This window comes from Pseudomonas arcuscaelestis, assembly GCF_016881005.1.
In the GTDB taxonomy this organism is placed as follows: domain Bacteria; phylum Pseudomonadota; class Gammaproteobacteria; order Pseudomonadales; family Pseudomonadaceae; genus Aquipseudomonas; species Aquipseudomonas arcuscaelestis.
The window spans coordinates 1-56,456 of the sequence record NZ_JACOPV010000020.1; the positions used below are offsets into that span (position 1 = coordinate 1).

Consider the following 56,456-nt stretch of genomic DNA (forward strand, 5'->3'; position numbering starts at 1 on the left):
GTGCAGATCTACAACACAGAGCGGCCCCATATGGCCCTGAAAAACAAAACGCCCGATGCGGTGCATCGGGCGTTTTGAGGCCTGGTGGCCTACCTGAAAAGGTGTAAACCTACTTCAGGACTAGACACAGGCTTCGGCAGGTAGTGCCAGGCGTTGCCCCATGCTCACACTTGAGCCTGCGCCGAGTTCTTCAGCCCATTTAACCTGCTCTGGGCCAAACAGGACCACAGCAGTCGAACCCAGCTTGAAGCGACCCAGTTCCGCGCCTTTTTCCAAATGAATCGGGGCGCGGCTGGCTTCGTCGTAACGGAAGGTCTTGAGCTCACGTTTGGGGGGCGTCACCAGGCCGGCCCAGACAGTTTCAATCGAGGCCACGATCATCGCTCCGACCAGCACCACAGCCATCGGGCCGCGTTCGGTATCGAACAGGCACACGACGCGTTCGTTGCGGGCAAACAGCTCCGGAACGTTTTCAGCGGTGGTCTGGTTGACCGAGAACAGACGACCCGGCACATAGATCATTTCGCGCAGGGTACCGGCCAGTGGCATATGCACACGGTGGTAGTCCTTTGGCGACAGGTAGATAGTGGCGAACTCACCGCCCATGAACGGTGCCGCGTTGGCCGGATCACCGCCGAGCAGCTCGAGTGCGCTGAAACTGTGGCCTTTGGCCTGGAAGATGCGACCGTGCTCAATAGGCCCGAGCTGGCTGACTGCGCCATCGGCTGGGCAGAGAATTGCGCCTGGGGTTTCGTCGAGTGGACGAGCGCCAGGTTTCAGCGCACGGGTGAAGAAGGCGTTGAAGTGCTCGTAGGCGCTGAGGTCTTCGACCAGGGCCTGGGACATATCCACCTGGTAGCGTTTGGCGAACCAGTTGGTGAAGGTGTTCTTGAACCAGCGCACGCGGCATTCGGCAATGCAACCAGCCAGGCGCGACAGTAAGTGGTGGGGCAGCAGGTACTGACTGATGATGAACAAGCGGGATTTCATTAGGTTTCCTTAAACTTCTACAGGGGTATCGGGGTGGTTGCCCCATTCGCCCCAGGATCCGGCATAGGCTTTGACCCGAGGGTAGCCCAGATGCTTGGCTACCAGGTAGGTAAAGCCGGAGCGGTGATGAGTCTGGCAGTGGGTAACCACTTCCTTGTCTTTACTGATGCCCAGTTGCTCGAGAATCTCGGGCATGTCCTTGCGGATGCGCAAGGCATCGTTCATGTCCATGCCGGCAGTCCACTCGAAGTTGACGGCGCCGGGAATGTGCCCGCCTTTGGCAGCTAGCACTTTCTCGCCACGGTATTCGGCGGCGCTGCGTGCATCCCAGATCGCCAGGTCGGCGGCACCGATGCGGCTTTGCAGGTATTCACGGGTGGCAGTGGGTTCTTCGTGCAGCGTCAGGCTGACGGTAGCGCCAGCATGGGCCGGTACTTCAGTGCTCAAGGTGCTCGCAGGCCACGCTTGAGCACCGCCGTTGAGGTAGTGATAGCGCTTGTGGCCGATGACATCGAGCAGCCAGATAAAGCGTCCAGCCCAGCCACCGCCTTCGTCGTCATACACCACATAGACCGCATTGGCGTTATGGCCGAGTTCGGAAAACAGCTTTTCCAGATCGGCTTTGGCCGGTAACAGCCCCGGTGCAGGGGGCTGGCCCAGTTGGGTGCGCTTTGGGTCGACAAAGCGAGCGCCTGGAATATGCCCGCTGTTGTAGCGGTTGATGCTGGTCAGATCTACCAGGATCAACTCTGGTACATCAAGCCGGGCTTGCAGGTCAGCCGGCTCGATTACCAGGGGCAAGCCAGAAAAGTCAGTCATCCAGAGTCTCCAGGGCGGATCAGAGGGGGCGATTGTAACGCATGGGTCAGGCGCTGCGGTTGCTGAAGGCAGTCAGGGCTCGTTCGATACATTGCGCAGTTTTGCCAAAGGCTTGCACGCTGACATCGGCCATCGGTTTTCCACCCTGGTCGGCAATCAGCAGCATGACTACCCGGCCATTGCTCGACAGGGAGCGCAGCAGCACGTGTTCGCTACGGAACAACGTACGCAGGCGAGGCGGCAACAGGGCAGAAAACTGCACATTATTTTCCGGCGTCAGGCGTAACTGCGCGGATGAGCTCATCAGGCGCTGAAGCAACTTGCTCTGTTCGATCGACACAACCAGGCTGGCGGCTTGTATCGCAATCCCGGCTGTTTGATGGGCGCGTAACTGAGTAGCCGTCTTGTCGGTCATCAACAGCATCACCCGTTGCATGCCACAGGCTACCAGGGCATCACGGGCCACGGTGGTCAGGTGTATGGCATTGCTGAACGGGCTAGGCTCGACGAGTAACTCGGCGCACAGTTTGCGCCAGGTACCCAGGGCCTGGGCCGAGGGTGGCGGCGGAGCGATCTGGCCGGGGTGCAGACGGCGCTGATTCCAGGGCCAGAGCAAGGCCTCGGCTGGGTGGAACAGGCCATGGCAGGCATGGTGACGGGCGCTGGTGGCTGCCTGTTGGTGCACCAGTTGTTGTACCTCGTCCAGTGATGTCTGCAAGTACAGGCTGGTAAGCAACTGCCAGCGTCGGACGTGAGGGTTGGTCCAACCCACTTGCGCAGCCAGCGCCAACCCATTGGCCAGCAGCACAGTGTTAGCGGGTTGGTTGAACCAGCGCCGCACGTTCGGACGCTCGTCCAGGCGTCGCTGCTGGCGCAGACTGTTTTGGTCGCGGGCAATGTGCAGGGCCTGAGCCAGCAAGCGGCGCTCATCTTGCAGCAACTGATAGCCGCGGGTGACCCAGTCTGGAAGTCGCCAATGTTCGGCCAGTGCCTTGCACAGGCTCAGCACGCGGACGCCAAACAACTCCATTTCGACCTTTTGTGCCGATTCACCCTTGTGCACGACGCGCAATTCCCAGTCTTCGAGAAGCGTGGGGAAGGTCAGTGCCAATGGCCATAGGGGCGAAAGAAACAACAGGCTGCCCCAGTGGATTTCCTGCCAGAGGCGGGCCAGGCGGCTGGCAAACAGGCCATTGGCCTGCTGGCTGGCGTGTTGGCTGACCATCTGCAACTGGCGCAAGGTCGGCGCAATCTCGCTTTCAGCGAGGACTGGCAGGCGCTCGAGCAGCTCTGCTGTGCGCGTCAGGCCCAGGCGATTCAGGGCGATTTCCAGGCTCTCGGCAGGCTCACCGATGCTTGTATTGGTATGATGATTGGCCTCGCGCATGACCCCAAGCACCAAGGCAGGGCTATCTTGCATCAACTCGGCGATATCGCGTAGAGAGCGACGGCTATCGGCGATTGCGGCTTTGACCCGCTCATAGCTGGTGTTGGGAATGGGCAGTCGAACGCTATCTAGTAGCTTGACCCAGGCAGCGATTGTTTTCGGTGTTTGATCTGGCACGTTGGCTTCAATAGGCATGCTGGAAGGGGCCGAACTGGCTTTTCGCCTTGACTGACTATAGTCTGGCGCAGATCTGCCGATAAGTAGAAGAAGAGTTTTTTTAACCTCCGTCCACGACCCCGACCACGACAGTAAGTGCTTTCAATCTATGGCTAAAATTATCGGCATCATCGTCGTATTCGCGAGTGTGCTCGGCGGATATGTTCTGTCTCATGGCAAAATTGCGGCGCTGATTCAGCCTTTCGAGGTTTTGATCATCGGTGGCGCAGCCTTTGGTGCGTTCCTGCAGGCGAACCCCGGTTACATGACCATGCATGTAATCAAAAAGTCGCTGAAAATGTTCGGCACACGCTTTACCCACACGTTTTATGTCGAGGTGCTCGGGCTGGTCTACGAGATCCTCAACAAAAGTCGGCGCGAAGGGATGATGGCGATCGAAGCCGATATCGAAGATGCCGCCTCCAGCCCGATCTTTGCCAAATACCCGGCGGTGCTGGGCGATGAGCGTATGACCGCTTTCATCTGCGACTACCTGCGCATCATGTCCACCGGCAATATGGCTCCCCATGAGCTCGAAGGCTTGTTCGACATGGAACTGCTGAGCATGAAGGAAGAGCTTGAGCACCCGTCCCATGCCGTTACCGGAATCGCCGATGGCATGCCAGGCTTCGGTATCGTAGCTGCCGTATTGGGTATTGTGGTGACCATGGCCTCCCTGGGTGATGGCGATCAGCAGGCCATCGGCCTGCACGTGGGTGCGGCGCTGGTAGGTACCTTTTTCGGTATTCTCGCGGCCTACGGTTTCTTCGGCCCGCTGGCCACTGCGCTGCGCCAGGACGCCCGTGAAGAACTCAACGTCTATGAAGCCATCAAGGCTTCGCTGGTGGCTTCGGCGTCCGGCATGCCGCCGTCTCTGGCAGTGGAATTCGGGCGCAAGGTGCTGTTTCCGGCCCATCGTCCAAGTTTCGCCGAGCTGGAACAAGCAGTTCGCGGACGCTAGGTCATGGAGAACAATCAGCCCATTATCGTCAAGCGTGTAAAGCGCTTCGGCGACGGCCACCACGGTGGTGCCTGGAAGATCGCCTTCGCCGACTTTGCTACGGCGATGATGGCGCTCTTCCTGGTGCTCTGGTTGATGTCCACTGCCACGCCGGAACAGAAAATCGCCATTGCCGGGTACTTCAAAGACCCCATCGGTTTTTCTGAAAGCGGTACGCCCTACATTATTGACCTGGGCGGTTCGCCCGAGCTTGCTCCGGAAAAGACCATCAACCCTGAAGTCAAATCCGAACCGACGCCGGACACCAGTATTCAGCTGGATCAGGACAAGGTCGAGAGTATGGCCGAGCAGGTTGAGCGTGAACGCCTCGAACTGCTTTTGCAGGAGCTGCAGAACAAGGTCGACGAGAACCCGGAGCTGCAGAAGTTCAAGGACCAGATTCTGTTCGAAATTACCCAGGATGGCCTGCGTATCCAGATCATGGATGCTGAAAACAGACCGATGTTCGACCTCGGTAGTGCCCGCTTGCAGCCGTATTTCGAAGACATCCTCCTGGCGATGGCCGACACCATCAAGGCTGTACCGAACAAGATCAGTATCAGTGGCCATACTGATGCCAAGCCGTATGCCGGCACTGGAGACTTCGGCAACTGGGAGCTGTCGGCCAACCGTGCCAACGCAGCGCGTCGTGCACTGGTTGCGGGAGGTTATCCGGACACTCAGGTTGCCCGCGTGGTTGGTTATGCCTCGTCTTCGTTGTTTGATCGAGCCAACCCGCTCAATCCGGTCAATCGGCGTATCGATATTATCGTGCTGACCAAAAAGGCCCAGCGCACCCTCGAGGGCGAGCAACCGCAGCCCGCTGCGCCAGAGGGTGCTACGCCCAGTGGCGACGCCCCGGCACCCAATCCGGCCTCGCCAGCCCCTGCGCCTGCTGCCGAGCCCATGCAGCCCCGTGAATTGCGTCAGAAGCTGAACATCTTCGAAGATGGCGTATTGAAGATGGACGAGAGCAAGGAGTAATTCCAGGCTCTGCCTGCAACGCCCGTCAACAGCGATGTTCACGGGCGTTGTGCTTTCTGGCGAAGGTCAAAAGCCACGGCGGATCTTGGCCTTGAGATCGGCGTGGAAGAAGCCGGCATTCAGTCGATTGGTGGCCTCGGCGTTAGAACCTTCAGTACAAATGGAGCGATGGAACGTTTGCTCGTCGTGGTAGGCGAGCACGAACAGATCAATGTGCTCGCGCCGGCTCATGATTGGCCACTTCTCCAGGAATCCAGGCAGCACGCAGTGCGCGCATTGGTACAGGGCTATTCGCCGATTGCCGAGCGTGGCAGCGCCTAGCTGGAAAGGTACCCACCAACAGTCGGTGGTTTCTGGGGAGAGGACGCTGATCAGGTGAGTACAGCCACTGATGTTGCTGCAGACCTGACCGCTGACGTCATCGGCAGTCATGCCGGTTTCGCCGTCGTAGAGATCTAGTTGAGTGGCAATGCCTTCAAGCTTCAAGCGTTCATTGATGATGAAGGCATCAAGGCGTTCCTGGTGGCGATAGCTGATAACGACAGGCATCAGTGTTGCCCTCCTGGTACGCAGGTGGTGTGGGCGGTGGTAGTGAAGGTTGGAATTATCATTGTCGTTTCCTCTCAAGCTCAAAGCATGGAGTTGGGTCACCCGGTGAAAGCGAACCTGAAAGCTGACAATCAATGAAAGATTTTGCCGCGACAAGGTATGACCAACGATAAAGAATGGCCCTACGTTGTTTGGTAAATTTTCCTGCAGGTGAGTCCTACATTGGATGCGGCGAGGCTCCTTGCGAGCCTCACCGGTTCATTCAATAGCTGTCTTGCGGCAAGCTGGCGATGATCGAACGGTAGCTGTTCATCCGCTGCTGCTGCACACGGCCGTCGTCCAGTGCTTTGAGCAACGCGCAGCCCGGTTCACGATCATGTTTGCAGTCGCGAAAACGGCAGGTGCCGAGCAGGTCATTGAACTCGATGAAGCCCGCTTCGACATCGGCGCGGCTGACATGGCCCAGGCCAAACTCGCGAATACCCGGCGAGTCGATCAACTCGCCACCACCCGGGAAGTGGTACAACCGTGCGGTAGTGGTGGTGTGCGTGCCTTGCCCGGACCACTCCGACAGGTCGCCAACCCGGGTCTGCACTTCAGGCAGCAAGCTGTTGACCAGCGAAGACTTGCCAACCCCGGACTGCCCGACAAAGACGCTGATATGGCCATCCAGGCGAGCCTGCAATTGCTGCATTCCATCGCCATGATGGGCCGATACTTCCAGTAGCGGGTAGCCCAACTGCCTGTATACCGCAAGTAAAGCGTTGAGCGCTGGGGCGTTCTGCTCGTCAATCAGGTCGGCTTTGTTCAGCAACAGCAGAGGGTGAATGCCGGCATGCTCGGCGGCGACCAGGTAGCGGTCGATCAAATTGGCGTGCGGCTCCGGCGCTGGGGCGAAGACAATCACGATCAGGTCGACGTTGGCTGCCACAGGTTTGAGCTGGCCGCGACTGTCTGGGCGACACAGCTCGGTATTGCGTGGCATTTGCGCGACGATTACGCCGATGCCCTGGTTGCCTGCCCGCCATACAACCCGGTCACCGGTAACCAGTGCTGGCAGATTGGCGCGCAAGTGGCAGCGGAATACCTGGCCAGCGCTTTCGCCGTCGTGTGCCTCGACCTCGACCTGCACGCCAAAGTGAGCGATCACCAGACCGAGTTGTTCCGGGCCCAGGTCGCCGCCTTCGAGCTCCTGCAGGGTCAGTTGTTCGCGTTTGGCGGCGCGGGCAGCGCGTTCACCCTGGATTTTTTCGATCCGCCAGTTCTGGCGGCGATTGAGCTGGCGTTTGGCCATGAAGGTTCCGTGTTCGGCAAGCATTATTAAACGGCGTGGAGTTTAGCACGCTCCACTAGGCTAAACTGCGCACCTACCGAGGAGCAGAATCATGCAGAATCCACAGAACCTGATCTGGATCGACCTGGAAATGACCGGTCTGGACCCAGACCACGATGTCATTATTGAAATGGCTACCATCGTAACCGACAGCGAGCTCAACACGTTGGCCGAAGGTCCGGTGATTGCCATTCATCACAGTGACGAGGTACTGGCGCGCATGGACGAGTGGAACACTCGCACCCACGGCGGCTCCGGCCTGACTCAGCGAGTCAAGGACAGCAAGGTCAGCATGGCCGAGGCTGAGGCCCAGACCATCGCCTTCCTCGAGCACTGGGTGCCCAAGGGCAAGTCGCCGATCTGTGGCAACAGCATCTGCCAGGATCGCCGCTTCCTCTACCGTCACATGCGTGGCCTGGAAAACTACTTCCACTATCGCAATCTCGACGTATCTACACTTAAGGAGCTGGCCGCACGCTGGGCCCCGCAAGTGCGCGACAGTTTCAAAAAAGGTGGTACCCACCTGGCGCTGGACGACATTCGTGAATCAATCAACGAACTTCGTCACTACCGCGAGCATTTCATCAAGTTCTGATCGCGTTGCCGCACGGTTGTACAGACAATCCGTGCGGCGCCCCCTGTTGGTGCCTGAGGCAACTGGTTAGACTGCGCGCCCCATTGCACGGATCTGCGCCATGTTGTTGATGCTCTACCTCATTGCAATCACTGCTGAAGCCATGACTGGCGCGCTGTCTGCCGGACGACGCGGCATGGACTGGTTTGGTGTGGTGCTGATCGCCTGCGTTACCGCGTTGGGTGGTGGCTCGGTGCGCGATGTGTTGTTGGGGCACTACCCGCTGACCTGGGTCAAACATCCGGAATACCTGGTGTTGACCAGTTTCGCTGCACTGATGACCATCTTTATCGCGCCGCTGATGCGCCATTTGCGTTCATTGTTTCTGGTGCTCGATGCCTTGGGCCTGGTCGCCTTCACCCTGATTGGTTGCATGACGGCATTGGAGATGGGGCAGGGCATGCTGGTTGCATCGATCAGCGGCGTGATCACCGGTGTGTTCGGCGGGATCCTGCGAGATATTTTCTGTAACGATATTCCGCTGATCTTCCGGCGCGAACTGTATGCGAGTGTTTCTTTCGCCGCGGCCTGGTTTTACCTGGGGTGCGTGCATTTCAACATGCCTGGCGAGCAAGCCATTCTGCTGACCTTGTTCGGTGGTCTGTTGCTGCGTTTGTTGGCGATTCGCTTTCACTGGGAAATGCCCAAGTTCCACTACAACGATGAACACTGAAGTCATCAACTCAAGCTACAGCTTCAGCTGTTGGGGGCGGCTTTATTAGTGTGTTGATTCAGGGCCCACTCGACGTGTTCGCGTACCAGTTCCGAAGGGTAGTGCTGGCGTGCCTTCAGCGCCTCCAGCACCTGGATGGTCGACGGGGCGTTACCAAGGCCTACGGCCAGGTTGCGTAGCCAGCGCTCATACCCGGCGCGGCGCAGTGGCGAGCCTTCGGTGCTATCGAGGAAGGTTTTTTCGTCCCACATGAACAGCTCGGCCAGGTCGGCGCTGTCGAGGTTGTGCCGGGGCTTGAAGTCGGTCTCGCCGGTGGGGCGGGCAAAGCGGTTCCATGGGCAGACAATCTGGCAGTCGTCGCAACCGAACACGCGGTTGCCTATCAGCGCGCGCAACTCCTCGGGGATGGCGTTTTTCAGCTCGATGGTCAGGTACGAGATGCAACGCCTGGCGTCGAGTAGGTAAGGGCCGACGAAGGCGTTGGTGGGGCAGATGTCCAGGCACGCACTGCAGCGCCCGCAGTGTTCACTGGCTTGCGGGGGATCTACCGGCAGCGGCAGATCGACAAACAGTTCGCTAAGAAAGAAGTAGCTACCCGCCTTGCGGTTGAGCAGCAGAGTGTTCTTGCCGATCCAGCCCAGGCCCGCTTGCTCGGCAATGGCTTTTTCCAGCACGGGGGCGCTGTCGACGAAGGCACGAAAGCCGAACGGGCCGATTTCTTTCTGGATACGCTCGGCCAGGTGCTGGACACGCTTGCGGATCAGCTTGTGGTAGTCGCGACCTAGGGCATAGCGAGAGATGTAGGCTTTTTCCGGATTGGCCAGTTGCTGGGCCATGCGCGTGTCACCGGGCAGGTAATCCATGCGCAGCGAAACCACGCGCAGGGTGCCCGGGACCAAATGATCGGGATGCGCGCGTTTGCTGCCGTGAGCACCCATGTAGTCCATTTCACCGTGATAGCCTGCTTCCAGCCAGCGTTCCAGGTGTTGTTCATGCTCAGCCAGATCCACCCCGGCGATGCCGACATGGGCAAAGCCGAGTTCTTTGCCCCAATCCTTGATTGATTGGGCCAGCGCTGGAAGATCGGGGATGACAGAAGACATGGGAAATAAGGCAAGGCAGACTCAGGTGCGTATAATTCTGCCAGACATCGGAGCCTTTGACCCATGCCTCAGACCAAACATCCTGCAAACCAGCCCCTGATCCTCACCCGTGTGGTTCTCGCACCACTGGCGCCACGCCAGCTTGCTGCGCAAAAAGGTGACTTCGGTCATGTGCTGGTCGTTGGCGGTGATCGCGGTACCGGAGGGGCTGTGCTGCTCAGTGCCGAGGCTGCATTGCGCTGTGGTGCCGGGCTGGTTTCCCTGGCGACGCGCAGCGAACAGGTGCCGGCAGCGCTGGCGCGGCTCCCAGAGGTGATGTGCCTGGGGGTGCATTCGGCCAATCAGTTGATGGGAATAATTGAGCGCGCTTCGGTGTTGGTGGTCGGGCCTGGGCTCGGTCAGGCAGCCTGGGGTCGTAGTTTACTATCAGCGGTGAACAGCGCCGGCAGCCCCCAGGTGTGGGACGCCGATGCCTTGAACTTGCTTGCCAGAGCACCACTGGCGTTGGCGTCGGGCTCGATTATTACTCCGCATCCCGGAGAGGCGGCGCGGCTCCTGGGGATTTCCACTGAGGCCGTGCAGGCAGATCGCCCAGGTGCGGCGCGCAAACTGGCGCGCAAATATGCGGTCGTATGTGTGCTCAAGGGCGCAGGCACCCTGATAGCCGACCCTGCAGGTCAGCTTGCCCTGTGCGACCGCGGGCATCCAGCGATGGCCGGAGCGGGGCTGGGGGATGTGCTAAGCGGTGTACTTGGCGCACTTTTGGCTCAGGGCATGTCCAGTTGGGATGCCGCTTGCCTGGGCGTGTGGCTGCATGCCTGTGCCGGCGAGCGATTGGGTGCGCAAGGCCGTGGGCTGGCGGCCAGTGATCTGGTTCCGGCAATTCGTCATTTATTGGAGGAGCATTCAGCGTGTCAGGTGTAACCCTGTTTTTGGCCGACGAAGAGGCTATGGTCCGTTTCGGTGGGCGTATTGCCGAGGTGACCAAAGGTCACGGCGTAATTTTTCTTGAAGGGGACCTGGGTGCGGGTAAAACCACCCTGTCACGTGGGATTATTCGTGGCCTGGGGCATCAGGGCGCAGTTAAAAGCCCTACCTTTACCGTGGTTGAACCCTATGAAATTGGCGACGTCCGCGCTTTTCACTTCGATCTCTATCGCCTTGTCGATCCCGAAGAACTGGAGTACCTCGGTATTCGCGATTATTTCGAAGATGATGCCTTGTGCCTGTTCGAATGGCCCCAAAAAGGGGCAGGTGTTTTGCCAAAGCCCGACCTGACCATTACCATAAGCCACCAAGCGAATGGTCGTTCGCTTGACCTGTCGCCACAGGGGGCACGTGGCAAAGCCTGGTGTGCCGCTCTGGCCTTGGAATTCAAATAGAAAATGGGGATAGGTATGCGCATTCGCGCACTGGTTGCAGTCGTAGGGTTGCTGCTTACGGCGGTAACCGTTGAGGCTCTGGCCGCCACGCAAGTCAAAAGTATGCGTCTATGGCGTGCGCCGGATAACACACGGCTGGTATTCGACCTTTCGGGGCCCGTTCAGCACAGTGTATTTACTCTGACCGCCCCCGATCGCCTGGTCATCGACATTAATGGCGCGACGCTGGCCGCGCCGTTGACGGCATCGACCGCCAACACCCCGATCACCAGTGTGCGCTCCGCCCAACGCACACCTACTGACCTGCGTGTAGTCATCGATCTGCGCAAGTCGGTCACCCCCAAGAGCTTTACCCTGGCGCCCAATGCCCAATATGGCAATCGTTTGGTAGTGGACCTATACGACCAGGCTGCCGATGCCGTTTCGCCGTCGCCAACGCCTCCGGTTGCCACCACTCCGGCAGTGCCGGTGACGCCTGCGCAGCCGGCAATAAAACTGACCCCAGTGCCCAGTGGTAAGCGTGACATCGTTATTGCCATCGATGCTGGCCATGGCGGTGAAGATCCGGGGGCTTCAGGCTCCAGAGGCCAGCATGAAAAAGATATCGTGCTGTCGATTGCCAAAGAGTTGCAGCGCCAGATCAACAGCGAGAAAGGTTTCCGTGCCGAGCTGACGCGTACTGGCGATTACTTCATTCCACTGCGCAAACGTACCGAGATTGCGCGCAAAAAGGGCGCCGACCTGTTTATCTCGATTCACGCCGACGCCGCACCGTCCAAGGCCGCCTTCGGTGCTTCGGTATTTGCCCTGTCCGATCGCGGCGCCACTTCTGAAACTGCGCGTTGGCTGGCGGACAGTGAAAACCGTTCCGACCTGATTGGTGGTGCTGGTAACGTCAGCCTCGATGACAAGGACCGCATGCTTGCAGGCGTGCTGCTCGATCTGTCGATGACAGCATCGCTAAGCTCGAGCCTCAACGTTGGCCAGAAAGTACTGGGCAACATGGGGCGGATAACCCCGCTGCACAAGCGTCGGGTAGAGCAAGCGGGCTTTATGGTGCTCAAGTCGCCTGATATCCCGTCGATCCTGGTGGAAACCGGCTTCATCTCCAACGCCAACGAGGCGGCAAAGCTGGCCACTGCGAGCCATCAGCAATCGCTGGCACGTTCGATTCACAGCGGTGTTCGACAATTCTTCCAGCAGAATCCGCCGCCAGGCACTTACATTGCCTTCCTGCGTGACAGCGGCAAGATCGCCCAGGGCCCACGTGAACATAGCGTGCGCCCGGGTGAGACGTTGGCGATGATCGCGGTTCGTTATCAAGTCAATGTTGCCAGCCTGCGCTCGGCCAACAACCTCAAGACCGATGAGCTGAAGGTAGGCCAGAGTCTGAATATTCCGACTACTGCCCTGGCGTCCCAGCAATGACCGAGAGTGCACGGATCGAGCTGCTCAGCCCGCGGCTGGCCAACCAGATCGCCGCCGGTGAGGTTGTCGAACGGCCGGCGTCGGTGATCAAGGAATTACTGGAAAACAGCCTGGACTCCGGCGCCCGACGCATCGACGTGGAGGTCGAACAGGGCGGGGTCAAGTTGTTGCGGGTGCGTGACGACGGTCGCGGCATTGCGGCCGATGACCTGCCACTGGCGTTGGCGCGTCACGCCACCAGCAAGATCCGCGATCTGGAAGACCTGGAGCGGGTCATGAGCCTGGGCTTTCGTGGTGAAGCGTTGGCCTCGATCAGTTCGGTCGCACGCCTGACCCTGACTTCGCGCACCCGGAACGCTGACCAGGCCTGGCAAGTGGAAACCGAAGGCCGCGACATGGCACCGCGGGTGCAGCCAGCTGCGCACCCGGTGGGGACCTCGGTAGAGGTGCGTGACTTGTTCTTCAATACCCCGGCTCGACGCAAGTTCCTGAAAACCGAAAAGACCGAGTTCGATCATCTGCAGGAGGTGATCCGGCGTCTGGCGCTGGCGCGTTTCGACGTAGCTTTCCACCTGCGCCATAATGGCAAGTCCATTCTCAGCCTGCATGAAGCCCTCGACGACACCGCCCGTGCCCGGCGTGTGGCGGCGATCTGCGGCCCGGGTTTTCTCGAACAGGCCTTGCCGATCGAAATTGAGCGTAACGGTTTGCACCTGTGGGGCTGGGTCGGACTGCCGACCTTCTCGCGCAGCCAGGCCGACTTGCAATACTTCTTCGTCAACGGTCGGGCAGTGCGCGACAAACTGGTCGCTCATGCGGTACGCCAGGCTTATCGCGATGTTCTGTTCAACGGTCGACACCCGACATTCGTGCTGTTCCTGGAGGTCGACCCCTCCGGTGTCGACGTCAACGTCCACCCGACCAAGCATGAAGTACGCTTCCGTGATGGGCGCATGGTCCACGACTTTCTTTATGGCACCCTGCACCGGGCCCTGGCCGACGTGCGACCCGAAGATCAGTTGGCCGCCCCTGCTGCGACTACCGAGATCGTCCGACCCAGTGGCGTCCAGGCTGGCGAGTTCGGCCCCCAGGGTGAGATGCGCCTTGCCGCAAATCTGCTCGAGCAACCAGCGACGGAACCGGGCATGCGCAACCTTGGCGCCGCCAATGGCAATGGCAATGGCAATGGCGGCGGCGGTTACCAGTACACACCGCGTCCGGGCCAGGCTGTGCCGGCTGCCGAGGCGCAGAGTGTCTATCGTGAGTTCTTTTCACCACTGGGCGAGGCAGCCCCGACCGCGCTGCCGGAAAGCCAGGGTGATGTGCCGCCACTGGGCTATGCCCTGGCTCAGCTAAAGGGAATTTATATTCTTGCCGAGAACGCCGTGGGTCTGGTGCTGGTAGACATGCACGCCGCTCACGAGCGCATCATGTACGAACGTCTCAAGGTGGCCATGGCCAGCGAAGGGCTGAGTGGCCAGCCGCTGTTGGTACCGGAATCGCTGGCGCTAAGCCAGCGTGAGGCCGATTGCGCAGAAGAGCACGCCGAGTGGTTCCGGCGCCTGGGCTTCGAGTTGCAGCGCCTGGGCCCGGAAACCCTTGCCATCCGCCAGATTCCGGCTCTGCTCAAACAGGCTGAAGCTAATCGTCTGGTCCAGGATGTTCTGGCCGATTTGATGGAATACGGTACCAGCGACCGCATCCAGGCGCACCTGAACGAACTGCTTGGCACAATGGCCTGCCACGGCGCCATTCGCGCCAACCGGCGCTTGGCCTTAGCAGAAATGAACGGCCTGCTGCGCGATATGGAAAATACCGAGCGCAGTGGCCAGTGCAACCATGGCCGACCGACCTGGACCCAAATGGGCCTGGACGATCTGGACAAACTGTTCCTGCGCGGTCGATAAAATGAGTAGCAAACCTCCGGCGATATTTCTCATGGGCCCGACTGCGGCGGGCAAGACCGACCTGGCCATCGAGCTTACCAAAGTGCTGCCTTGCGAACTGATCAGCGTCGACTCGGCGTTAGTCTATCGAGGCATGGATATTGGTACTGCCAAGCCTTCCAGGGAAGTGTTGGCGGCGCACCCGCATCGACTGATCGACATCCTTGATCCGGCTGAAAGCTATTCGGCTGCCGACTTTCGTCGTGACGCGCTGGAGGCCATGGCCGACATCACTGCGCGTGGCAAAATACCGCTGTTGGTCGGCGGTACCATGCTCTATTACAAGGCCCTGCTGGAAGGGTTGGCCGACATGCCCGCCGCCGACCAGCAGGTCCGTGCCGAACTTGAAGAAGAGGCCGCGCGCCTTGGATTGCAAGGGTTGCATCAGCAGTTGGCGGCAGTTGATCCGGAATCTGCAGCGCGAATTCACCCTAACGATCCCCAGCGCTTGATTCGTGCGCTGGAGGTTTATCGGGTCAGCGGCATGACAATGACACAACATCGTCAACGTCAATCCGCGGAAAGTAGCGCCGCAGGCCCTTCGGCTGCGGGTCATTTGCCCTATACTGTCGCCAGCCTGGCTATTGCGCCTGCTGATCGTCACGTGTTGCACGAGCGGATTGCGCTACGATTTGGGCAAATGCTGGAACAGGGCTTCGTTGACGAGGTCCGATTGCTGCGAGCCAGAAGTGACTTGCATGCGGGACTACCGTCTATACGGGCGGTTGGTTATCGCCAGGTCTGGGATCATCTTGATGGCAAGTTAACATCAGTTGAAATGCAGGAGCGCGGCGTAATTGCTACTCGCCAATTGGCGAAGCGGCAGTTCACCTGGTTGCGTAGTTGGGCTGACCTGCATTGGTTGGACAGCCTGGCTTGCGACAATCTGCCTCGTACCTTGAAATACCTGGGGTCGGTCTCCATATTGAGCTGAGTCCCTGCAATTGCCGTCTATCCTTGGGGGTGGGGCGGCTTGAGCCATCAGTTTTTCTTTGATTTTTTTACTATTGATCCTTACAGGAGTGCGGCATATGTCAAAAGGGCATTCGCTACAAGACCCTTACTTGAATACTTTGAGAAAAGAAAAAGTTGGGGTTTCGATCTATTTGGTTAACGGCATCAAGCTGCAAGGCACAATTGAATCCTTCGACCAATTCGTGATCCTGCTGAAAAACACCGTCAGCCAGATGGTTTACAAACACGCTATCTCGACAGTAGTTCCTGTGCGTCCGATTCGTCTGCCAAGCGCAACCGAATCCGAGCATGGCGACTCTGAGCCAGGTAACGCCTGATAGGAGTCTGCTTTGTTCTTTGAGCGCCACGGTGGTGGTGAACGGGCGGTCCTCGTTCACTTGGAAGGTCAGAACCCTGAGGCGCGCGAAGACCCGCAGGAGTTTCGGGAACTGGCGTTGTCGGCTGGGGCCGATATAGTCGCGTTCGCCAATGTGGCGCGACATCAGCCCACCGCCAAATACCTGATTGGCAGCGGCAAGGTCGAAGAGTTGCGCGACCTGGTCAAAGCCGAACAGGTAGACTTGGTGATTTTCAATCACACCCTCACTCCCAGTCAGGAACGTAACCTCGAACGCGCTTTCGAGTGTCGCGTGCTTGATCGCACCAGTCTGATTCTCGACATTTTTGCCCAGCGGGCGCGTACCCATGAAGGTAAGCTTCAGGTCGAATTGGCCCAGCTTGAGCACATGAGCACGCGGCTGGTTCGTGGCTGGACGCACCTTGAGCGGCAAAAAGGTGGTATCGGTTTGCGTGGTCCGGGTGAAACCCAGCTGGAAACCGACCGTCGTCTGTTGCGGGTGCGCCTGCGTCAGATCAAAGGGCGTCTGGAGAAAGTACGCAGCCAGCGCGAGCAGGCTCGCCGGGGACGCAAGCGGGCGGATATCCCTTCAGTCTCGCTGGTTGGCTATACCAACGCCGGCAAATCGACCCTGTTCAACTCCCTGACCCAATCCGAGGTCTATGCGGCCGACCAGTTGTTCGCCACACTCGACCCCACGTTGCGTCGGCTTGAGCTCGATGACGTAGGCCCGATCGTGTTGGCTGATACGGTGGGCTTTATCAGGCACCTGCCGCATAAGCTGGTCGAGGCTTTTCGGGCTACGCTCGAAGAGTCGAGCAACTCTGATCTGCTGCTGCACGTGATTGACGCCCATGAACCTGATCGCATGGAACAGATCGAGCAGGTAATGGCGGTTCTTGGGGAGATTGGTGCAGAAGGCTTGCCGATCCTCGAGGTCTATAACAAACTCGACCTGCTTGAGGGCGTCGAGCCGCAGATTCAGCGTGATGCCGATGGCAAGCCGCAGCGAGTCTGGGTTTCGGCGCGTGATGGACGCGGCCTGGAACTGGTGGGGCAGGCAGTCGCCGAGTTGCTGGGGGATGACCTGTTTATCGGAACCTTGCGCCTGGAGCAGCGTTTTGCGCGATTGCGCGCGAAGTTCTTTGAGTTGGGTGCAGTGCAGGGCGAAGAGCATGACGATGAAGGCAGCAGTCTTCTGGCCGTACGGGTGTCTCGGGTCGAGTTCAATCGCCTGATCAGTCGTGAAGGCCTGGAGCCGGCGGACTTTATTGAGCAACACACTTTGCAATAAAAGCCCGGCGACGCGGCCGGGCAGCCGTGACAGGCATTCTGTAGCATTGGACGGCGCGCCGTGGGTGCGTCTTTGCTTTATCAGATGGAGAGCGCTATGGCTTGGAATGAGCCGGGTGGCAACTCGAACAATCAGGATCCTTGGGGCGGGCGCCGCGGTGGCGGCGGCGACAAAAAAGGACCGCCAGATCTCGACGAGGCCTTCCGCAAACTGCAGGACAGCCTGAATGGCATGTTCGGCAGTGGCAAGAAACGCGGTGGAGACAGCGGCATCGGCAAGGGCGGTGGCTTCGGCCTGCTCGGCATCGGGCTGGCTGTGCTGGCGGCTATCTGGCTGTACAGCGCCGTGTATGTGGTCGACGAACAGGAGCAAGCAGTTGTACTGCGCTTCGGCAAATACTACGAAACCGTAGGGCCGGGCCTGAACATCTACTTCCCGCCGATCGATCGCAAGTACATGGAAAACGTCACGCGAGAGCGTGCCTATACCAAGCAGGGGCAGATGCTCACTGAAGACGAAAACATCGTCGAAGTACCGCTGACCGTGCAGTACAAAATCACCAACCTGCAGGATTTCGTGCTGAACGTCGATCAGCCTGAAGTTAGCCTGCAGCACGCAACCGACAGTGCGCTGCGCCATGTGGTGGGCTCCACCGCAATGGACCAGGTGCTGACCGAAGGTCGTGAGCAAATGGCTGTAGACATCAAGGAGCGTCTGCAACGCTTCCTGGATATCTACCGCACCGGTATCACTGTCACCCAGGTGAACGTGCAGAGCGCGGCAGCCCCGCGTGAAGTGCAGGAAGCCTTCGACGACGTGATCCGTGCCCGTGAAGATGAGCAGCGTGCCCGCAACCAGGCTGAATCCTATGCCAACGGCGTTGTGCCGGAAGCGCGTGGTCAGGCCCAGCGGATCATCGAGGACGCCAACGGTTATCGTGATGAAGTCGTTTCGCGTGCCAAAGGTGAGGCCGATCGCTTTACCAAGCTGGTTGCCGAATACCGCAAGGCTCCTGAGGTAACCCGTCAGCGCCTGTACCTGGACACCATGCAGGAAGTCTACAGCAACACCAGCAAGGTCCTGGTTTCCGGCAAGGATGGCCAGAGCAATCTGCTCTACCTGCCGTTGGACAAGATGGTTGAAGGCAGCCGTACCAGCAGTGCTCCAGTCAGCGTCCCGGCTTCGGCAAACGACGCGGCCAATCGCGCGGCGGCGGAGCTGCAACAGCAGCAAACACAGTTGCGTTCTAGGGAGAGTCGCTGATGAGCAATAAATCGCTGATCGCCCTGATCGTTGGCGTGGTGCTGGCAATCGTGGCCTGGAACAGTTTCTACATCGTGTCCCAGACCGAGCGTGCGGTGCTGCTGCAATTTGGTCGAGTGGTTCAGGCAGATGTTCAGCCTGGCCTGCATGTGAAGGTGCCTTACGTCAACCAGGTGCGCAAGTTCGACGCCCGCCTGATGACGCTGGATGCCCCAACCCAGCGCTTCCTGACCCTGGAAAAGAAAGCGGTGATGGTTGATGCTTACGCCAAATGGCGGGTCAAGGATGCCGAGCGTTTCTACACGGCAACTTCGGGCCTCAAGCAGATCGCCGATGAGCGTCTGTCGCGCCGTCTGGAAAGCGGCCTGCGTGACCAGTTTGGTAAGCGCACCCTGCACGAAGTGGTTTCCGGTGAGCGTGACGCATTGATGGCTGACATCACTGCATCGCTGAACCGCATGGCCAGCAAGGAGCTGGGCATTGAAGTGGTCGACGTTCGCGTCAAGGCCATCGACCTGCCTAAAGAAGTGAACCGCAGTGTGTTCGAACGTATGAGCACCGAGCGTGAGCGTGAAGCCCGCGAGCACCGCGCCAAGGGTAACGAGTTGGCCGAAGGTATTCGTGCCGACGCTGACCGTCAGCGCCGTGTACTGCTGGCTGAAGCCTATCGGGAATCGGAAGAAGCCCGTGGTGATGGTGATGCCCAGGCGGCGGCGATCTACGCCAAGGCTTATGGTCAGGACCAGGACTTCTACGCTTTCTACCGTAGTCTCAAGGCCTACCGCGAAAGCTTTGCCAACAAAAGCGATGTACTGGTGCTCGATCCGAGCAACGAGTTCTTCCGCTTCATGGACAAAGCCAAGCCGTAAGTTTTCACCCCGCCGGGCGGCTAAAACGCCTGGCGGGGTGTTCCTGTGAGAAAACGGGTGTATGATGCGGCAGCCGGGAAATTCCCGGCTTTTTTGCGTCTGCAAGATCGAACGGCCGCAAGGCATCTCCGGTCTACAGCGCAACCCAAGGTATTTGAGGGTGTCGACACGGCGGTTGCGCTGGAATCAGTGCTGCGCGTCATTGTTTGGCGACACCTGCTTCACTCAAGGCTAGCCCGCGGGCAGGCCGCCCGGACCAAAGGGGAAATGGCGTAATGGCAACGGTAGACCGCTGGCTGCTGCCAGATGGCATCGAAGAAGTACTGCCACCTGAGGCGACGCGTATTGAAATCGCGCGTCGCCAGGTGTTGGATCTGTTCCAGAGCTGGGGTTACGAGTTCGTCGTGACCCCGCATATCGAGTACCTGGAATCGCTGCTCACCGGTGCCGGCCAGGACCTGGATCTGCGGACATTCAAGGTTATCGACCCACAATCGGGTCGGCAGATGGGCTTTCGCGCCGACATCACCCCACAGGTGGCGCGTATCGATGCGCACACCCTGCGTCGTGAAGGGCCGAGCCGTCTGTGCTATGCCGGCAGCGTGCTGCATGCCCAACCAAGGGCGCTGTCCAACTCGCGTAGCCCGATCCAGCTCGGTGCCGAGCTGTATGGTGATGCAAGCCCGGTCAGCGACGTTGAAGTCATCAGCCTGATGTTGGCCATGCTGCAACTGGCCGACGTTGCTGATGTGCACATGGACCTCGGTCACGTGGGTATCTATCGCGGCTTGGCGCGCGCCGCCGGTTTGTCCGGTGCGGTAGAGCAGCAGTTGTTCGATGCCCTGCAGCGCAAGGCTGTCGATGAAGTTGTCGCGCTTACCGCCAACCTGCCTGCGGACCTCGCCAACATGCTGCGTTCGCTCACCGAGTTGTGTGGTGGTCGCGAAGTGCTTACCGAGGCGCGTGTACGCCTTGGGCGCGCACCTGCAGCGGTTCTGGCTGCCCTCGATGACTTGTTGGCCATCGCCGAGCGCCTGGCTGCGCGTTATCCAGATTTGCCGCTGTATTTCGACCTGGGTGAGTTGCGTGGCTACCACTACCACACAGGTGTGGTGTTTGCCGCTTTTGTCCCGGGTGTCGGTCAGTCGATCGCCCAGGGCGGTCGTTACGACGACATCGGAGCAGACTTTGGCCGGGCTCGCCCTGCCACCGGTTTCTCCACGGATTTGAAGACCCTGGTCACACTGGGGCGGGCCGAGGTTGTGTTGCCTTCTGGCGGGATCTGGATGCCCGACAGCAGCGATGCAGCACTCTGGCAGTTGGTCTGCCAATTGCGCAGTGAAGGTCAGCGGGTGGTTCAGGCCTTGCCTGGGCAGCCTTTGACTGCCGCCGTCGAGGCGGATTGCGATCGGCAATTGATTCAGCAAAACGGGCTTTGGCAGGTACTGCCGTTAGCCATTTGAGATTCCCCGCCGGCACGAGCCGGCGCCAAGTTTGCGCGAATGAGGACAAGTGTTATGGGTAAGAATGTCGTAGTCCTGGGCACCCAGTGGGGTGATGAGGGCAAAGGCAAGATCGTTGATCTGCTGACCGAACATGCTGCCGCCGTAGTGCGCTACCAAGGTGGCCACAACGCTGGCCACACGCTGGTGATCGACGGTGAAAAAACCGTCCTGCACCTGATTCCGTCCGGCGTGCTGCGCGAAGGCGTGCAATGCCTGATCGGCAACGGCGTGGTGGTTGCACCAGACGCATTGCTGCGTGAGATCAACAAGCTGGAAGAGAAAGGCGTACCGGTGCGCGAGCGCCTGCGTATCAGCCCATCCTGCCCGCTGATCCTGTCTTACCACGTAGCGCTGGACCAGGCGCGTGAAAAAGCCCGTGGCGAGCAGAAGATCGGTACTACCGGTCGTGGTATCGGCCCAGCCTACGAAGACAAGGTTGCGCGTCGCGGCCTGCGTATCGGTGATCTGTTCCATCGTGAGCGTTTCGCTGCCAAGCTCGGCGAGCTGCTGGACTATCACAACTTTGTGCTGGTCAACTACTACAAAGAGCCAGCCATCGACTTCCAGAAGACGCTGGACGAGTGCATGGAATACGCCGAGCTGCTCAAGCCGTTGATGCTCGACGTTACTGCTGAGTTGCACAACCTGCGCCGTGCCGAAAAGGACATCATGTTCGAAGGTGCCCAGGGTTCGCTGCTCGACATCGACCACGGTACCTATCCGTTCGTCACCAGCTCCAACACCACTGCCGGCGGTATCGCTACCGGTTCTGGTGTTGGCCCTATGTACATCGACTACATTCTCGGTATCACCAAGGCCTACACCACCCGTGTTGGCTCGGGCCCGTTCCCGACCGAGCTGTTCGATGACGTCGGTGCCTTCCTGGCCAAGCGTGGTCACGAGTTCGGTGCGACCACTGGTCGTGCCCGTCGTTGCGGCTGGTTCGATGCCGTCATCCTGCGTCGCGCCATCGACGTCAACAGCATCTCGGGCCTGTGCCTGACCAAGCTGGACGTACTCGATGGCCTCGAAACCATCCGTATCTGCGTTGGCTACAAGAACGAGAACGGTGCCGTTATCGATGCGCCAACCGACGCTGACAGCTACATCGGCCTGGAGCCTGTGTACGAAGAAATGCCGGGCTGGAGCGAGTCGACCCTGGGTGCCAAAACCCTGGAAGAGCTGCCGGCTAACGCCCGTGCCTACATCAAGCGCGTGGAAGAGTTGGTCGGTGCGCCGATCGATATCATCTCCACTGGCCCGGATCGCAACGAGACCATCGTGCTGCGTCATCCGTTTGCCTGATAAACGTCTGGTGTAAAAACAAAGGCCCCTTTTTAGGGGCCTTTGTCGTTTCTGTCCGCTGTTCGGCACAACCTTTGCTGTAAGAATCGCTTCAGGGTTGCCATCATTTTAATGGCCCCAGTAGTAGAGGGTTCTTACGTGTCTGCCGTTCTCTCACTGTTACGAAGTCGCCTGTTGCGGCCTGTCTTTGTTGCCCTCGGTATCGCTCTTTTGGTGCAAGTGCTGGTTGCGGTCGCGCTGACCCGGAGCACGGTCACTGCGCTGGAGGCGGATCTGGGCAAACGATTGGGCGTTGATAGCCAAAAGTTGTCTGCCGAGCTTGAGCAGGCAGGGCAGGAGGTCAGTTCCGGGCTCGATAGCCTCTCCGCGAGCACGCGTCAGCGCCTGACTGCAGGTTTGTCGACCCGCTTGCAGGGAGAGCAGGCGCAGTTGCGGGCGACCTTGGAGAAAAACCTCAAGGACTCGGCCAATGACATGGCCGAGCTACTGGCCTCGGTAGCGCCAAGGGCCATGTGGGATAACGATGTGCCCACCTTGTCCGAATTTTCCCGGCGCGCCCAGCGCAACCCCAATGTGTTGTTCGTGGTTTATGACGATGTTCAGGGGCAGCACCTGACGCGCTATTTGAACCGGCAGAATCCTATCAATCAGGCGTTGCTGGAAAAGGGCCAGGGTGAACGAGCGCTGGACAAGGTCCTGGATGCTGCGCGCAATGATCCGTCGGTGTATTTCGTCCAAGCTTCGATCAATCCCAATGGCGTAGAGATCGGCAAGGTATTGATGGGGGTTTCCACGGCTGCAGTGGATGCCGAGCTGGTTGCCCTCGACAAGCGCTTCTCGGCGCTGATTGCCAGTGGTGACCAGTTGGTGGGCGATAGCCTGGTAGGTGCTGCCGCGGACAGTAACAAAGCCCTGCGTGCACGCCTGGAAGCGGCGCAGGCAAGCGCCGCAGCCATGCAGGCCAATACTTCGCAAAGTGTCCAGGATGCCGCCGCAACCTTGCGCTGGAACATCGGTCTGGGCCTGGCCCTGGTTGGCCTTGGTGTGCTGCTGGTGGTGGCTGTGGTGCTGGGGCGGCGGGTGGTCAACAAGCTGCGCCTGCTGATCGCTGCCTTGAACGACTTGGCCGCCGGGGAGGGCGACCTGACCAAGCGCGTGAGCATCGACAGTCGCGACGAGATTGGCGATATGGCTGCTGCGGTCAACCAGTTCGTCGACAAGTTGCAGCCAATCGTGCGGGAAGCCGGTGAGGTGGCACAGCGCACGGGCGTTGAGATAGGTGTCATGGCCCAGCGCAATGCCGGTGCCGACGCTGCTGCCGAGTTGCAGCGTGATGCGGTGGCGGCTAGCTTGCGTGATCTGTCGACCATGGCTGATGAAGCTCAGGCGGAAAGCCATGCCATGCAGTCTGCCTTGCAACAGGTGGTTGATATTCGCCAGGCTACGGACGAAAACAGTCGTACCTCTACGCAGGTAGCCACGCTGATCGAAGCGTTGGCGGGGCAGGTGCAAACCGGGTCAAAAGTCATTGAGCGACTGGCTCAACAAAGTGAGCAGATTGAAGTGGTGCTCACAGTTATTCACGGAATTGCCGAGCAGACCAACCTGTTGGCGCTCAACGCTGCAATCGAGGCAGCGCGGGCGGGAGAAACGGGTCGTGGTTTTGCTGTGGTCGCCGATGAGGTCAGGGCGCTGGCGAGCAAGACGCAGAGCTCGACAGGTGACATCCAGGCTCACATCGGTGCACTGCAGCAAGGTGCCAAGGAAGCTGTTGCGGCGATCAGCCAGGCGGGGCGCCAGGCCAGTGAGGGATTGTTGGTGTTGCGTGACAGCGCGCGCCTGCAGCAATCGGTGCAGGCCTCGGTTGAGCAGGTTCATGCAGCAATTGGCCTGGCCACCCGAGCGGCCGAACAGCAGGCACACGGTGCCCAGGCGGTACGTGGGCGGGTGCAGACCATTCATGCCCAGGCCGAGCGGGCTGCCGAGGTGGTGATGCAAACCACTGCCAGTAGCAAGGTGCTCGATGACCTGGCGGCTCAGCTCAAAGCCAGCCTGGGTCAGTTCCGCGCCTGAAGCGATCGCGGAGCTTGCTCCGCGAAGCTTCCAATGACCTCAAGCACGGTTCAGATACATCCGCGTCGTCAGTAGATACACCGGCAAGCCCGACACCAGAATCAACAGCGCTGCATAAGGTGCCGCCGCCGCGAATTCGACGTTGGCGGTGTGCGCCCACACTTCGGTTGCCAGGGTGGTCATGCCCGTGGGGCTAAGCAGCAACGTTGCGGTCAATTCCTTCATGGCATCGAGAAACACCAGGGCAAACGCTGCGGCGAGCGCCGGGAAGATGATTGGCAAGGTTACCCGACAGAAGGCCGTGAACTGTGTCGCGCCCAGGGTGCGCGCCGCTTCTTCCAGTTGTGGGGCTGCCTTGTTCAACGCCGTGCGCACCGGCGCTTGGGCCAGCGGCAGGAACAGCAGAGCGTAGGCCAGCAGCAACAGTCCGGTGGTCTGGTACAGCACCGGCACGTAGTGCAAGGCGAAATACACCAGAGTCAGGGCAATCACCAGGCCGGGCAGGGCGTGCAGCAAGTACGGCAGGCGTTCGGCCCAGATTGCCAGGCGACCCTTGTATCGCACCACCAGAAAGCTTACTGGCAATGCCAGTAGCAGGCTCAGCCCGGCGCCTCCCAGTGACAGTGACAGCGATGAAGCCAGCGCGCGGCTGATATCGGCAACCGGGAAGGCCGCGGATGAGCCGACGCTCAGCCAATAGCCAAGCATGGCCAGCGGAATGCCGCTGCCGAGCAACGCCAGAATCAGACAGTACAGCTGACCTGCCGGCATCCAGGCGCGAAGGCGAACAGGCACGCCGCGACGGGCTACACCTTGACCGATGCGCACATGGCGAGCCTTGCCACGCACGCGCAGTTCGAACCACAGCAGCAACAGGCACATGAACAACAACACTGCCGAGAGCATCGCTGCATTGGCGTTGCTGAATTCCAGTTCGAATTGCTGGTAGATCGCCGTGGTGAACGTCTGCAGGCCGAGGATCGACAGGGCGCCGAACTCCACCAGCATGTGCAGGGCGATCAGCAGGCTGCCACCCAGAATCGAGGGCCACAACAGCGGCAGGGTGATTTTGAAGAACACACCCCAGCGGTTTTGTCCCAGGGTTCGTGCCGACTCCTCCAGCGAAGTATCGAGATTGCGCAGCGTCGCAGCAACGGGCAGGAATACCAGCGGATATTTGGATAGGCTCATTACCAGGATTGCCCCGCCCAGGCCTTCGAAGCGCGGGCTCAAGGACACCCAGGTAAAGCCGCTGACGAAAGCGGGTACGGCGAACGGCAGGCACAAGATCACGCCCCACAGACGTCTGCCTGGCAGGTCGCTACGTTCCAGCAGCCAGGCAAGGGACACACCGATTACCATGCAGGCGAGGGTGACGCCGGCCATTAACACCAGCGTATTGCGCATCAGGCCCCAGACAAAAGGGCGCCAAAGCAGGTGCAAGGCTTCTCGCCAGCCTGCTTCCCAGGCCTTCAGGCCAACGTATAGCAAGGGCAGCAGGCTCAGGCCGACCAACAACAGGACCGGCACCACGACCCAGATCGAAGGTCGCTTGCGTCGAGGGATGTAACGGCTTGCCGGTGCTGGCATGGGTACGGCTGCGGTCATCAGAGCAGGCCAACTTCGCGTTCAAGTTCCAGGGCTTCCTCTGCATTACCCAGGTCGGCCGGAGTAATTTTCGGCGGGCGCAGGTCCTCGAACGGCTTGAGGCCCTGGTCCGAGACCATACCTTTGTGCAGGGGGTATTCGGCGGTGGTTTGGGTGATTACTCGCTGGCCTTCTTCGCTGGCCATCCAGGCCAATAGCGCCTGGGCTTCCTTCGGGTGTTTGCTAGCCTTGACGGCAGCAGCGCCGGAAATGGTCATCAAGCCACCGACATCGCCATCGGCCAGGTAGTACAGTTTCGAATCGAGCTGGCCGCGTTCCTTTTTCAGGGCGTACCAGTAGTAGTTGTTCACCAGTACGGCGGCGACTTCGCCATTTTCCACGGCTTTGAGGGCAACCATGTTGTTGGTGTAGGTCTTGCCGAAAGCCTTCAGGCCAGTCAGCCATTCTTCGGCTGCATCGCGACCGTGCAGCTTGAGGATGGCAACGGCTTGTTCCTGGAAGGCGCCACTGGTCGGAACGAAGCCAATCTTGCCGTCCCATTCAGGGTTGGCGAAATCCATTACCGAAGGCGGCAATTCCTTTTCGTCGATTACCTTTGGATTGAATGCCACTACCCGGGTGCGTGCAGTCACGCCCATCCAGGTGCCATTGGTGGCGACGAAATCCTTGGGAAGCATCTGCAGGGTCGAGTCGTCGATCTTGGCCAGCAGGCCCAGCTCGCCCAGGTTGTTCAGGGGCGGCGATTCTTCGGTGTAGATAACATCGGCGGGCGAGCGATCACCCTCTTCGATAATCTGGCTGGCCAGCTGGTTACTGCTGCCTTTGCGGATGTTGATGTGGACACCGGTCTTGGCCTCGTAGGCCTTGGCGATGGCGTCACCAATTTCCTTGTGTTGACCGTTGTACAGAGTCAGCGACACTGGGTCGGCAGCCATGGCCACGGGGGCGCCTAGCACCAGGGCAAAAACAGAAACGGCCAGGCCGCGCAATAGGGGGGAATTGCGGAACGTCATGCGGGTACTTCCTCGCTTGCGGCTACATATCTGGAAACAATGATAATCGATATCGCTTCTCAAATGGCCCTATGGGGGGAATTTCATGAGCAGGCTATCGGTCGTTTCAAGGTGCAAGGGAGGAATTGCTGGGGGCAGAAACGAAAAAACCCGCTTTCGCGGGTTTGATCTGAATTGGTGCCCAGAAGAAGACTCGAACTTCCACGACCGTAAGGTCACCAGCACCTGAAGCTGGCGTGTCTACCAATTTCACCATCTGGGCAAAATGAAGCGGTGTAGCTTGTAACAAAAACAGTGTAGCTTGTTGCAGTAAATCTCAGAAGCACTATGCAGTTCTAAGATTTGAAATTGGTGCCCAGAAGAAGACTCGAACTTCCACGACCGTAAGGTCACCAGCACCTGAAGCTGGCGTGTCTACCAATTTCACCATCTGGGCATTTCGCTGAGGTCACATGATGCTTCACATCAGCTAACATCTCAACTATAACGACGGTGGCCGTCGCTGTGGTGCGCACTATACGGATGCCCCTGGGGGCTGTAAAGCCCCGGTCGGAAAAAATCTTAAAAAATTCAAGTTGTTGTTCCTTATGATGGTTTTGGCAGCCTTCAGGGGCTCTGAGAGGGCTGTCCAAGCCTGAAATTTCCGGTTTCAATACGCCTATGCCAAACTAACCCTTATATAGACAAGGTGAACCCCTCCTAATGGCCGATTGGCAGTCCCTCGATCCCGAGGCCGCTCGTGAAGCGGAAAAATACGAAAACCCTATTCCTAGCCGTGAGCTGATCCTGCAGCGTCTGGACGAGCGTGGCTCGCCGGCTGCCCGTGAACAGTTGGTCGAAGAGTTCGGCCTGACCACCGAAGACCAGATCGAAGCCCTGCGCCGCCGCCTGCGAGCAATGGAGCGTGACGGCCAGTTGATCTATACCCGGCGTGGCACCTATGCCCCGGTTGATAAGCTGGACCTGATCCTTGGGCGCATCTCCGGTCACCGTGATGGCTTCGGTTTCCTGATTCCGGATGACGGCAGCGACGATCTGTTCCTCAGCCCTGCGCAAATGCGCCTAGTGTTCGACGGCGACCGTGCCCTGGCCAGGGTTTCCGGCCTGGACCGCCGAGGACGCCGTGAAGGCGTGGTGGTCGAAGTGATCTCCCGTGCCCACGAAACCATCGTCGGTCGTTATTTCGAAGAAGGCGGTATCGGCTTCGTTACCCCGGACAACCCCAAGGTTCAGCAGGAAGTGCTGATTACCCCGGGTCGTAATGGCGGTGCGAAGATCGGTCAGTTCGTCGAAGTGAAGATCACCCATTGGCCGACGCCGCGCTTCCAGCCTCAAGGCGATGTTACCGAAGTGGTCGGTAACTACATGGCGCCGGGCATGGAAATCGACGTTGCTCTGCGCAGCTATGATATCCCGCACGTCTGGCCTGAGGCGGTGATCAAAGAAGCCCGCAAGCTCAAGCCAGAAGTCGAAGAAAAAGACAAAGAGCATCGCATCGACCTGCGTCATCTGCCGTTCGTCACCATTGACGGTGAAGATGCTCGCGACTTTGACGATGCGGTCTACTGCGAGAGCCTGGGCAAATTGCGCCTGTTCTCCGGTGGCTGGCGCCTGTACGTGGCGATTGCCGACGTTTCCAGCTATGTGCGTCTGGGTTCTGCCCTGGATAACGAAGCCCAGGTGCGTGGTAACTCGGTTTACTTCCCCGAGCGCGTGATTCCGATGCTGCCGGAGGAGCTCTCCAACGGCCTGTGCTCGCTGAATCCGCACGTCGACCGCTTGGCGATGGTCTGTGAAATGACCATTAACAAGTCCGGGCAGATGGTTGATTACCAGTTCTACGAGGCGGTGATCCACTCCCATGCACGCCTGACCTACAACAAGGTCAGCAGCATGCTCGAGCAGGCGCGTACCCGTGAGGGCAAGGCGCTGCGCGAGCAGTACAGTGAAGTGGTCCCGGACCTCAAGCAGCTCTATGCCCTGTACAAAGTGCTATTGGCCGCCCGTCACACGCGTGGCGCCATCGACTTCGAAACCCAGGAAACCCGGATCATCTTCGGTTCCGAGCGCAAGATCGCCGAAATTCGGCCGACGGTGCGTAACGATGCCCACAAGCTGATCGAAGAGTGCATGCTGGCAGCCAACGTGGCCACTGCCGAGTTCCTCAAGAAGCACGAAATTCCGGCGCTGTACCGTGTTCACGATGGTCCGCCACCTGAGCGCCTGGAAAAGCTGCGCGCTTTCCTTGGCGAACTGGGGCTGTCGTTGCACAAAGGCAAGGATGGTCCGTCGCCCAAGGACTACCAGGCCCTGCTGGCCCAGATCTCTGATCGCCCGGATTTCCACCTGATCCAGACCGTGATGCTGCGCTCCTTGAGCCAGGCGGTGTACAGCGCTGACAACAACGGCCACTTCGGCCTGAATTACGAGGCGTACACCCACTTCACCTCGCCGATCCGCCGTTATCCGGACTTGCTGACTCACCGCGCTATCCGCAGTGTGATCCGTTCGCGCCAGGATACGCCGCACGTCAAGCGTGCCGGCGCCCCGAGCATTCCCAAGGCGCGGATCTATCCGTACGACGAGGCGACCCTGGAGCAGCTTGGCGAGCAGTGCTCGATGAGCGAGCGACGCGCTGACGAGGCCACCCGCGACGTAGTCAACTGGCTCAAGTGCGAGTACATGAAAGACCGCGTCGGCGAAAGCTTCCCGGGCGTGATCACTGCCGTGACCGGTTTTGGTCTGTTCGTCGAGCTGACCGACATCTACGTCGAAGGCATGGTGCACGTCAGCGCCTTGCCGGGGGATTACTACCACTTTGATCCTGTGCACCACCGCTTGGCCGGTGAGCGCACCGGTCGCAGCTTCCGCCTGGGTGACACGGTTGAAGTGCGGGTCATGCGTGTCGATCTCGAACAGCGCAAGATCGACTTCGAGATGGCCGAAAACACCCTCAAGGCGCCAATCGGTCGCAAGCAGCGTTCCGAAGGCGTGCGCCCGCAGGACGGCAAGCCTGTCCCGGTGCTCGACAAGGCGGAAGCGCCGAAGGCCGAGCCTGCGCGTCGGAGCAAGAAGAGCGAAACTGCCGAAGCTTATTTCCCTTCGCACGCGGCGGCGAAAAACGCCGAAGTGCGCAAAAGCCGGGAAATGAAGAAGGCGCTGATGTCCGATGCCAAAAGCTCAAGCGGCAAGTCGTCCTCCAAGGCCGGCAAGTCGTCTGAGAAGCCGAGCAAGCATCGCAAGGGGCCGCCCAAGGCGAGCTCTGGATCACGTAAACCCAAGGCCAAGTCATGAGTCAGTTGGAAAAAATCTATGGCGTTCACGCCGTAGAAGCCCTTTTGCGTCATCACCCCAAGCGGGTCAAGCAGATCTGGCTGTCGGAAGGTCGTAGCGATCCGCGTGTCCAGGTCATCGTCGACCTGGCCGGGCAAAACCGCGTTGCGGTCGGCCAGGCCGAGCGCCGTGAGATGGACGCCTGGGTCGAAGGCGTGCACCAGGGTGTCGTCGCTGAGGTCAGCCCGAGCCAGGTGTGGGGCGAGGCAATGCTCGAAGAGCTGCTCGACCGCACTGAGGGCGCACCGTTGATTCTGGTGCTCGACGGCGTCACCGACCCGCACAATCTGGGTGCCTGCCTGCGTACAGCAGATGCAGCCGGTGCCCTGGCAGTCGTTGTGCCCAAGGACAAGTCGGCAACCCTGACGCCGGCTGTGCGTAAGGTTGCCTGCGGCGCCGCCGAGGTTATCCCGTTGGTGGCCGTGACCAACCTTGCGCGCACACTGGAGAAGCTCCAGCAGCGTGGCCTGTGGGTCGTCGGTACGGCCGGTGAGGCCGAGCAGGAGTTGTACCAGCAGGACCTGACCGGGCCGACCATTCTGATCATGGGGGCCGAAGGCAAAGGCATGCGTCGCCTGACCCGCGAGCACTGCGACTTCCTGGTCAAGCTGCCAATGGCTGGCAGCGTCAGCAGCCTGAACGTGTCGGTGGCCACGGGCGTATGCCTGTTCGAAGCCGTTCGTCAGCGTAACGTCAAGAAGCAGTAACAAGCTTCAGGCTGCAAGCCGCAAGGTGTGGTGTTTCCCTGGAAAGTGCACTGATCTTGTGGCTTGCAACTGTTCAAATCTTCACCAATGACCTTGCTTGTCCTTCGGCGCTTCTCTACAATTGCGCCCCTTGCCATGTCGGCAGGCGTTCACGCGCCTTCAGCCAAGGCAAGACATACAGTGTCATTCACTCCTTGTCTGACCACCCTGGTGGCAGACTACAACCCGTAAGGAGCATTCATGCGTCATTACGAAATCATCTTTCTGGTCCACCCTGACCAGAGCGAGCAAGTCGGCGGCATGGTTGAGCGTTACACCAAGCTGATCGAAGAAGACGGCGGCAAGATCCACCGTCTGGAAGATTGGGGCCGTCGTCAACTGGCCTACGCAATCAACAATGTTCACAAGGCTCACTACGTGATGCTGAACGTTGAGTGCACTGGCAAGGCCCTGGCCGAGCTGGAAGACAACTTCCGCTACAACGATGCCGTGATCCGTAACCTGGTCATCCGTCGCGACGAAGCCGTCACCGGCCAATCCGAGATGCTCAAGGCTGAAGAAAACCGCAGTGAGCGCCGTGAGCGTCGCGACCGTCCTGAGCATTCTGACAGCGCCGATGGCGATGACAGCAATGACAGCGACAACAGCGATAACGCTGACGAGTAATCCACGGACCTTTTGAGGAGCCTATTACATGGCACGTTTCTTCCGTCGTCGTAAATTCTGCCGCTTCACTGCTGAAGACGTGAAAGAGATCGATTACAAAGATCTCAACACCCTGAAAGCTTACGTATCCGAAACCGGCAAGATCGTTCCAAGCCGTATCACCGGTACCAAAGCTCGTTATCAGCGTCAGCTGGCTACCGCTATCAAGCGCGCCCGCTTCCTGGCCCTGCTGCCCTACACCGACAGCCACGGCCGCTGAGACCGGGTCGTCGACAGGTAGCAAAGGATAGAATGCATGCGTGCCTTAGCTGATTTCATCATGCGCGGTCGCGTGCAAGCCACCCTGGTGGTGGTGGGTTGTGCGGCGTTGCCGCTGTTGTTCTGGTTGAGTGCCGCCGCTGGGAGCCTGGTGTTCCTGCGGCGCGGTTTCAAGGACGCCTCCGCAGTCCTCGCCTGGGCATTATTGCCGGCGTTGGTGTGGTGGTTCTTCGGCGAGCCGCGCACCTTGATGGTGTTGCTGGGTACGCTGGGTCTGGCTGCGCTGTTGCGCGCCGGACAGTCCTGGAACCGGGTGCTGTTGTTCAGCATCGCGATGGGCCTGGTGTATGGGGTTGTTCTGGGTTCGGTGTTCCGCGAACCGATCGAAGCGCTTGCTGGCGTGCTTGAAAAAGCCCTGCCGCAGATGCTCGACGGTCTCTACCAACAATTGTCGGTAGAAGAGCGGGCCCGCCTGGGTAGCTTGATCGCACCTGTGCTCATTGGCCTGATAGCGGCATTGATGCAAGCCGTCAGTGTGCTGGCCCTGATGTTGGGTCGTTACTGGCAGGCAGTGTTGTATAACCCGGGAGGTTTTGGTCGCGAGTTTCAAGCGGTCAGGCTTCCTCTGGTGCCAACGCTGGTATTGGTGGTGCTCATGCTGGTGGGACCGAATTTCGGTTCTGAACTGGCGATGTTGACGCCGCTGTGCAGCGTGCCGCTGATGTTCGCAGGGCTTGCCCTGATGCATGGGCTGGTGGCGCAAGGTCGACTGGGCAAGTTCTGGTTGGTCGGGATGTACGTGACACTCCTGCTGTTTATGCAGCTGACTTATCCGTTGCTCGTGGTTTTGGCCATTGTCGACAGCCTGATTGATTTTCGCGGTCGCAAGGCACCCCCTAAAGGTGCTGACAACGATTCCGCGAACGGTGAAGGTTAAAAGTTAAGAGGTTTATACCAAATGGAACTGATCCTGCTGGAAAAAGTCGCCAACCTGGGCAACCTGGGCGACAAGGTAAATGTTAAGGCCGGTTACGGTCGTAACTTCCTGCTGCCATTCGGCAAGGCTACCGCTGCGACCGCCGCCAACCTGGCTGCGTTCGAAGAGCGTCGTGCCGAGCTGGAAAAACTGGCTGCAGACAAAAAAGCTTCGGCTGAAACCCGCGCTGCCCAACTGGCCGAGCTGGAAGTGACCATCACTGCCACCGCCGGTGACGAAGGCAAGCTGTTCGGTTCGATCGGCACCCACGACATCGCTGACGCTCTGACCGCCTCCGGCGTTGAAGTGGCCAAAGCTGAAGTTCGTCTGCCGAACGGCACCATCCGTAACGTCGGCGAATACGACGTTGCCGTGCACCTGCACAGCGACGTTGAAGCCACCGTTCGCGTGGTTGTTGTCGCAGCCTAAGCTGTACCAATCGGCTAGCACCTTGAGTGTCAGCCGGTTAACATCGGGCACGATCCTGCTTTGCAGGTCGTGCCCTTTGTCTTTTTCATCACCCTGATTCCTGCGTGGCCATGAACGAGATTACCGCCCCCGAGCAATATGATCTGCAAACCTCTGCCCTGAAGGTGCCTCCGCATTCCATCGAGGCCGAACAGGCCGTGCTCGGTGGCCTGATGCTGGACAACAACGCCTGGGAACGAGTGCTCGATCAAGTTTCTGACGGCGATTTCTACCGGCATGACCACCGTCTGATCTTCCGCGCCATCCATAAGCTTGCTGACCTGAACGCCCCGTTCGACGTGGTGACGCTGCACGAGCAGTTGGACAAGGAAGGTGTCAGTTCGCAAGTCGGTGGCCTGGGTTACTTGGGCGAGTTGGCCAAGAACACCCCATCGGTAGCCAACATCAAAGCCTATGCCGCGATCATCCGCGAACGGGCAACGCTGCGTCAGTTGATCAGCATCAGCAACGAGATTGCCGATAGCGCCTTCAACCCGCAGGGGCGTAATGCGGCAGAGATTCTCGATGAAGCCGAGCGACAGATCTTCCAGATCGCAGAGGCACGGCCGAAAACCGGTGGCCCGGTAGGGGTCAATGACCTGCTTACCAAGGCCATCGACCGTATCGATACCTTGTTCAATACCGATAGCGCCATTACCGGCCTGTCCACCGGCTATACCGACCTCGATGAGAAGACCAGCGGCCTGCAGCCAGCTGACTTGATCATCGTTGCTGGCCGTCCGTCCATGGGTAAGACCACCTTTGCCATGAACCTGGTCGAAAACGCCGTGTTGCGTAGCGACAAGGCGGTGTTGGTCTACTCCCTGGAGATGCCAGGCGAATCGCTGATCATGCGTATGCTGTCGTCCCTGGGGCGCATCGACCAGACCAAGGTGCGTTCCGGTCAGTTGGAAGACGATGACTGGCCGCGCCTGACCTCAGCGGTCAACCTGCTCAACGACCGTAAGCTGTTCATCGACGATACCGCAGGCATCAGCCCTTCGGAGATGCGTGCGCGTACCCGCCGCCTGGTGCGTGAGCATGGTGAAGTGGGCCTGATCATGATCGACTACCTGCAATTGATGCAGATTCCAGGTTCCAGCGGTGACAACCGTACCAACGAGATTTCCGAGATCTCGCGCTCGCTCAAGGCCCTGGCCAAGGAATTCAATTGCCCGGTCGTGGCACTGTCGCAGCTCAACCGTTCCCTTGAGCAGCGGCCGAACAAGCGCCCGGTGAACTCCGACTTGCGTGAATCGGGTGCGATCGAGCAGGACGCCGACGTCATCATGTTCGTATACCGTGATGAGGTCTATCACCCGGAAACCGAGCATAAAGGCATCGCCGAAATCATCATCGGCAAGCAGCGGAACGGGCCGATCGGGTTTATTCGCCTGGCCTTCATCGGCAAGTACACGCGCTTTGAGAACCTGGCGCCGGGTAGTTACAACTTCGACGACGACGAGTAAGCCAATTCGAGCAATTCCGACCTTTAACGTCGGAATTGGTCAAAATTTGTGCTATATTCCGCGCCCGCGATTTTTCATCGATTAGCCACCGGTCACTGACATGCAAGCAGCCAAACCACTTTTCGACTATCCCAAGTACTGGGCCGAATGCTTCGGACCAGCACCGTTCCTGCCAATGAGCAGGGAGGAGATGGATCAGCTCGGCTGGGATTCCTGCGACATCATCATCGTGACCGGTGATGCCTACGTCGATCATCCGTCGTTCGGCATGGCGATCATTGGCCGCCTGCTTGAAGCCCAAGGCTTTCGCGTGGGCATCATTGCCCAGCCGAACTGGCAGTCCAAAGACGACTTCATGAAGCTTGGCGAGCCGAACCTGTTTTTCGGCGTCGCGGCCGGCAACATGGACTCGATGATCAACCGCTACACCGCCGACAAAAAGATTCGCTCCGACGACGCCTACACGCCGGGCGGCCTGGCCGGCAAGCGTCCGGACCGCGCGAGCCTGGTCTACAGCCAGCGCTGCAAGGAAGCCTACAAGCATGTGCCTATCGTGCTGGGTGGTATCGAAGCCTCCCTGCGCCGTATCGCTCACTACGACTACTGGCAGGACAAGGTTCGTCATTCGATCCTGATCGACGCCTGTGCCGATATCCTGCTGTACGGCAACGCCGAGCGCGCCATCGTGGAAGTCGCCCAGCGCCTGTCCTTTGGCCAGAAGATCGAAGACATCACTGATATTCGGGGCACGGCTTTCATTCGACGCGACACGCCGCAAGGCTGGTTCGAAGTCGACTCCACGCGTATCGACCGTCCGGGCAAGATCGACAAGATCATCAACCCGTACGTTAACACCCAGGACACCCAGGCCTGCGCCATCGAGCAGGAAAAAGGTCCGGACGAAGATCCCAACGAAGCCAGGGTCGTACAGATTCTGGACAGCCCGCGCATGACCCGTGACAAAACGGTCATTCGTCTGCCATCGTTCGAAAAGGTCCGTGCGGATGCCGTGCTCTATGCCCACGCCAACCGGGTGTTACACCTGGAGACCAACCCGGGCAATGCCCGCGCGCTGGTACAGAAGCACGGTGAGGTTGATGTATGGTTCAACCCGCCACCCATTCCGATGACCACCGAAGAAATGGACTATGTGTTCGGCATGCCCTATGCGCGCATCCCGCACCCGGCGTATGGCAAGGAGAAAATTCCGGCCTACGACATGATCCGTTTTTCGGTGAACATCATGCGCGGCTGCTTCGGCGGTTGCACCTTCTGCTCGATCACCGAGCACGAAGGACGCATCATCCAGAACCGATCCCACGATTCGATCATTCGTGAAATCGAAGAAATTCGCGACAAGGTTCCAGGTTTTACCGGTGTCATTTCCGACCTCGGTGGCCCTACCGCGAACATGTACCGTATTGCCTGCAAGAGCCCCGAAATCGAATCGGCGTGCCGCAAGCCATCGTGCGTGTTCCCGGGTATCTGCCCGAACCTGAACACCGACCACTCGGCCCTGATCAAGCTGTATCGCAGCGCACGTGAACTGCCAGGGGTGAAAAAGATCCTCATCGCTTCCGGCCTGCGTTACGACCTGGCGGTGGAATCGCCGGAGTACGTCAAGGAACTGGTGACCCACCACGTTGGCGGCTACCTGAAAATTGCTCCGGAGCACACCGAGGAAGGCCCGCTGAATCAGATGATGAAGCCGGGTATTGGCAGCTACGACCGCTTCAAGCGCATGTTCGAGAAGTACTCAAAAGAGGCAGGTAAAGAACAGTACCTGATCCCGTACTTCATCGCCGCGCATCCGGGTACCACCGACGAAGACATGATGAACCTTGCCTTGTGGCTCAAGGGCAATGGTTTCCGTGCCGACCAAGTGCAGGCGTTCTACCCGTCGCCGATGGCCTCGGCCACGGCCATGTACCATTCCGGCAAGAACCCGCTGCGCAAGGTTACCTACAAGAGTGATCCAGTAACCATCGTCAAGAGTGAGCAGCAGCGTCGCCTGCACAAGGCGTTCCTGCGCTATCACGACCCGAAAGGCTGGCCGATGCTGCGTGAAGCACTGGAACGCATGGGGCGTGCCGACCTCATTGGTCCAGGCAAGCACCAGCTGATCCCGCTGCACCAGCCGTCTACCGACAGCTACCAGAGTGCTCGACGCAAGAACTCCACGCCAGCGGGTAGCCACAAAGTGGCCAAGGAGCAGAAGATCCTTACCCAGCACACGGGTTTGCCACCGCGCGCCAGCGACGGCTCAAATCCGTGGGACAAGCGCGAGCAAGCCAAGGCTGCGGCATTTGCCCGCAACCAGCAGGCCGCCAAAGAGCGTAAAGAAGCTGCCAAAGGCGGTAAGGGCGGTAAGAAGCCCGCCCGCCAACCGGCAGTGCCACGCTAGTCAGCATTTCCCTGGGAATGGGAGCGGGCTTGCCCCGCGATGAGGCCAGCGCACCCTGCAACAAAAAGGGGGTGCCGGATCACGTTGTTCCCGTGCAGTTTTTTCTGGAAAAGCCTCATATCTGTGCAACGCTTGCACGGCAGCCTCTGTGCGGTGCGCTTTTGGTGCGCCTGAACGAGTTGCAGGCCGGAATTCGCTGACTTGGCCATATGGCACATGTCTTGCGCGGTTCCGCTCTCTGAATCGACTTGCAGACTCCGATCACCGCCATGCCTGACTTGTTTGATGCCTACCGGCCAACTCCGGGTGCTTACCACGAAATGCTTGATGGCCAAGGCAAGGTCCGAGGTCACTGGCAGCCGGTATGCGATTACCTGCAGCGCAGCGGCCCGGCACAGTTGGCCCAACGACAAGCGTCACTGACTCGCCAGCTCCGCGAAAACGGCGTCACTCACAGCATTTATGCCGACCCCAAAGGCGCCGACCGCCCCTGGGAACTGGATCTGTTGCCGCACCTGATTCCTGCCGCCCAGTGGCAGGAACTGGCCTCGGGCATCGCCCAGCGTGCGCGTCTGCTCAATGCAGTACTGGCCGACGTCTATGGTCAGCAACAGCTGATCCGTAACGGGTTGCTGCCAAGCGAGCTGATCTATGGTCACAACAATTTCCTCTGGCCCTGCCAAGGGATCAGCCCGCCGGGGGGGACCTTTCTGCATGTCTACGCGGTGGACCTGGCGAGGGCACCGGATGGGCGCTGGTGGGTAACGGCTGATCGCACCCAGGCGCCTTCCGGGGCAGGTTATGCACTGGAAAATCGGACCATTGTTTCCCGTGCGCTGCCTGAGTTGTATCGAGACCTGCGGGTTCAGCATCTGGCAGGTTTTTTCGGTGCATTGCAGCAGACGCTGATGCGCCTGGCGCCCAGCGAGAAAGAGGTGCCGCTGGTAGTCTTGCTAACGCCTGGCCGTTTCAATGAAAGCTATTTTGAGCATCTGTACCTTGCCCGCCAATTGGGCTACCCGCTGGTAGAGGGCGCAGACTTGACCGTGCGCAACGCCACGGTCTTTCTCAAGACGCTCAGCGGTTTACGCCGGGTGCACGCAATCATGCGCCGCCTGGACGATGATTTCTGTGATCCACTGGAGCTGCGCACTGATTCGGCGCTCGGCGTTCCCGGATTGCTCGATTCAGTGCGTCAGGGGCGTGTTCTGGTAGCTAACGCCTTGGGGGCCGGGGTGCTGGAATCGCCAGGCTTGCTGGGCTTTTTACCCGCTATCAACCAGCACCTGTTTGCCGAAGAACTCAGCTTGCCGTCGATAGCCACGTGGTGGTGCGGCGAGCCTCTGGCGATGGAGCAAGCACTGGAGCAGCTCCCGCAGTTGCTGGTGAAACCGGCGTTTCCTTCGCAGAGCTTCAATCCAGTATTGGGTCGCGAGTTGAACGAGGCCGAGCGCCAGGCGCTTTGCCTGAGGATTCAGGCCCGCCCTTATGCCTATGTCGCTCAGCAACTGGCGCAGTTGTCGCAAGCACCGGTATGGCAGCAGGACCAAGGCCAATTGCGGTCACGGGCCATTGGTATGCGGGTTTATGCAGTGGCAACGGCTGAGGGATACCGGGTCTTGCCGGGTGGCCTTACCCGAGTGGCCGCGCTGGCGGACGCTGAAGTGGTGTCGATGCAGCGTGGAGGCGCCAGCAAAGATGTCTGGGTGTTGGGGGACACGGCACCTGTGGATGAGCCGTGGCGGAGCGCGCAGACGCTTGGCGTGGCTGAGCTGGTGCGGCAAGACCCGTACCTGCCGTCACGCGTAGTAGAAAACCTGTTCTGGTTCGGACGTTATTGCGAACGCTGCGATGCCAGTGCGCGTTTGCTGCGGATCATCCTTACCCGTTATCTCGATGGCGACGATCCTCTGGCCCTGCAGGCCGCGGTGTCGCTGGCAGCTGAGCTTTCGTTGCTACCGCCCGAGGGCAGGCTGCCCGAGCGCTTGCACGCCGCCTTGGCCGACCGGGACTGGGCCTTCAGCCTCAGCAATAACCTGCAGCGCTTGCACTGGGCAGCGTCACAGGTGCGCGGCAAACTTTCGCGGGAAAACTGGCAGGCGTTGGTGGAGTTGCAACGCGAGGCGCAGAGCCTTGGCGATGACACGGCGGGCCTTGGGGAACAGGTAGATTTTCTCAACCGCTTGGTCATGTCGATGGCGGCGCTGTCGGGCTTTGCCCTGGATGACATGACCCGCGACGAAGGCTGGCGCTTTTTGATGATTGGTCGGCGCATCGAACGCCTGCAGTCACTGTGCAGCAGCCTGGCAGCTTTCCTGCGCGGGCCGGCGGTATACGATCAGGCTGGGCTTGAGTGGCTGCTGGAATTGGGTAACAGCAGCATTACCTACCGCTCACGTTATCTGGCGGTCGCACAACTGATTCCAGTGCTCGACCTGTTGCTGCTGGATGAACAGAACCCGCACGCCGTGATGTTCCAGCTCAACCTACTGGTGCGTACCTACCGACGCTTGTGCGAAGCGTTCGCCAGCCCCGTTGATCCGGGCCTGGCGTTGCTGGCTCAGCAGCTCAAACAGTTCGACTTGCGCAACCTTGAGGGGTCGTTGTTTGGCAGCGCGAGTGTTCATGCGGTGCTGACCGGGTTGGCTGACCTGTTGCAATCGGTTGCCACAGCCAGCAGTGATATTTCCGAGCGCCTGGCCCTTCGCCACTTTGCTCATGTCGACGATGTCAGTCAGCAAACGGTGTCGGTCTGATGAGCGCTCGTTATCATGTTGTCCACGACACCCATTATCGCTATGACAGTCCGGTGTCTCTTGCCCAGCAGTTGGCTCACCTGTGGCCGCGCGCGTGTGCCTGGCAGCGTTGTACGGCGCAGGCGCTCCAGGTCAGCCCCGAGCCGACACAGCGGCGGGACGAATGGGATGTGTTCGGAAATCCACTCACGCGCCTGGCCTTTGAACGCCAGCACGAGCAGTTGCGAGTGGTCGCACGCTTGCATATCGAAGTGTTGCCGCGAAGCGCTCCACAATTGAGCGTTTCACCGGCGTGGGAGCAGGTCCGTGATGCACTGAGCTATACCGGCAAGCCACTGTCGAGCGAGCATCTGCAGGCTTGTCGCTACCGTTTTGAATCACCCTATGTGCGTCTGAAGCAGCGCTTTGTGGCCTTCAGCGCGTCGTGTTTTGCCCCAGGCCGACCTTTGCTCGCGGGCTCCCAGGCATTAATGGAAAAAATTTTCAGCGAGTTCACCTTCGAGGCCGGCGCGACCCAGGTCGCTACGCCGTTGGAGCAAGTGCTTGAGCGCAGGCGGGGCGTTTGCCAGGACTTTGCTCACCTGATGCTTGCCTGCCTGCGCTCACGGGGACTGGCGGCGCGTTATGTCAGTGGTTATCTGCTCACCCGCCCGCCGCCCGGGCAACCGCGCCTTGTGGGGGCTGACGCCTCGCACGCGTGGGTGTCGGTATTTTGCCCACTCCAGGGCTGGGTCGACTTTGACCCCACCAACAACCTGCTGCCCGCGCTGGAGCACATCACCTTGGCCTGGGGCCGGGACTTCTTCGATGTGTCACCGCTGCGTGGGGTGATCCTCGGCGGCGGTACGCATGATCCGCAGGTGCAGGTTACGGTGATGCCGCTGGAAGACGGCCAGCCTTAGTCAGGCTTTTTGTCCACCCACTTGGGGGCGACCGGCGCCTGGTAGTTTTCCATGGCGTCGAGCAGTTCGCCGGGGGCGTCGGCAAGTTGCAGCATGGCGCGGTGTTGCGCACGCACAAAGCCTTCTTCCACCACGTGGTCGAGGAAACTGCCCAGTTTGCTGTAGAAACCGTTTACATCGAGCAGCCCCAGGGGCTTGGCGTGGTAACCCAGTTGGCCCCAGGTCCAGACTTCAAACAACTCTTCCAGGGTGCCCAGGCCGCCGGGCAGGGCGACGAATGCGTCGCTCAGTTCAGCCATGCGTGCCTTGCGCGCATGCATACCGTCGACGACTTCCAGGCGGGTCAACCCGGTATGGCCGATCTCGGCGCTTTTTAGAGCCTGCGGGATTATTCCGATAACTTCACCGCCAGCGGCCATGGCCGCGTCAGCAACGATGCCCATCAGGCCGACGGCACCGCCGCCGTATACCAGGGTGAGGCCACGCTGGGCAATGGTCTGGCCAAGGGCGATGGCAGCGTCGCGGTAGGCAGGATTGACACCAGTGCTGGCGCCACAGAATACGCAAATGGAACGTACAGGCATTTTATCTCTCCGATAACAGGCGCACAGAGAGTAAGGCGCATGCACGCCGCTTCCAAGGCCAGATATTACTCGGGACGACAGAACTCGCAGGTGGCCCCACTGGCGCCGCAGGCGTAGGCGGCCAACAAACTGTTCATCAAGCTGTTAAGGGGCATGGTTTTTACTCCTGAACGAGAGGTTGTTTCATCGTCCCGGAATGGCGCATGATGTGCACTTTGATTGGCTGTATACAATCCATAGAACAAATCTACTGCCCGGCGCTTTTCCGGCCTCTTGATTCATATCAGGGAAGGGATGAAGTGATTCAGGCAGTCTGCAAACTGATCAAAACCCTGCCAAGGAGATTCACGATGTTTGCCAAAGTTGTAGCTGTATCTTTGCTGACTCTGGCCAGCGCTCAGGTGTTTGCCGCTGAGTGTAAGGTTACCGTCGACTCCACCGATCAGATGTCCTTCAACACCAAAGACATCGCCATCGACAAAAGCTGCAAGACTTTCACCGTTGAACTGACTCACTCCGGCTCGCTGCCGAAGAACGTCATGGGCCACAACCTGGTGATCAGCAAAGAAGCTGACATGCAGCCAATTGCTACCGACGGCCTGTCGGCTGGTATCGACAAGCAATACCTGAAAGACGGTGATGCGCGTGTTATCGCTCACACCAAAGTCATCGGGGCTGGCGAGAAAGATTCGGTTACTTTCGACGTGTCGAAACTGGCAGCGGGCGAGAAGTACGGCTTCTTCTGCTCGTTCCCAGGTCACATCTCGATGATGAAAGGCACAGTTACTCTGAAGTAATGCGTTGCCTTTGAAATCGCGGGGCAAGCCCGCTCCTACAATTTTGTCTGTAGGAGCGGGCTTGCCCCGCGATGCTTTCATCAAGGTGCGAAAGGCATCTCGCGCTTGTGCCGGGTCTTCTCGTAGGTGCCCTTGATAATCTCGAAGGCTTCTTCGCTGACAGGCTCGCCGTGCAGGAACGCGTCGATCTGCTCATAGGTAACGCCGTGGGAAGCTTCGTCCGGTTTGCCTGGGGCCAGGTCTTCCAGATCTGCAGTCGGCACTTTCTCTACCAGTGACTCCGGGGCGCCAAAGCTGCGCGCGATTGCCCGCACCTGGTTTTTCACCAGGCCACTCAACGGGGCCAGGTCGCAGGAACCATCACCAAATTTGGTAAAGAAGCCCATCACTGCTTCGGCAGCATGGTCGGTGCCGATCACCAGGCCCTGACGAGCGCCGGCAATGGTGTACTGAGCGACCATACGCATGCGGGCCTTGGTGTTGCCAACCACGAAGTCGACCATCGCCGGCTTGCCGTTTTCCAGCGCCTGCACCTCTTTGGCCAGCGCCTGCACGGCCGGGGCGATGTTCACCGTGTGCAACTCGTCCGGCTGGATCACATCCAGGCACGCCTGGGCGTCGTGTTCATCCTGCTGCACGTGGTAGGGCAGGCGCACAGCGATGAAGCAATAGCCTGGGTCGCCGGTTTCGTTGCGCAGCTCATTGACAGCCCGTTGCGCCAACAGGGCTGCTGTCAGCGAGTCGACACCACCACTGATGCCCAGGACCAGGGTTTTCATCCGCGCGTTATTCAGGCATTGCTTGATGAATGCCACGCGCCGGGCCACTTCGGCATCGAGCGCGGCGCGGTCGGCGAATGGCGGCTGGACCTTGAGCGCTTGCGCGATCTCTCGCTGGACGGCTTGCATGAATTACTCCTTGGGCACTTTGAAGACATGGCGCAGGTAAGCGACGAAGTTTTCGTCGCGGCATTGGGTCTTGGCCGCCTCGTCGGAAATCTTGGCGACAGGCTGGCCGTTGCAGTCGGTCATTTTAAGCACGATGCTCATCGGCGCCACCCCTGGTATGTCACAGGTCAGGTTGGTACCAATGCCAAAGCTGACATTGATCCGGCCGCGCAGGGCACGGAAAATTTCCAGTGATTTGGTCAGGTTCAGGCCATCGGAAAACACCAGGGTCTTGGTCATCGGGTCGATACCCAGCTTGCGGTAGTGGGCGATGGCCTTTTCCGCCCAAAGCACCGGGTCGCCGGAGTCATGGCGCAAACCGTCGAACAGCTTGGCGAAGAACAGATCGAAGTCACCCAGAAAAGCATCCATGGTGATGCAGTCGGTCAGGGCGATACCAAGCAGGCCGCGGTATTCGCGCACCCAGCAGTCGAGGGCTGCGATCTGGCTGTCGATCAGTCGAGGTCCCAGTTGCTGATGGGCCATTATCCACTCATGGGCCATGGTCCCCAGGGGCTTGATATCCAGTTTTCGTGCCAGGTGAACGTTACTGGTGCCAACGAAACGCGCAGGGAATTCTTCCTTCAGCACCCTTACCACTTCTTCCTGAACCTTGTAGGAGAAGCGTCGGCGGGTGCCAAAGTCGGCTACCTGCAACTCGGCCAGTTCATCGCTGCTGGCATGGGCCCTGAGCCAGTCGAATTTGCGATACAGCTGGTCGCGCGCCTCGCTCAGCTTGACCAGTGGGTGGCGCTGACGGTTGCGCACTTCACTGATGATCGCCAGCAAGGGCACTTCGAAGAGGATTACATGCAACCAGGGGCCGCGGATGCGCAGGTACAGCTGGTCGTTCTCGATGCCCAGGTGCAGATAACGCAAATTGAAGCGAAACAGGCCAAGGAATCGCAGGAAGTCCGGCTTGATGAAGTTGATCTGCTCAAGAAATCCCAGTTGACCGTTGGCCAGGCTCAGCTCGCACAACTGGTCGATCTGTTCACGGATCTGCGCCAGGTAAGGGCGCAGGTCTTCGCCGTTGCGGCAGCGAAACTCCCACTCCACCTCGACGTTGGGATAGTTGTGCAGCACCGCCTGCATCATGCTCAGTTTGTAGAAGTCAGTGTCGAGCAGGTTCTGCACGATGCGGTCGGCGAAGGCGCTCTCGCTCATAAGGGGCTCCGTAAGGGGCGCGCGCCATCATCTGTCAGCAACGACACGCAGACCCTGCCATTGTGCCAGCCTTTTTCCGCAGGCGGGCGGGCACTCCAAGGGGTACATCGGTAGCAAGCAACTGTGGCAGCGCTTTTACACGACACCAGCTAGCCTGTAATGGTGCCCGCTGTAGCAGTCGCGCACCAAGGATGTGCAGATCGGTTACGCATCCTGTTACAGGCTGGTTGCACGTAAACACTTGCCGGGGTTGCAATGATGGCACTAGGCGGTTGCTCTTTCTGTTTGCAGGCGGTGGCGCTTTGCTTGAAGCAGACGGTTGCACGGCCAATAAAAAAAGGACGCGGTTCAAGCCCCGACGACTTCTTCACGAGTTTTTCCAGAATAAAAAACCAATGGCACGGCCCTTGCTCAGAGCAATTGCTGAACGTTGTAGTGCCAACCAAAAAAACTCCAAGGAGCACCACCTCATGTCGCAGACGTTTTACAAGAAAGGCTTTTTGGCCCTCGCCGTAGCTACGGCGCTGGGTGTTTCTTCGTATGTTCAGGCCGACATCAAGATCGGCGTAGCAGGCCCGATGACCGGTGCCAACGCAGCGTTTGGTGAGCAGTACATGAAAGGTGCCCAGGCAGCGGCCGATGCCGTCAATGCCGCGGGAGGGGTTAACGGCGAGAAGATCGTTCTGGTCAAAGGTGATGACGCCTGTGAGCCGAAGCAGGCCGTAGCGGTGGCCAACCGCCTGGTGGATCAGGACAAGGTTGCGGGTGTGGTTGGGCACTTCTGCTCGTCCAACACCATTCCTGCTTCCGAAGTGTACGACGAAGCCGGGGTCATAGCGATCACCCCAGGTTCGACCAACCCACAGGTTACCGAACGCGGCCTGAGCGCCATGTTCCGTATGTGCGGGCGTGACGACCAGCAGGGCATCGTCGCCGGCGATTACATCGTTGATGTGCTCAAGGGCAAGAAGGTCGTGGTGCTGCACGACAAGGATACCTATGGCCAGGGTCTAGCTGATGCCACCAAGGCTCAGTTGGCCAAGCGTGGCGTCACCCCGGTGCTGTATGAAGGCCTGACGCGCGGTGAGAAGGACTTCAGTGCCGTAGTGACCAAGATCCGTGCCGCGGGTGCCGACGTTGTGTACTTCGGCGGCCTGCACCCGGAAGCCGGCCCACTGGTTCGCCAGCTGCGTGAGCAAGGTCTCAAAGACGTCAAGTTCATGTCCGATGACGGTATTGTCACCGACGAACTGGTCACCACCGCCGGTGGCGCGCAGTTCGTCGATGGCGTGTACATGACCTTCGGCGCCGACCCTCGCCTGCTGCCAGACAGCAAGGCGGTGGTGGAGGAGTTCCGCAAGGCTGGCACCGAACCTGAAGGGTACACCCTGTATGCCTATGCCTCGGTCCAGGCGCTGGCTGCCGCTTTCAACGGCGCCAAGTCGAACAAAGGCGAAGATGCCGCCAAATGGCTCAAGGCCAACCCGGTGAAAACCGTGATGGGCGAGAAAAAATGGGACTCCAAAGGTGACCTGACTGTTTCCGACTATGTGGTCTACCAGTGGGATGCCCAAGGCAAGTACCACCAACTGGAAAAACAAAAATAACAACGGTATCCGACCCGGGCGCCTGCCCGGGTCGCTACCCGGTTTGCGCGGTACCTGTCTTTTCTCGTAGATCTGCACAACCCTGCGCTGCGAGGGCCGCTTGATCCGGGCCTCACCGTAGTCGGCGCTGTGCAATCTCAAATACGTGAGATTGCGTTATGGATGGTATTTTTCTGCAGCAACTGATCAATGGGCTGACCCTGGGGTCTGTCTATGGTCTGATCGCCATCGGCTACACAATGGTCTATGGCATTATCGGCATGATCAACTTCGCGCACGGCGAGGTTTATATGATTTCCGCTTACCTGGCGGCGATCAGTCTGGCATTGCTGGCTTACTTCGGTATCGAATCCTTCCCGCTGCTGATGCTCGGGACGCTGATCTTCACCATTGTGGTAACAGGCGTCTATGGCTGGACCATCGAACGCATCGCCTACAAGCCCCTGCGAAACTCCACCCGCCTGGCACCTTTGATCAGTGCCATCGGAATTTCGCTCATCCTGCAAAACTATGCACAGATCAGCCAGGGTGCACGCCAGCAAGGCGTACCGACCCTGCTCGAAGGCGCCTGGCGCCTGGAAGTGGGCACAGGCTTCGTGCAACTGACCTACACCAAGATATTTATCCTGGTCGCCGCTTTTGTCGGTATGGCCGCGCTTACCTACATCATCAAGTTCACCAAGTTGGGGCGCATGTGCCGTGCTACCCAGCAGGATCGCAAGATGGCTTCGATCCTGGGTATCAACACTGACCGGGTGATTTCCTATGTGTTCGTCATCGGTGCCGTGATGGCTGCGCTGGCGGGCGTACTGATCACCATGAACTACGGCACCTTCGACTTCTATGCCGGCTTCATCATTGGCATCAAGGCTTTCACCGCTGCGGTGTTGGGTGGCATCGGCTCTCTGCCGGGGGCCATGCTCGGTGGAATCATCCTTGGTATTTCCGAATCGCTTTTCTCCGGGATGATCAACTCCGACTACAAAGACGTGTTCAGTTTCTCCCTGCTGGTGCTGATTCTGATCTTCCGTCCCCAAGGCCTGCTGGGTCGCCCTCTCGTGGCGAAGGTGTAAGTATGTCTGCTGCCAAAACCAACTCATTCGATATCAAGCGCAGCCTGATTGACGCGATTCTCGCCGGGCTGATTTCCCTGATTGTCTTCGGACCCATCGTCGGCGTCGTGCTCGACGGCTACAGCTTCAACATGGAGCCCACCCGTGTCGCCTGGCTGGTTGCCGGCGTGATGGCCGGGCGTTTCCTGCTCAGCCTGTTTCTGCAAACTCCTAAAGGCCAGTCGATCCTGCAAGGTTTCGAAGGCAGCGGTTCGGGCGTGCACGTGTTGGCGCCGGACTACAAATCACGGCTGCGCTGGATTATTCCGGCGCTGGTGGTGATCGCCATTGTCTTCCCCTTCTTTGCCAACAAGTACCTGCTCACGGTCGTCATCCTTGGCCTGATCTACGTGCTGCTTGGGCTGGGCCTGAACATTGTGGTCGGGCTGGCTGGGCTGCTCGACCTGGGTTACGTGGCGTTCTACGCCATCGGTGCCTATGGCCTGGCGCTGGGCTATCAGTACCTTGGCCTGGGCTTCTGGACCGTATTGCCACTGGCAGCGATTGCTGCGGCGCTGGCTGGGTGCATTTTGGGCTTCCCGGTGCTGAGGATGCACGGTGACTACCTGGCCATTGTGACCCTGGGCTTTGGTGAAATCATTCGCCTGGTGCTCAACAACTGGCTGTCGTTCACTGGCGGCCCCAATGGCATGCCGGTACCTTCGCCAACATTTCTGGGCATCGAGTTTGGACGTCGAGCCAAGGACGGCGGGATCCCGTTCCATGAGTTCTTTGGCATCGACTACAACCCCAACGTGAAATTCCTGTTCATCTACATCGTGCTGTTCCTGGTGGTGATGGCGGTGTTGTACATCAAGCATCGGTTGACCCGTATGCCGGTGGGGCGCGCCTGGGAAGCCTTGCGTGAAGATGAGATTGCCTGCCGCTCAATGGGCCTGAACCATGTATTGGTAAAACTTTCTGCCTTCACTCTCGGTGCTTCTACCGCAGGCTTGGCCGGGGTGTTCTTCGCCAGCTACCAGGGCTTTGTAAACCCGTCTTCGTTCACTTTCTTCGAGTCGGCGTTGATCCTGGCCATCGTGGTGCTGGGTGGCATGGGCTCGACTGTCGGTGTCGTGATTGCAGCCTTCGTGCTCACCGTTGCCCCGGAGCTGCTGCGCAGTTTCTCCGAGTACCGGGTGCTGCTATTTGGGGTGCTCATGGTGTTGATGATGATCTGGAGACCGCGAGGCCTGATTCGTATCAGCCGCACCGGTGTAGTCCCGCGTAAAGGAGTGGCGCCATGAGCGATGACGTGATTCTCTCGGTCGACAACCTGATGATGCACTTTGGTGGGATCAAGGCGCTCAGCGATGTCAGTCTCAAGGTCAAGCGCAACTCTATCTTTGCCCTGATCGGCCCCAACGGCGCGGGCAAGACCACTGTATTCAACTGCCTGACCGGTTTCTACAAGGCCAGCGGCGGCAAGATCGAACTGAACATGCGCGGCACGCGTACCAACGTTATCCAACTGCTTGGCGAACGCTTTCGGTTGAGTGATTTCGTTTCGCCCAAACGCTTCATCAACCGACTGCACTACAAAATGTTTGGCGGTACTCACCTGGTCAACCGGGCGGGTCTGGCGCGGACGTTCCAGAACATTCGCCTGTTCAAGGAAATGTCGGTGGTGGAGAACCTGCTGGTGGCCCAGCACATGTGGGTCAACCGCAACCTGCTGGCCGGCGTACTTAACACCAAGGCCTACCGAAAAGCCGAAAGCGATGCCCTTGATCACGCCTTCTACTGGTTGGAAGTGGTCGACCTGGTGGACTGCGCCAACCGCTTGGCCGGTGAGCTTTCCTACGGCCAGCAGCGCCGACTGGAAATCGCCCGCGCCATGTGCACACGACCTCAGATCATCTGCCTGGACGAACCGGCAGCGGGCCTGAACCCGCAGGAAACCGAAGCCCTGAGCAGGATGATTCGAGTGCTGCGCGACGAGCACGACCTGACCGTCGTGCTCATCGAGCATGACATGGGTATGGTTATGAGCATCTCTGATCACATCGTGGTGCTTGACCACGGCAACGTGATCGCCGAAGGCGCGCCACAGGATATTCGCAACAACCCGACGGTAATCGCCGCCTACCTGGGTGCCGACGAAGAGGAGCTGGTATGACTGCACCCATTCTCGAACTCAAGGACCTGGATGTGTTCTATGGTCCGATCCAGGCTCTGAAAAAAGTATCGATGCACATCGATGAAGGTGAAACCGTGAGCCTGATCGGCTCCAACGGTGCCGGCAAATCGACCCTGCTGATGTCAATTTTCGGCCAACCACGGGCTTCTGGCGGGCAGATTATCTATCGCGGCACTGACATCACCCACAAGTCTTCGCACTACATTGCCTCGAACGGCATTGCCCAGTCGCCTGAAGGGCGCCGGGTGTTCCCGGACATGTCGGTAGAAGAGAACCTGATGATGGGCACCATTCCCATCGGCGATAAACATGCCAGCGAAGACATGCAGCGCATGTTCGAGTTATTCCCACGGCTCAAGGAGCGCCGCAACCAGCGGGCCATGACCATGTCGGGCGGGGAGCAGCAAATGTTGGCTATCGCCCGGGCGTTGATGAGTCGGCCTAAGTTATTGCTGCTCGACGAACCGTCGCTGGGCCTGGCGCCGATTGTAGTCAAGCAGATCTTCGCCACGCTCAGAGAACTAGCCAAGACCGGTATGACCATCTTCCTGGTTGAGCAAAACGCCAACCATGCGCTGAAGCTGTCTGACCGTGCGTATGTGATGGTCAACGGACAGATCCGCTTGACCGGTACCGGGCAAGAGTTGTTGGTCAACGAGGAAGTACGAAACGCCTACCTTGGTGGGCATTGAGTCGATCAGAAAAGTAGCCCTGCGATGCAGGGCTTTTTTTTGTCCACAGCTTTGTGGAAAACCTTACGAGCACTTCCTTTGCGCCGCGACACAAAGTCGCTGCAAGCGGATGTTTTGTCGAGGTTTTGAGTTGTCCACCATTGGTGTGGAAGCGGCTGTGGGTAACTTGGTAGCACCTTGCTGTAAGCCTTTATCTATAAGGCTTTCAGCGCTATGATCGTTTTTTGATCAAGTGTTCGGTAAAGATTTTTGCCGGCCATTGTCAAGTCTTTTGTAGGTACGCTACTTTGGCGCAAATCCATAGCATGGGCCTGTGGATAAGTCTGTGGGCAAGCTTTGGAAAGAACGCTGTAGGCAGCGCGCTGATAGGCCTTGAGCCATCATCGAAAATGCTGCTATGGCGGCCGCGGATGACCTGAGGTCAATTGGACGGGTTGCGGTCAAGGAAAATACTTTCGAGTTATCCGTAAGGCCAGAAATATCGAGGAAAAGTTGCCCCCGGATTTTGTGCAAGAGACTGTGGATAAGGTGAGCAAAGCTTGCTGCAACCCTTATAGATCAAAGGTTTCGTGCGTTTGGTTGTTTTTTGTGCAGTGCAAGTGTGCTTGCTGGCGAGGGTTGCGCCGGGCATTCTGCCGCTCCGTGATACCGACCTTGCAAGGAGTAACCGATGACTTCCACTCTATTCATCACTGGCGCGACCTCAGGCTTCGGCGAAGCTTGTGCCCGTCGATTCGCCGAAGCAGGCTGGTCGCTGGTGTTGACTGGTCGCCGTCAGGAGCGCCTGGATGCGCTATGTGTAGAGCTTTCCAAAAAGACTGAAGTGCATGGCCTGGTCCTGGATGTGCGGGACCGCGGGGCCATGGAGAGGGCGATTGCCAACTTGCCGCCATCGTTCGCCAAACTACGTGGGCTGATCAACAACGCAGGTCTGGCCCTGGGGGCCGAACCTGCGCCCAAGTGCGACCTGGACGATTGGGACACCATGGTCGACACCAATATCAAAGGCTTGATGTACAGCACCCGCCTGCTGCTGCCACGTTTGATCGCGCATGGCCGGGGCGCCACCATTCTGAACGTGGGGTCAGTGGCGGGTACTTATCCGTACCCTGGCAGCCATGTCTACGGTGGCACCAAGGCATTTGTCGCTCAGTTTTCCTCGAGCCTGCGCTGTGACCTGCAAGGCACGGGCGTGCGCGTGAGCAACATTGAACCGGGCATGTGTGAGAGCGAATTTTCTCTGGTGCGTTTCGGCGGTGACCAGGCGCGCTATGACGCGACTTACGCCGGCATCGAAGCGATTCAACCACAGGATATTGCCGAGACCATCTTCTGGGTTCTCAATCAGCCGGCTCACATCAACATCAACAGCATTGAGCTGATGCCGGTGCGCCAGACCTTGGCCGGGTTTGCGATTGACAGGTCGGGAGAGGCCTGATGAAGGTATCGCGGGACGCGTCCCGCGATAGCATCAGATTTGCTGCTCCAGCCCCTGCAGGCAGGTGGCCAGATGGTAAGGCGTGGTCGACGGCATATCGCTGCGGCTAACAGCACCATTGGCATCGCGGCACTCGTACCAGCCACCGGCATGCAAGAAGTCGCGTTGTAGCGCCTGAAGCTGGGTGAGAACCTTGTCGGCGCTGTTTGGGCGCAGGGCCAAGGCCCGCAGGTACTCGGCTTGAGCCCAAATGCGCTGGCTAGCATCGCGTACCTGGCCATCGCTGCCGAGCATGGACAATGCCGCCGTACCCTTCACCCCGCATTGCTCAGCGTAGGCAAATGCCCGGTCGAGGGACGCGTGCAGCTCGCAGCCACGCAATAGTGGCGAAGACTCGAGAAGATAGAACCATTCGAACTGATGCCCTGGCTCGAACCAGTTATCCACAGCGTCGCGAGGTTTTTCCAGCATCACCCCATGATCAGGGTCGACGAAGTGCGTTTGCATGGCAGTCGCCAGGTTTTGCAGCGCGCTCTGCACCGCTTCATCGTCGCGCACGGCCAATGTGGCGAGAAACGCTTCGGCCAGGTGCATCAACGGGTTCTGAAGCGGGCCGCTACCTAGGTCCGACCAATCTTCATCAAGACTGGCTTCATACAGCCCATCATCTCGGCCGAAACGCTCAGCGACGATGCTCAGGGCAGCATTGAGCGTGGACTCGACCAACTGTTCACGCACCTGTCCCCAGTAATGAGCGCAGGCAAAAATGATGAAGGCGTGGGTATAAAGGTCTTTGCGCCGATCCAGCGGTTTGCCCTGGGCATCGATGCTGTAGAACCAGCCGCCATGCTCGGCATCGTGGAAGTGCCGTTGCAGCGAGCGAAACAGGGCGCCCGCACGCTCGCGGGCACCCGGCTGTTCGATCCGGCTGCTGAACAGGTACAGCTGGCGAGCACAGGCCATGGCTCGGTAACGCTGTACGGGCAGGGGCTGATGCTGAGGGTCGAGGGCTTCGAAAGGCAGCGCCATTTCTGCATTCCAGCCCGGACCTTGCCAGAGCGGCACAATGCGCTGGGTAAAGTGCGTTTGCACCTGTTCAAGCAGGGCAGGCAGTTCAGGCTGGGCAGTTCGAAGGTCGGGCATGGAGAAGAGTCGTCGCGATCAGTGCGTTTGCGCGCATGTTAGCAGGAAACGGTTATCAGATTGGCGTGCCGAGCCCTTGCCAATGCTTGGCACCGACAAAAATGAAGCGCAATTGTTGGGTGATCTTGTCTTGGGCGCTCAGCGGCTGCGCGCTGCCGTCTGCAGGCTCGTCGATCAGCTCTGGCAAGGTGGCAAACACGGTTTTAACCACCAGGTCGGCTATGACCGAAAGGGCGTCGTTATCCAGGTGTTGCCAGCGCGGCATGCGTGCAAGGTCAGTGGCCAGGTCCGAGCTGATGCCGTCGCGCAACGTGGCGATCGCCTGACGCACAGGCTGCGAGCCACCATATTGTTCGCGTGCCAGGAATAGAAATTGCGCGCGGTTGGCGGCAACCACATCGAGGAAGATCCGCACCGAGGCATCGGTGATACCGCCGAGTTCGATCTCATTGTGGCGCACCAGGCGGATGGTCTGGCGAAAGGTTTCGCCGACTTCGTTTACCAGGGCCAGGCCGAGTTGGTCCATGTCGGTAAAGTGACGGTAAAAGCCTGTTGGCACGATACCCGCACACTTGCTCACTTCGCGCAGGCTGATACTGCCGAAGCCTCGGCCACTTTCCATCAATTGGCGGGCGGCATCCAGTAAGGCTTGGCGGGTCTGTAGTTTTTGTTCGGCGCGCGGCAGCATGGCGAATATCGGCTGGCAGTGAAACAGCCCTGCACTCTAATAGCCTGCGCCAGGAAAACAAAGCCCGGTCAGTTGACCGGGCTGGGAGGGGAGCTGTTGCAAGGCTGGTATCTGTTGTTTTCTGGCATGGGCGTTAGCTTACGCGTTGGTTTTTTTCGATCAGGCGATCAGAGCCGCCTTCAGCAACGCGTACGTTACGCTCCAGCAGACGATCCGAGCCACCTTCGGCGACGCGGTTATTGCGCTCCAGAAGACGATCCGAGCCACCTTCGGCGACGCGGTTGTTGCGCTCCAAGAGACGATCCGAGCCGCCTTCTGCCAGGGGGTTCAGCGGTTGCGAGATAACCGTAGTGCTGGTGCGCGATTCAGCGGTCAGGCTTTGTTCGCTGGCTGGAATGGCGAAAGCATTGGCAGCCAGGATGGACAGGGACAGGCTCAGCAGCAATTGGCGTTTCATTGTTCGGTGCTCCTCGGTGGGGCTGGAAAGTGAGTACGGAGCCAATGCTACGCTCGGGGGCGGCAGATAAAAGTTCATAAAGATAATGGTAACAATCAACGGAATTGATGTTTTGCAGCGAGGGCTCTAGTTCAGTCTTTACAGGCTGCAGAGGAGGTTTTGAGGTGCTGTTGGCAAGATGGATTGCGACGTTCATTGATGAGTAACCGAGGGGAAATCCTGTTTTTTCGTCGTCAATTTAAACCCCTGGGGTTTTCATCAGTCCCATAGTTTAAGTGCCATCAAAACGCCCACCTTCTGTCTGGTGGTCGTCAGGAGAATCATGCAATGACGCGCCCCGTGAAAATCCTTACCTGGACCCTCGCCAGCTTGATGCTGGTCCTCGCACTTGTGGTGATCGTCATTGCCACGTTCGACTGGAACCGGATCAAGCCGACCCTCAATGCCAAGGTCTCAGAGGCGCTGCACAGGCCCTTCGCCATTAACGGCAATCTTGCTGTGCGTTGGCAGCGCGAGCCTGAGGAGGGTGGTTGGCGAGCTTGGGTGCCGTGGCCGCGCTTCATCGCGGACGACTTGACGCTGGGTAACCCGCAGTGGCTCAAGGAGCCGCAAATGGTGGGCCTCAAACGTGTGGAGTTTCGCTTGTCGCCCGTGCCGTTACTGTTCCAGCGTATCGTGATTCCACGTATCGATTTGAACCAGCCCACTGCCAGCCTGAAGCGCCTGGCAGACGGGCGCGCCAACTGGACCTTCGACTTCGGCCCCAAGGATGAGAATGCCGAACCGTCGCCGTGGGTGCTGGATATCGGCGCCATCGGTTTCGACAAGGGCCAAGTAAGCCTTGATGACCAAACGCTGAAAACCACCCTGGATGTGCAGATTGATCCGCTCGGCAAACCTATACCTTTCAGCGAGATCGTTGGTAAGGCCTCGGCGCAGAAAGCTGGCAATGCCCAAGACTATGCATTCGGTCTCAAGGCCAAGGGACGTTACAAGGGCCAGGCGCTTTCCGGCTCTGGCAAGATTGGCGGGCTGTTGGCGTTACAGGATGCCAGCCAGCCATTCCCCCTGCAGGCCGACATTCAGATCGCCGATACCCGTGTAGCGCTTGCCGGTACCCTGACTGATCCGCGTAACCTGGGCGGGCTGGACCTGCGCCTGCGCCTGTCCGGCGCCAGCCTGGGTAACCTCTATCCGCTTACCGGTGTAACTCTGCCGGACTCGCCGCCTTATTCCACTGACGGGCATCTGACGGCCAAATTGCATGAGCCTGGGGGGGCGCTGTTTCGCTATCAAGGCTTCAACGGCAAGATTGGTGACAGTGATATTCACGGCGACCTCACCTTCGCCTCCAAACAACCACGGCCCAAACTCAGTGGCAATCTGGTTTCCAATCAATTGCTGTTCAAGGACCTTGCGCCGCTGATCGGTGCAGACTCCAACGCGGAGCAAAAGGCTCGGGGCGGGGCCAGCAAGCAACCTACGGGCAAGGTGCTGCCGGTCGAGGAGTTTCGTACCGAACGTTGGCGGACCATGGATGCCGACGTGACCTTCAGCGGCAAACGCATCGTTCACAGCGAGGATCTGCCCTTCACCGATCTTTCCAGTCACTTCGTTCTCGACGATGGCGTGCTGCGCCTGGAGCCGCTGCGCTTTGGTGTGGCAGGCGGCAAGCTCGATGCGCAAATACGTCTCGATGGGCGTGCTGTACCGTTACAGGGGCGGGCCAAACTCAGCGCCAGAGGCTTCAAGCTCAAGCAGTTGTTCCCGACATTCGAGCCGATGAAGACCAGTTTCGGCCAGCTCAATGGCGATGCAGATTTGAGCGGTCGCGGCAACTCGGTGGCGAAGTTGCTGGCAACTTCCAATGGTGAGTTGAAAATGCTCATCAACGATGGTGCGATCAGCCGCGGCTTGATGGAAATTGCCGGGCTCAACGTTGGCAACTATGTGGTGGGACAATTGTTCGGTGACAAGGAAGTGAAGATCAATTGCGCGGCGGCCGACTTCGGGATCAAGGACGGCTTGGCGACCACCCGGTTGTTCGTCTTCGATACTGAAAACGCGATCATCTATATCGACGGAACGGCCAATTTTGCCAGTGAACAGCTGGATCTGAAAATCAATCCCGAGTCCAAGGGCTTGCGCCTGTTCTCATTGCGTTCACCCTTATATGTGCGCGGGCCTTTTGCCAAACCAAGCGCAGGTGTACAGGCGGTGCCGTTGGCCTTGCGCGGGGCGGGTATGGTAGCGCTGGGGCTGGCAGTCGGCCCGGCGGCGGGCCTGCTGGCGTTGGTGGCGCCGGGTGGTGATGTGCCCAATCAGTGCACGCCGTTGCTGGAGCAAATGAAGTCGGGCAAGGCACCGCGATCAGTTAAAGCGGGTTAGAAAGTCTAGGAGGTTTCGCCGGTGGCAGTGGGCTTGCTCCGCAATGGAGCAAGCCCTGCTTGCTGGGAATGGGTAGGGTTCAAAGCCCTTTGAGTAGGTCTGCCATGTCGTCGGCGTGTTCTTCTTCCTGCGCCAGGATGTCTTCGAAGATGCGTCGGGTCGTTGGGTCGGATTCGCCAATGTACTGGATGATTTCGCGGTAGCTGTCGATGGCGATCCGTTCGGCAATCAGGTCTTCAAGGACCATTTCCTTGAGGTTGCTGCCAGCAACGTACTGGGCGTGGGAATTTTTGCTCAGGTTGTCCGGGTTGAGGTCCGGCTCGCCGCCCAACTGCACGATGCGTTCAGCCAGCTTGTCGGCATGCTCGAGTTCCTGGTTGGCATGTTCGAGAAACTCGTCAGCGGCTACGCTGGCCTTGATCCCGCTGGCCATGTAGTAGTGCCGTTTGTAGCGCAATGCGCAGACCCACTCGGTGGCCAGCGACTCATTGAGCAGGCGCAGGATTTTTTCTCGGTCGGCACTGTAGCCTTCGGTCACGGCGCCTTGTTCGACATGCTGGCGCGCACGTTCGCGCAAGGTTTTCACATCGGTCAGTTCAACGGTGCTCATTGTCATCTCCAGGCTGAAAACGGATTGCTTCACGCTCTGTAGGCGCATTGCTTGCGCAAGG

At 59.1% G+C, this 56,456-nt stretch carries 49 protein-coding genes, 2 tRNA genes and 1 pseudogene; 35 read left to right on the forward strand and 17 right to left on the reverse strand.

The genetic code is table 11. The features are described from left to right. Positions 1-78 (forward strand): integrase core domain-containing protein (locus H8F21_RS25450; protein ID WP_146146908.1); only part of this gene is annotated, 78 nt, incomplete at its 5' end. A 42-nt stretch (positions 79-120) separates the two neighbouring features. Here the strand turns inward: H8F21_RS25450 and asd are convergent. Genes asd through H8F21_RS25465 form a run of 3 tightly spaced genes read right to left on the reverse strand, consistent with a single transcriptional unit; the run spans position 121 to position 3,391 of the window. Then, entirely contained in the window at positions 121-990 is an 870-nt protein-coding gene (gene asd / locus H8F21_RS25455) for an archaetidylserine decarboxylase (RefSeq protein WP_203585606.1), read from the reverse strand. 9 nt (positions 991-999) lie between these two features. Further along, positions 1,000-1,809, reverse strand: coding sequence for a rhodanese-like domain-containing protein (locus H8F21_RS25460; protein ID WP_203478739.1), 810 nt, complete (start codon positions 1,807-1,809; stop codon positions 1,000-1,002). A gap of 46 nt (positions 1,810-1,855) precedes the next feature. Continuing rightward, the gene (locus tag H8F21_RS25465) at positions 1,856-3,391 is read right to left on the reverse strand and encodes an HDOD domain-containing protein (protein WP_203478740.1); all 1,536 of its coding nucleotides are present in this window, start codon (positions 3,389-3,391) and stop codon (positions 1,856-1,858) included. Positions 3,392-3,521: 130 nt separating this feature from the next. Here H8F21_RS25465 and motA point away from each other — a divergent pair, with 130 nt between their 5' ends. Further along, positions 3,522-4,373 carry a flagellar motor stator protein MotA gene (motA, locus tag H8F21_RS25470; RefSeq protein ID WP_136478421.1) on the forward strand — a complete coding sequence of 284 codons (852 nt, stop codon included), beginning with the start codon at positions 3,522-3,524 and terminating at the stop codon, positions 4,371-4,373. Positions 4,374-4,376: 3 nt separating this feature from the next. Then, positions 4,377-5,396: a flagellar motor protein MotB gene (motB, locus tag H8F21_RS25475; RefSeq protein ID WP_203585607.1), complete on the forward strand. Its 1,020-nt coding sequence runs from the start codon at positions 4,377-4,379 to the stop codon at positions 5,394-5,396. Between the two features lie 66 nt (positions 5,397-5,462). On the opposite strand, the gene H8F21_RS25480 is transcribed toward motB, so the two are convergent. Both H8F21_RS25480 and rsgA read right to left on the reverse strand, forming a co-directional pair. Further along, positions 5,463-5,945: a TIR domain-containing protein gene (locus H8F21_RS25480; RefSeq protein ID WP_203478742.1), complete on the reverse strand. Its 483-nt coding sequence runs from the start codon at positions 5,943-5,945 to the stop codon at positions 5,463-5,465. 262 nt (positions 5,946-6,207) lie between these two features. Continuing rightward, positions 6,208-7,239 (reverse strand): small ribosomal subunit biogenesis GTPase RsgA, encoded by a 1,032-nt coding sequence (gene rsgA, locus H8F21_RS25485; protein ID WP_203478744.1) that lies wholly within the window; start codon positions 7,237-7,239, stop codon positions 6,208-6,210. 91 nt (positions 7,240-7,330) lie between these two features. Between rsgA and orn the strand changes: the two genes are divergently transcribed. Further along, positions 7,331-7,873, forward strand: coding sequence for an oligoribonuclease (orn, locus tag H8F21_RS25490; protein WP_203478746.1), 543 nt, complete (start codon positions 7,331-7,333; stop codon positions 7,871-7,873). Between the two features lie 100 nt (positions 7,874-7,973). Continuing rightward, positions 7,974-8,585, forward strand: a complete 612-nt coding sequence (locus H8F21_RS25495; RefSeq protein WP_136478416.1) for a trimeric intracellular cation channel family protein — start codon at positions 7,974-7,976, stop codon at positions 8,583-8,585. 23 nt (positions 8,586-8,608) lie between these two features. On the opposite strand, the gene queG is transcribed toward H8F21_RS25495, so the two are convergent. Next, positions 8,609-9,688: a tRNA epoxyqueuosine(34) reductase QueG gene (gene queG / locus H8F21_RS25500; protein WP_203585608.1), complete on the reverse strand. Its 1,080-nt coding sequence runs from the start codon at positions 9,686-9,688 to the stop codon at positions 8,609-8,611. A gap of 63 nt (positions 9,689-9,751) precedes the next feature. Here queG and H8F21_RS25505 point away from each other — a divergent pair, with 63 nt between their 5' ends. The 12 genes from H8F21_RS25505 (at position 9,752) to H8F21_RS25560 (ending at position 24,065) form a co-directional block, all read left to right on the forward strand. Further along, positions 9,752-10,612 carry an NAD(P)H-hydrate dehydratase gene (locus H8F21_RS25505; protein WP_203478751.1) on the forward strand — a complete coding sequence of 287 codons (861 nt, stop codon included), beginning with the start codon at positions 9,752-9,754 and terminating at the stop codon, positions 10,610-10,612. Continuing rightward, positions 10,600-11,070: a tRNA (adenosine(37)-N6)-threonylcarbamoyltransferase complex ATPase subunit type 1 TsaE gene (tsaE, locus tag H8F21_RS25510; protein WP_203542831.1), complete on the forward strand. Its 471-nt coding sequence runs from the start codon at positions 10,600-10,602 to the stop codon at positions 11,068-11,070. The genes H8F21_RS25505 and tsaE overlap by 13 nt, the downstream gene beginning before the upstream one ends. A gap of 3 nt (positions 11,071-11,073) precedes the next feature. After that, positions 11,074-12,498, forward strand: coding sequence for an N-acetylmuramoyl-L-alanine amidase (locus tag H8F21_RS25515; RefSeq protein WP_203585609.1), 1,425 nt, complete (start codon positions 11,074-11,076; stop codon positions 12,496-12,498). Beyond that, positions 12,495-14,405: a DNA mismatch repair endonuclease MutL gene (gene mutL, locus H8F21_RS25520; protein ID WP_203585610.1), complete on the forward strand. Its 1,911-nt coding sequence runs from the start codon at positions 12,495-12,497 to the stop codon at positions 14,403-14,405. The genes H8F21_RS25515 and mutL overlap by 4 nt, the downstream gene beginning before the upstream one ends. A 1-nt stretch (position 14,406) precedes the next feature. Beyond that, positions 14,407-15,378, forward strand: a complete 972-nt coding sequence (miaA, locus tag H8F21_RS25525) for a tRNA (adenosine(37)-N6)-dimethylallyltransferase MiaA (protein ID WP_203478762.1) — start codon at positions 14,407-14,409, stop codon at positions 15,376-15,378. Between the two features lie 97 nt (positions 15,379-15,475). Beyond that, complete coding sequence (hfq, locus tag H8F21_RS25530) at positions 15,476-15,736, forward strand: RNA chaperone Hfq (protein WP_136478409.1); 261 nt, start codon at positions 15,476-15,478, stop codon at positions 15,734-15,736. Positions 15,737-15,748: 12 nt separating this feature from the next. Next, entirely contained in the window at positions 15,749-17,050 is a 1,302-nt protein-coding gene (gene hflX, locus H8F21_RS25535) for a ribosome rescue GTPase HflX (protein WP_203478768.1), read from the forward strand. A gap of 96 nt (positions 17,051-17,146) precedes the next feature. Then, on the forward strand, positions 17,147-18,313 hold the full coding sequence (gene hflK, locus H8F21_RS25540) for an FtsH protease activity modulator HflK (RefSeq protein WP_203478775.1): 1,167 nt from the start codon (positions 17,147-17,149) through the stop codon (positions 18,311-18,313). After that, the gene (gene hflC, locus H8F21_RS25545; protein ID WP_136478406.1) at positions 18,313-19,182 is read left to right on the forward strand and encodes a protease modulator HflC; all 870 of its coding nucleotides are present in this window, start codon (positions 18,313-18,315) and stop codon (positions 19,180-19,182) included. The genes hflK and hflC overlap by 1 nt, the downstream gene beginning before the upstream one ends. A 275-nt stretch (positions 19,183-19,457) precedes the next feature. Beyond that, complete coding sequence (locus tag H8F21_RS25550; protein ID WP_136478405.1) at positions 19,458-20,645, forward strand: ATP phosphoribosyltransferase regulatory subunit; 1,188 nt, start codon at positions 19,458-19,460, stop codon at positions 20,643-20,645. Positions 20,646-20,699: 54 nt separating this feature from the next. Beyond that, a complete protein-coding gene (locus H8F21_RS25555; RefSeq protein WP_136478404.1) occupies positions 20,700-21,992 on the forward strand; it encodes an adenylosuccinate synthase in 1,293 nt (430 codons plus the stop codon). Positions 21,993-22,130: 138 nt separating this feature from the next. After that, complete coding sequence (locus tag H8F21_RS25560; RefSeq protein ID WP_203585611.1) at positions 22,131-24,065, forward strand: methyl-accepting chemotaxis protein; 1,935 nt, start codon at positions 22,131-22,133, stop codon at positions 24,063-24,065. 39 nt (positions 24,066-24,104) lie between these two features. Here H8F21_RS25560 and H8F21_RS25565 read toward each other — a convergent pair whose 3' ends face one another. The 4 genes from H8F21_RS25565 to H8F21_RS25580 all read right to left on the reverse strand — a co-directional run bounded on the left by H8F21_RS25565 (position 24,105) and on the right by H8F21_RS25580 (position 27,122). After that, positions 24,105-25,673 (reverse strand): ABC transporter permease, encoded by a 1,569-nt coding sequence (locus H8F21_RS25565; protein WP_203585612.1) that lies wholly within the window; start codon positions 25,671-25,673, stop codon positions 24,105-24,107. Next, the gene (locus H8F21_RS25570) at positions 25,673-26,686 is read right to left on the reverse strand and encodes an extracellular solute-binding protein (protein ID WP_203478782.1); all 1,014 of its coding nucleotides are present in this window, start codon (positions 26,684-26,686) and stop codon (positions 25,673-25,675) included. The genes H8F21_RS25565 and H8F21_RS25570 overlap by 1 nt, the downstream gene beginning before the upstream one ends. A 175-nt stretch (positions 26,687-26,861) precedes the next feature. Next, positions 26,862-26,948: transfer RNA gene (locus H8F21_RS25575), tRNA-Leu, on the reverse strand. A gap of 87 nt (positions 26,949-27,035) precedes the next feature. Beyond that, positions 27,036-27,122: transfer RNA gene (locus H8F21_RS25580), tRNA-Leu, on the reverse strand. Positions 27,123-27,388: 266 nt separating this feature from the next. Here H8F21_RS25580 and rnr point away from each other — a divergent pair. The 10 genes from rnr (at position 27,389) to H8F21_RS25630 (ending at position 40,625) form a co-directional block, all read left to right on the forward strand. Continuing rightward, complete coding sequence (gene rnr, locus H8F21_RS25585) at positions 27,389-29,980, forward strand: ribonuclease R (protein ID WP_203478785.1); 2,592 nt, start codon at positions 27,389-27,391, stop codon at positions 29,978-29,980. Continuing rightward, positions 29,977-30,726, forward strand: a complete 750-nt coding sequence (gene rlmB, locus H8F21_RS25590; RefSeq protein WP_203478787.1) for a 23S rRNA (guanosine(2251)-2'-O)-methyltransferase RlmB — start codon at positions 29,977-29,979, stop codon at positions 30,724-30,726. The genes rnr and rlmB overlap by 4 nt, the downstream gene beginning before the upstream one ends. 240 nt (positions 30,727-30,966) lie before the next feature. Then, positions 30,967-31,392, forward strand: a complete 426-nt coding sequence (gene rpsF, locus H8F21_RS25595) for a 30S ribosomal protein S6 (protein ID WP_136478398.1) — start codon at positions 30,967-30,969, stop codon at positions 31,390-31,392. Positions 31,393-31,420: 28 nt separating this feature from the next. Then, positions 31,421-31,651, forward strand: coding sequence for a 30S ribosomal protein S18 (gene rpsR / locus H8F21_RS25600; protein ID WP_009403887.1), 231 nt, complete (start codon positions 31,421-31,423; stop codon positions 31,649-31,651). A gap of 36 nt (positions 31,652-31,687) precedes the next feature. Beyond that, on the forward strand, positions 31,688-32,587 hold the full coding sequence (locus H8F21_RS25605; protein WP_136478397.1) for a hypothetical protein: 900 nt from the start codon (positions 31,688-31,690) through the stop codon (positions 32,585-32,587). Between the two features lie 21 nt (positions 32,588-32,608). Continuing rightward, positions 32,609-33,055 (forward strand): 50S ribosomal protein L9, encoded by a 447-nt coding sequence (rplI, locus tag H8F21_RS25610; RefSeq protein ID WP_136478396.1) that lies wholly within the window; start codon positions 32,609-32,611, stop codon positions 33,053-33,055. Between the two features lie 110 nt (positions 33,056-33,165). After that, positions 33,166-34,563 (forward strand): replicative DNA helicase, encoded by a 1,398-nt coding sequence (gene dnaB / locus H8F21_RS25615; RefSeq protein WP_203478789.1) that lies wholly within the window; start codon positions 33,166-33,168, stop codon positions 34,561-34,563. Between the two features lie 100 nt (positions 34,564-34,663). Continuing rightward, a complete protein-coding gene (locus tag H8F21_RS25620; RefSeq protein WP_203478791.1) occupies positions 34,664-36,967 on the forward strand; it encodes a YgiQ family radical SAM protein in 2,304 nt (767 codons plus the stop codon). A gap of 269 nt (positions 36,968-37,236) precedes the next feature. Next, entirely contained in the window at positions 37,237-39,723 is a 2,487-nt protein-coding gene (locus tag H8F21_RS25625; RefSeq protein WP_203585613.1) for a circularly permuted type 2 ATP-grasp protein, read from the forward strand. Beyond that, a complete protein-coding gene (locus tag H8F21_RS25630; protein WP_203585614.1) occupies positions 39,723-40,625 on the forward strand; it encodes a transglutaminase family protein in 903 nt (300 codons plus the stop codon). Before H8F21_RS25625 ends, H8F21_RS25630 begins: the two co-directional genes overlap by 1 nt. Here H8F21_RS25630 and H8F21_RS25635 read toward each other — a convergent pair. Then, positions 40,622-41,209 carry an LOG family protein gene (locus H8F21_RS25635; RefSeq protein ID WP_203478805.1) on the reverse strand — a complete coding sequence of 196 codons (588 nt, stop codon included), beginning with the start codon at positions 41,207-41,209 and terminating at the stop codon, positions 40,622-40,624. The genes H8F21_RS25630 and H8F21_RS25635 overlap by 4 nt on opposite strands. Before the next feature lie 350 nt (positions 41,210-41,559). Here H8F21_RS25635 and azu point away from each other — a divergent pair, with 350 nt between their 5' ends. Continuing rightward, positions 41,560-42,006: an azurin gene (gene azu, locus H8F21_RS25640; RefSeq protein WP_203478807.1), complete on the forward strand. Its 447-nt coding sequence runs from the start codon at positions 41,560-41,562 to the stop codon at positions 42,004-42,006. 80 nt (positions 42,007-42,086) lie between these two features. Here the strand turns inward: azu and nadE are convergent, their stop codons facing one another. Together nadE and pncB are read right to left on the reverse strand one after the other, a co-directional pair. Next, positions 42,087-42,914 carry an ammonia-dependent NAD(+) synthetase gene (nadE, locus tag H8F21_RS25645; RefSeq protein ID WP_203478812.1) on the reverse strand — a complete coding sequence of 276 codons (828 nt, stop codon included), beginning with the start codon at positions 42,912-42,914 and terminating at the stop codon, positions 42,087-42,089. Between the two features lie 3 nt (positions 42,915-42,917). After that, positions 42,918-44,120, reverse strand: a complete 1,203-nt coding sequence (gene pncB / locus H8F21_RS25650; protein ID WP_203585615.1) for a nicotinate phosphoribosyltransferase — start codon at positions 44,118-44,120, stop codon at positions 42,918-42,920. 470 nt (positions 44,121-44,590) lie between these two features. Here pncB and H8F21_RS25655 point away from each other — a divergent pair, with 470 nt between their 5' ends. The 6 genes from H8F21_RS25655 (at position 44,591) to H8F21_RS25680 (ending at position 51,109) form a co-directional block, all read left to right on the forward strand. Continuing rightward, positions 44,591-45,727, forward strand: coding sequence for a branched-chain amino acid ABC transporter substrate-binding protein (locus H8F21_RS25655; protein WP_203542841.1), 1,137 nt, complete (start codon positions 44,591-44,593; stop codon positions 45,725-45,727). Between the two features lie 158 nt (positions 45,728-45,885). Then, positions 45,886-46,800 (forward strand): ABC transporter permease subunit, encoded by a 915-nt coding sequence (locus H8F21_RS25660; RefSeq protein ID WP_203478814.1) that lies wholly within the window; start codon positions 45,886-45,888, stop codon positions 46,798-46,800. Positions 46,801-46,802: 2 nt separating this feature from the next. Then, the gene (gene livM, locus H8F21_RS25665; protein WP_136478385.1) at positions 46,803-48,086 is read left to right on the forward strand and encodes a high-affinity branched-chain amino acid ABC transporter permease LivM; all 1,284 of its coding nucleotides are present in this window, start codon (positions 46,803-46,805) and stop codon (positions 48,084-48,086) included. Continuing rightward, on the forward strand, positions 48,083-48,958 hold the full coding sequence (locus tag H8F21_RS25670) for an ABC transporter ATP-binding protein (RefSeq protein ID WP_203478817.1): 876 nt from the start codon (positions 48,083-48,085) through the stop codon (positions 48,956-48,958). The genes livM and H8F21_RS25670 overlap by 4 nt, the downstream gene beginning before the upstream one ends. Continuing rightward, positions 48,955-49,671, forward strand: a complete 717-nt coding sequence (locus tag H8F21_RS25675) for an ABC transporter ATP-binding protein (RefSeq protein ID WP_203542842.1) — start codon at positions 48,955-48,957, stop codon at positions 49,669-49,671. The genes H8F21_RS25670 and H8F21_RS25675 overlap by 4 nt, the downstream gene beginning before the upstream one ends. 670 nt (positions 49,672-50,341) lie before the next feature. After that, positions 50,342-51,109 (forward strand): SDR family oxidoreductase, encoded by a 768-nt coding sequence (locus H8F21_RS25680; RefSeq protein ID WP_203585616.1) that lies wholly within the window; start codon positions 50,342-50,344, stop codon positions 51,107-51,109. Between the two features lie 33 nt (positions 51,110-51,142). Here H8F21_RS25680 and H8F21_RS25685 read toward each other — a convergent pair whose 3' ends face one another. From H8F21_RS25685 to H8F21_RS25695, 3 genes and pseudogenes are all read right to left on the reverse strand, one after another. After that, complete coding sequence (locus tag H8F21_RS25685; protein WP_203478820.1) at positions 51,143-52,252, reverse strand: AGE family epimerase/isomerase; 1,110 nt, start codon at positions 52,250-52,252, stop codon at positions 51,143-51,145. A gap of 55 nt (positions 52,253-52,307) precedes the next feature. Continuing rightward, the gene (locus tag H8F21_RS25690) at positions 52,308-52,940 is read right to left on the reverse strand and encodes a TetR family transcriptional regulator (RefSeq protein ID WP_203478822.1); all 633 of its coding nucleotides are present in this window, start codon (positions 52,938-52,940) and stop codon (positions 52,308-52,310) included. 136 nt (positions 52,941-53,076) lie between these two features. Beyond that, positions 53,077-53,397: pseudogene (locus H8F21_RS25695) on the reverse strand (hypothetical protein); the annotation flags it as partial. A gap of 327 nt (positions 53,398-53,724) precedes the next feature. Between H8F21_RS25695 and H8F21_RS25700 the strand changes: the two are divergent. Next, positions 53,725-55,785 carry an AsmA family protein gene (locus H8F21_RS25700; RefSeq protein WP_203478826.1) on the forward strand — a complete coding sequence of 687 codons (2,061 nt, stop codon included), beginning with the start codon at positions 53,725-53,727 and terminating at the stop codon, positions 55,783-55,785. Positions 55,786-55,864: 79 nt separating this feature from the next. Here H8F21_RS25700 and H8F21_RS25705 read toward each other — a convergent pair whose 3' ends face one another. Next, complete coding sequence (locus tag H8F21_RS25705) at positions 55,865-56,395, reverse strand: ferritin-like domain-containing protein (RefSeq protein WP_203478828.1); 531 nt, start codon at positions 56,393-56,395, stop codon at positions 55,865-55,867. Between the last annotated feature and the right edge of the window lie 61 nt (positions 56,396-56,456).

Excerpts from the sequence above, each read along its gene's own strand:
- H8F21_RS25565 (WP_203585612.1), bottom strand. The coding sequence starts at position 25,673 with ATGACCGCAGCCGTACCCATGCCAGCACCGGCAAGCCGTTACATCCCT.
- H8F21_RS25605 (WP_136478397.1), top strand. The coding sequence starts at position 31,688 with ATGCGTGCCTTAGCTGATTTCATCATGCGCGGTCGCGTGCAAGCCACC.
- H8F21_RS25705 (WP_203478828.1), bottom strand. The coding sequence starts at position 56,395 with ATGAGCACCGTTGAACTGACCGATGTGAAAACCTTGCGCGAACGTGCG.
- H8F21_RS25625 (WP_203585613.1), top strand. The coding sequence starts at position 37,237 with ATGCCTGACTTGTTTGATGCCTACCGGCCAACTCCGGGTGCTTACCAC.
- hflC (WP_136478406.1), top strand. The coding sequence starts at position 18,313 with ATGAGCAATAAATCGCTGATCGCCCTGATCGTTGGCGTGGTGCTGGCA.
- H8F21_RS25505 (WP_203478751.1), top strand. The coding sequence starts at position 9,752 with ATGCCTCAGACCAAACATCCTGCAAACCAGCCCCTGATCCTCACCCGT.
- H8F21_RS25515 (WP_203585609.1), top strand. The coding sequence starts at position 11,074 with ATGGGGATAGGTATGCGCATTCGCGCACTGGTTGCAGTCGTAGGGTTG.
- H8F21_RS25635 (WP_203478805.1), bottom strand. The coding sequence starts at position 41,209 with ATGCCTGTACGTTCCATTTGCGTATTCTGTGGCGCCAGCACTGGTGTC.
- queG (WP_203585608.1), bottom strand. The coding sequence starts at position 9,688 with ATGTCTTCTGTCATCCCCGATCTTCCAGCGCTGGCCCAATCAATCAAG.
- H8F21_RS25655 (WP_203542841.1), top strand. The coding sequence starts at position 44,591 with ATGTCGCAGACGTTTTACAAGAAAGGCTTTTTGGCCCTCGCCGTAGCT.
- H8F21_RS25700 (WP_203478826.1), top strand. The coding sequence starts at position 53,725 with ATGACGCGCCCCGTGAAAATCCTTACCTGGACCCTCGCCAGCTTGATG.
- H8F21_RS25670 (WP_203478817.1), top strand. The coding sequence starts at position 48,083 with ATGAGCGATGACGTGATTCTCTCGGTCGACAACCTGATGATGCACTTT.
- H8F21_RS25690 (WP_203478822.1), bottom strand. The coding sequence starts at position 52,940 with ATGCTGCCGCGCGCCGAACAAAAACTACAGACCCGCCAAGCCTTACTG.
- asd (WP_203585606.1), bottom strand. The coding sequence starts at position 990 with ATGAAATCCCGCTTGTTCATCATCAGTCAGTACCTGCTGCCCCACCAC.
- hfq (WP_136478409.1), top strand. The coding sequence starts at position 15,476 with ATGTCAAAAGGGCATTCGCTACAAGACCCTTACTTGAATACTTTGAGA.
- orn (WP_203478746.1), top strand. The coding sequence starts at position 7,331 with ATGCAGAATCCACAGAACCTGATCTGGATCGACCTGGAAATGACCGGT.
- motB (WP_203585607.1), top strand. The coding sequence starts at position 4,377 with ATGGAGAACAATCAGCCCATTATCGTCAAGCGTGTAAAGCGCTTCGGC.
- dnaB (WP_203478789.1), top strand. The coding sequence starts at position 33,166 with ATGAACGAGATTACCGCCCCCGAGCAATATGATCTGCAAACCTCTGCC.
- H8F21_RS25630 (WP_203585614.1), top strand. The coding sequence starts at position 39,723 with ATGAGCGCTCGTTATCATGTTGTCCACGACACCCATTATCGCTATGAC.
- H8F21_RS25550 (WP_136478405.1), top strand. The coding sequence starts at position 19,458 with ATGGCAACGGTAGACCGCTGGCTGCTGCCAGATGGCATCGAAGAAGTA.
- rnr (WP_203478785.1), top strand. The coding sequence starts at position 27,389 with ATGGCCGATTGGCAGTCCCTCGATCCCGAGGCCGCTCGTGAAGCGGAA.
- azu (WP_203478807.1), top strand. The coding sequence starts at position 41,560 with ATGTTTGCCAAAGTTGTAGCTGTATCTTTGCTGACTCTGGCCAGCGCT.
- rsgA (WP_203478744.1), bottom strand. The coding sequence starts at position 7,239 with ATGGCCAAACGCCAGCTCAATCGCCGCCAGAACTGGCGGATCGAAAAA.
- H8F21_RS25480 (WP_203478742.1), bottom strand. The coding sequence starts at position 5,945 with ATGCCTGTCGTTATCAGCTATCGCCACCAGGAACGCCTTGATGCCTTC.
- livM (WP_136478385.1), top strand. The coding sequence starts at position 46,803 with ATGTCTGCTGCCAAAACCAACTCATTCGATATCAAGCGCAGCCTGATT.
- H8F21_RS25620 (WP_203478791.1), top strand. The coding sequence starts at position 34,664 with ATGCAAGCAGCCAAACCACTTTTCGACTATCCCAAGTACTGGGCCGAA.
- H8F21_RS25555 (WP_136478404.1), top strand. The coding sequence starts at position 20,700 with ATGGGTAAGAATGTCGTAGTCCTGGGCACCCAGTGGGGTGATGAGGGC.
- mutL (WP_203585610.1), top strand. The coding sequence starts at position 12,495 with ATGACCGAGAGTGCACGGATCGAGCTGCTCAGCCCGCGGCTGGCCAAC.
- miaA (WP_203478762.1), top strand. The coding sequence starts at position 14,407 with ATGAGTAGCAAACCTCCGGCGATATTTCTCATGGGCCCGACTGCGGCG.
- rpsR (WP_009403887.1), top strand. The coding sequence starts at position 31,421 with ATGGCACGTTTCTTCCGTCGTCGTAAATTCTGCCGCTTCACTGCTGAA.
- rlmB (WP_203478787.1), top strand. The coding sequence starts at position 29,977 with ATGAGTCAGTTGGAAAAAATCTATGGCGTTCACGCCGTAGAAGCCCTT.
- H8F21_RS25660 (WP_203478814.1), top strand. The coding sequence starts at position 45,886 with ATGGATGGTATTTTTCTGCAGCAACTGATCAATGGGCTGACCCTGGGG.
- H8F21_RS25495 (WP_136478416.1), top strand. The coding sequence starts at position 7,974 with ATGTTGTTGATGCTCTACCTCATTGCAATCACTGCTGAAGCCATGACT.
- H8F21_RS25675 (WP_203542842.1), top strand. The coding sequence starts at position 48,955 with ATGACTGCACCCATTCTCGAACTCAAGGACCTGGATGTGTTCTATGGT.
- nadE (WP_203478812.1), bottom strand. The coding sequence starts at position 42,914 with ATGCAAGCCGTCCAGCGAGAGATCGCGCAAGCGCTCAAGGTCCAGCCG.
- H8F21_RS25680 (WP_203585616.1), top strand. The coding sequence starts at position 50,342 with ATGACTTCCACTCTATTCATCACTGGCGCGACCTCAGGCTTCGGCGAA.
- motA (WP_136478421.1), top strand. The coding sequence starts at position 3,522 with ATGGCTAAAATTATCGGCATCATCGTCGTATTCGCGAGTGTGCTCGGC.
- H8F21_RS25570 (WP_203478782.1), bottom strand. The coding sequence starts at position 26,686 with ATGACGTTCCGCAATTCCCCCCTATTGCGCGGCCTGGCCGTTTCTGTT.
- hflK (WP_203478775.1), top strand. The coding sequence starts at position 17,147 with ATGGCTTGGAATGAGCCGGGTGGCAACTCGAACAATCAGGATCCTTGG.
- H8F21_RS25460 (WP_203478739.1), bottom strand. The coding sequence starts at position 1,809 with ATGACTGACTTTTCTGGCTTGCCCCTGGTAATCGAGCCGGCTGACCTG.
- rplI (WP_136478396.1), top strand. The coding sequence starts at position 32,609 with ATGGAACTGATCCTGCTGGAAAAAGTCGCCAACCTGGGCAACCTGGGC.
- rpsF (WP_136478398.1), top strand. The coding sequence starts at position 30,967 with ATGCGTCATTACGAAATCATCTTTCTGGTCCACCCTGACCAGAGCGAG.
- H8F21_RS25465 (WP_203478740.1), bottom strand. The coding sequence starts at position 3,391 with ATGCCTATTGAAGCCAACGTGCCAGATCAAACACCGAAAACAATCGCT.
- H8F21_RS25685 (WP_203478820.1), bottom strand. The coding sequence starts at position 52,252 with ATGCCCGACCTTCGAACTGCCCAGCCTGAACTGCCTGCCCTGCTTGAA.
- pncB (WP_203585615.1), bottom strand. The coding sequence starts at position 44,120 with ATGAGCGAGAGCGCCTTCGCCGACCGCATCGTGCAGAACCTGCTCGAC.